The organism is Clostridium amazonense, from assembly GCF_056431285.1.
Map to the genome: position 1 here is coordinate 335,698 of NZ_JBWKMH010000031.1, position 57,671 is coordinate 393,368.

At 27.4% G+C, this 57,671-nt stretch carries 56 protein-coding genes and 1 other annotated feature (1 of these 57 running past the window's edge); of the genes, 51 read left to right on the forward strand and 5 right to left on the reverse strand.

What is annotated here, in order from left to right; all coding sequences use genetic code 11:
• The first annotated feature begins 47 nt into the window (after positions 1-47).
• The 4 genes from AC07E4_RS13770 to AC07E4_RS13785 all read left to right on the forward strand — a co-directional run bounded on the left by AC07E4_RS13770 (position 48) and on the right by AC07E4_RS13785 (position 4,676).
• Positions 48-716: a response regulator transcription factor gene (locus tag AC07E4_RS13770; RefSeq protein ID WP_478216769.1), complete on the forward strand. Its 669-nt coding sequence runs from the start codon at positions 48-50 to the stop codon at positions 714-716.
• Positions 713-1,723, forward strand: a complete 1,011-nt coding sequence (locus tag AC07E4_RS13775) for a sensor histidine kinase (RefSeq protein ID WP_478216698.1) — start codon at positions 713-715, stop codon at positions 1,721-1,723. Before AC07E4_RS13770 ends, AC07E4_RS13775 begins: the two co-directional genes overlap by 4 nt.
• A 99-nt stretch (positions 1,724-1,822) precedes the next feature.
• Entirely contained in the window at positions 1,823-2,590 is a 768-nt protein-coding gene (locus AC07E4_RS13780; RefSeq protein ID WP_478216699.1) for an ABC transporter ATP-binding protein, read from the forward strand.
• A complete protein-coding gene (locus tag AC07E4_RS13785) occupies positions 2,580-4,676 on the forward strand; it encodes an FtsX-like permease family protein (protein WP_478216700.1) in 2,097 nt (698 codons plus the stop codon). The genes AC07E4_RS13780 and AC07E4_RS13785 overlap by 11 nt, the downstream gene beginning before the upstream one ends.
• A gap of 55 nt (positions 4,677-4,731) precedes the next feature.
• Here AC07E4_RS13785 and AC07E4_RS13790 read toward each other — a convergent pair whose 3' ends face one another.
• Positions 4,732-5,259 carry a dihydrofolate reductase family protein gene (locus AC07E4_RS13790; RefSeq protein ID WP_478216701.1) on the reverse strand — a complete coding sequence of 176 codons (528 nt, stop codon included), beginning with the start codon at positions 5,257-5,259 and terminating at the stop codon, positions 4,732-4,734.
• 387 nt (positions 5,260-5,646) lie between these two features.
• Between AC07E4_RS13790 and AC07E4_RS13795 the strand changes: the two genes are divergently transcribed.
• The 10 genes from AC07E4_RS13795 (at position 5,647) to AC07E4_RS13840 (ending at position 17,717) form a co-directional block, all read left to right on the forward strand.
• On the forward strand, positions 5,647-6,579 hold the full coding sequence (locus tag AC07E4_RS13795; RefSeq protein ID WP_478216702.1) for an ABC transporter ATP-binding protein: 933 nt from the start codon (positions 5,647-5,649) through the stop codon (positions 6,577-6,579).
• 15 nt (positions 6,580-6,594) lie between these two features.
• Positions 6,595-8,280, forward strand: a complete 1,686-nt coding sequence (locus tag AC07E4_RS13800; RefSeq protein WP_478216703.1) for an ABC transporter permease subunit — start codon at positions 6,595-6,597, stop codon at positions 8,278-8,280.
• Between the two features lie 178 nt (positions 8,281-8,458).
• On the forward strand, positions 8,459-9,127 hold the full coding sequence (locus tag AC07E4_RS13805; protein ID WP_478216704.1) for an ABC transporter ATP-binding protein: 669 nt from the start codon (positions 8,459-8,461) through the stop codon (positions 9,125-9,127).
• 93 nt (positions 9,128-9,220) lie between these two features.
• Entirely contained in the window at positions 9,221-11,716 is a 2,496-nt protein-coding gene (locus tag AC07E4_RS13810; protein WP_478216705.1) for an ABC transporter permease, read from the forward strand.
• Between the two features lie 16 nt (positions 11,717-11,732).
• Positions 11,733-12,434, forward strand: a complete 702-nt coding sequence (locus tag AC07E4_RS13815; protein WP_478216706.1) for a response regulator transcription factor — start codon at positions 11,733-11,735, stop codon at positions 12,432-12,434.
• Entirely contained in the window at positions 12,435-13,688 is a 1,254-nt protein-coding gene (locus AC07E4_RS13820; RefSeq protein WP_430830733.1) for a sensor histidine kinase, read from the forward strand.
• A 204-nt stretch (positions 13,689-13,892) separates the two neighbouring features.
• Positions 13,893-15,818: an OPT family oligopeptide transporter gene (locus AC07E4_RS13825; protein ID WP_040329065.1), complete on the forward strand. Its 1,926-nt coding sequence runs from the start codon at positions 13,893-13,895 to the stop codon at positions 15,816-15,818.
• Entirely contained in the window at positions 15,805-16,152 is a 348-nt protein-coding gene (locus AC07E4_RS13830) for a hypothetical protein (RefSeq protein ID WP_040329064.1), read from the forward strand. Before AC07E4_RS13825 ends, AC07E4_RS13830 begins: the two co-directional genes overlap by 14 nt.
• 128 nt (positions 16,153-16,280) lie before the next feature.
• The gene (locus AC07E4_RS13835) at positions 16,281-17,246 is read left to right on the forward strand and encodes a tRNA dihydrouridine synthase (RefSeq protein WP_478216707.1); all 966 of its coding nucleotides are present in this window, start codon (positions 16,281-16,283) and stop codon (positions 17,244-17,246) included.
• Between the two features lie 102 nt (positions 17,247-17,348).
• Complete coding sequence (locus AC07E4_RS13840) at positions 17,349-17,717, forward strand: hypothetical protein (protein WP_040329061.1); 369 nt, start codon at positions 17,349-17,351, stop codon at positions 17,715-17,717.
• Positions 17,718-17,777: 60 nt separating this feature from the next.
• Here the strand turns inward: AC07E4_RS13840 and AC07E4_RS13845 are convergent, their stop codons facing one another.
• A complete protein-coding gene (locus AC07E4_RS13845) occupies positions 17,778-18,323 on the reverse strand; it encodes a DUF6143 family protein (RefSeq protein ID WP_478216708.1) in 546 nt (181 codons plus the stop codon).
• Positions 18,324-18,898: 575 nt separating this feature from the next.
• Between AC07E4_RS13845 and AC07E4_RS13850 the strand changes: the two genes are divergently transcribed.
• The 27 genes from AC07E4_RS13850 to AC07E4_RS13980 all read left to right on the forward strand — a co-directional run bounded on the left by AC07E4_RS13850 (position 18,899) and on the right by AC07E4_RS13980 (position 43,467).
• Positions 18,899-19,831 carry a LysR family transcriptional regulator gene (locus AC07E4_RS13850; protein WP_081771006.1) on the forward strand — a complete coding sequence of 311 codons (933 nt, stop codon included), beginning with the start codon at positions 18,899-18,901 and terminating at the stop codon, positions 19,829-19,831.
• 270 nt (positions 19,832-20,101) lie between these two features.
• Complete coding sequence (locus tag AC07E4_RS13855; protein ID WP_040329058.1) at positions 20,102-20,542, forward strand: hypothetical protein; 441 nt, start codon at positions 20,102-20,104, stop codon at positions 20,540-20,542.
• A 185-nt stretch (positions 20,543-20,727) separates the two neighbouring features.
• Entirely contained in the window at positions 20,728-21,870 is a 1,143-nt protein-coding gene (locus AC07E4_RS13860; protein WP_040329057.1) for a 1-propanol dehydrogenase PduQ, read from the forward strand.
• 258 nt (positions 21,871-22,128) lie between these two features.
• Positions 22,129-22,959, forward strand: a complete 831-nt coding sequence (locus AC07E4_RS13865; protein ID WP_040329056.1) for a MerR family transcriptional regulator — start codon at positions 22,129-22,131, stop codon at positions 22,957-22,959.
• Between the two features lie 476 nt (positions 22,960-23,435).
• The gene (locus AC07E4_RS13870; protein WP_430830732.1) at positions 23,436-24,527 is read left to right on the forward strand and encodes a hypothetical protein; all 1,092 of its coding nucleotides are present in this window, start codon (positions 23,436-23,438) and stop codon (positions 24,525-24,527) included.
• Between the two features lie 4 nt (positions 24,528-24,531).
• A complete protein-coding gene (locus AC07E4_RS13875) occupies positions 24,532-24,798 on the forward strand; it encodes a hypothetical protein (RefSeq protein WP_430830731.1) in 267 nt (88 codons plus the stop codon).
• A 217-nt stretch (positions 24,799-25,015) separates the two neighbouring features.
• Positions 25,016-25,312, forward strand: coding sequence for a BMC domain-containing protein (locus tag AC07E4_RS13880; protein ID WP_040329052.1), 297 nt, complete (start codon positions 25,016-25,018; stop codon positions 25,310-25,312).
• A 25-nt stretch (positions 25,313-25,337) separates the two neighbouring features.
• Complete coding sequence (locus tag AC07E4_RS13885; RefSeq protein WP_478216709.1) at positions 25,338-25,646, forward strand: BMC domain-containing protein; 309 nt, start codon at positions 25,338-25,340, stop codon at positions 25,644-25,646.
• A 39-nt stretch (positions 25,647-25,685) separates the two neighbouring features.
• Positions 25,686-27,176, forward strand: a complete 1,491-nt coding sequence (locus AC07E4_RS13890) for an aldehyde dehydrogenase family protein (RefSeq protein ID WP_051540381.1) — start codon at positions 25,686-25,688, stop codon at positions 27,174-27,176.
• A gap of 52 nt (positions 27,177-27,228) precedes the next feature.
• Positions 27,229-29,769 (forward strand): choline trimethylamine-lyase, encoded by a 2,541-nt coding sequence (gene cutC / locus AC07E4_RS13895; RefSeq protein ID WP_478216710.1) that lies wholly within the window; start codon positions 27,229-27,231, stop codon positions 29,767-29,769.
• A 132-nt stretch (positions 29,770-29,901) separates the two neighbouring features.
• Entirely contained in the window at positions 29,902-30,855 is a 954-nt protein-coding gene (gene cutD, locus AC07E4_RS13900) for a choline TMA-lyase-activating enzyme (protein WP_040329049.1), read from the forward strand.
• A 29-nt stretch (positions 30,856-30,884) separates the two neighbouring features.
• Positions 30,885-31,238 carry a BMC domain-containing protein gene (locus AC07E4_RS13905; protein ID WP_040329048.1) on the forward strand — a complete coding sequence of 118 codons (354 nt, stop codon included), beginning with the start codon at positions 30,885-30,887 and terminating at the stop codon, positions 31,236-31,238.
• On the forward strand, positions 31,235-31,681 hold the full coding sequence (locus AC07E4_RS13910) for a EutP/PduV family microcompartment system protein (protein WP_040329047.1): 447 nt from the start codon (positions 31,235-31,237) through the stop codon (positions 31,679-31,681). Before AC07E4_RS13905 ends, AC07E4_RS13910 begins: the two co-directional genes overlap by 4 nt.
• Positions 31,682-32,413, forward strand: a complete 732-nt coding sequence (locus AC07E4_RS13915) for an ATP--cob(I)alamin adenosyltransferase (protein ID WP_040329046.1) — start codon at positions 31,682-31,684, stop codon at positions 32,411-32,413.
• The gene (eutJ, locus tag AC07E4_RS13920; protein ID WP_040329045.1) at positions 32,395-33,240 is read left to right on the forward strand and encodes an ethanolamine utilization protein EutJ; all 846 of its coding nucleotides are present in this window, start codon (positions 32,395-32,397) and stop codon (positions 33,238-33,240) included. Before AC07E4_RS13915 ends, eutJ begins: the two co-directional genes overlap by 19 nt.
• 19 nt (positions 33,241-33,259) lie before the next feature.
• Positions 33,260-33,556, forward strand: coding sequence for a BMC domain-containing protein (locus AC07E4_RS13925; RefSeq protein WP_040329043.1), 297 nt, complete (start codon positions 33,260-33,262; stop codon positions 33,554-33,556).
• Position 33,557: 1 nt separating this feature from the next.
• Positions 33,558-33,821, forward strand: coding sequence for a EutN/CcmL family microcompartment protein (locus AC07E4_RS13930; protein WP_040329042.1), 264 nt, complete (start codon positions 33,558-33,560; stop codon positions 33,819-33,821).
• Between the two features lie 116 nt (positions 33,822-33,937).
• The gene (locus tag AC07E4_RS13935) at positions 33,938-34,600 is read left to right on the forward strand and encodes a cupin domain-containing protein (RefSeq protein ID WP_040329040.1); all 663 of its coding nucleotides are present in this window, start codon (positions 33,938-33,940) and stop codon (positions 34,598-34,600) included.
• 20 nt (positions 34,601-34,620) lie between these two features.
• Entirely contained in the window at positions 34,621-35,277 is a 657-nt protein-coding gene (locus tag AC07E4_RS13940) for a BMC domain-containing protein (RefSeq protein WP_040329038.1), read from the forward strand.
• Positions 35,278-35,308: 31 nt separating this feature from the next.
• Positions 35,309-36,907 carry an acetaldehyde dehydrogenase (acetylating) gene (locus AC07E4_RS13945; RefSeq protein ID WP_040329037.1) on the forward strand — a complete coding sequence of 533 codons (1,599 nt, stop codon included), beginning with the start codon at positions 35,309-35,311 and terminating at the stop codon, positions 36,905-36,907.
• Positions 36,907-37,557 carry a phosphate propanoyltransferase gene (locus tag AC07E4_RS13950; RefSeq protein WP_040329036.1) on the forward strand — a complete coding sequence of 217 codons (651 nt, stop codon included), beginning with the start codon at positions 36,907-36,909 and terminating at the stop codon, positions 37,555-37,557. The genes AC07E4_RS13945 and AC07E4_RS13950 overlap by 1 nt, the downstream gene beginning before the upstream one ends.
• 64 nt (positions 37,558-37,621) lie before the next feature.
• Entirely contained in the window at positions 37,622-37,912 is a 291-nt protein-coding gene (gene eutM / locus AC07E4_RS13955; protein WP_040329035.1) for an ethanolamine utilization microcompartment protein EutM, read from the forward strand.
• A 513-nt stretch (positions 37,913-38,425) separates the two neighbouring features.
• Positions 38,426-39,577, forward strand: coding sequence for a sensor histidine kinase (locus AC07E4_RS13960; protein WP_478216711.1), 1,152 nt, complete (start codon positions 38,426-38,428; stop codon positions 39,575-39,577).
• 1 nt (position 39,578) lies between these two features.
• Positions 39,579-40,217: a response regulator transcription factor gene (locus tag AC07E4_RS13965; RefSeq protein WP_040328317.1), complete on the forward strand. Its 639-nt coding sequence runs from the start codon at positions 39,579-39,581 to the stop codon at positions 40,215-40,217.
• A 149-nt stretch (positions 40,218-40,366) separates the two neighbouring features.
• Positions 40,367-41,302 (forward strand): ABC transporter ATP-binding protein, encoded by a 936-nt coding sequence (locus AC07E4_RS13970; protein ID WP_478216712.1) that lies wholly within the window; start codon positions 40,367-40,369, stop codon positions 41,300-41,302.
• A 12-nt stretch (positions 41,303-41,314) separates the two neighbouring features.
• Positions 41,315-42,409, forward strand: coding sequence for an ABC transporter permease (locus tag AC07E4_RS13975; protein ID WP_040328320.1), 1,095 nt, complete (start codon positions 41,315-41,317; stop codon positions 42,407-42,409).
• On the forward strand, positions 42,400-43,467 hold the full coding sequence (locus AC07E4_RS13980) for an ABC transporter permease (RefSeq protein ID WP_478216713.1): 1,068 nt from the start codon (positions 42,400-42,402) through the stop codon (positions 43,465-43,467). Before AC07E4_RS13975 ends, AC07E4_RS13980 begins: the two co-directional genes overlap by 10 nt.
• Before the next feature lie 81 nt (positions 43,468-43,548).
• Here AC07E4_RS13980 and asnA read toward each other — a convergent pair whose 3' ends face one another.
• Complete coding sequence (gene asnA, locus AC07E4_RS13985) at positions 43,549-44,574, reverse strand: aspartate--ammonia ligase (protein ID WP_430830370.1); 1,026 nt, start codon at positions 44,572-44,574, stop codon at positions 43,549-43,551.
• A 53-nt stretch (positions 44,575-44,627) separates the two neighbouring features.
• Positions 44,628-44,878 (reverse strand) — a binding site (T-box leader).
• 222 nt (positions 44,879-45,100) lie between these two features.
• Here asnA and AC07E4_RS13990 point away from each other — a divergent pair.
• From AC07E4_RS13990 to AC07E4_RS14020, 7 genes are all read left to right on the forward strand, one after another.
• Positions 45,101-46,894, forward strand: coding sequence for a S8 family peptidase (locus AC07E4_RS13990; protein WP_478216714.1), 1,794 nt, complete (start codon positions 45,101-45,103; stop codon positions 46,892-46,894).
• 18 nt (positions 46,895-46,912) lie between these two features.
• The gene (locus AC07E4_RS13995) at positions 46,913-48,670 is read left to right on the forward strand and encodes a S8 family peptidase (protein ID WP_478216715.1); all 1,758 of its coding nucleotides are present in this window, start codon (positions 46,913-46,915) and stop codon (positions 48,668-48,670) included.
• 195 nt (positions 48,671-48,865) lie between these two features.
• Positions 48,866-49,555: a response regulator transcription factor gene (locus AC07E4_RS14000; protein WP_478216716.1), complete on the forward strand. Its 690-nt coding sequence runs from the start codon at positions 48,866-48,868 to the stop codon at positions 49,553-49,555.
• Positions 49,543-50,901 (forward strand): sensor histidine kinase, encoded by a 1,359-nt coding sequence (locus AC07E4_RS14005; RefSeq protein WP_478216717.1) that lies wholly within the window; start codon positions 49,543-49,545, stop codon positions 50,899-50,901. The genes AC07E4_RS14000 and AC07E4_RS14005 overlap by 13 nt, the downstream gene beginning before the upstream one ends.
• Before the next feature lie 90 nt (positions 50,902-50,991).
• Positions 50,992-51,693, forward strand: coding sequence for a TIGR01906 family membrane protein (locus AC07E4_RS14010; RefSeq protein ID WP_478216718.1), 702 nt, complete (start codon positions 50,992-50,994; stop codon positions 51,691-51,693).
• Between the two features lie 40 nt (positions 51,694-51,733).
• Entirely contained in the window at positions 51,734-53,518 is a 1,785-nt protein-coding gene (locus AC07E4_RS14015) for an urease accessory protein UreH domain-containing protein (protein WP_478216719.1), read from the forward strand.
• Positions 53,519-53,722: 204 nt separating this feature from the next.
• Positions 53,723-54,652 (forward strand): exonuclease domain-containing protein, encoded by a 930-nt coding sequence (locus AC07E4_RS14020; RefSeq protein ID WP_478216720.1) that lies wholly within the window; start codon positions 53,723-53,725, stop codon positions 54,650-54,652.
• A 210-nt stretch (positions 54,653-54,862) separates the two neighbouring features.
• On the opposite strand, the gene AC07E4_RS14025 is transcribed toward AC07E4_RS14020, so the two are convergent.
• A complete protein-coding gene (locus tag AC07E4_RS14025) occupies positions 54,863-55,225 on the reverse strand; it encodes a DUF6483 family protein (RefSeq protein ID WP_478216721.1) in 363 nt (120 codons plus the stop codon).
• 127 nt (positions 55,226-55,352) lie between these two features.
• Here AC07E4_RS14025 and AC07E4_RS14030 point away from each other — a divergent pair, with 127 nt between their 5' ends.
• Genes AC07E4_RS14030 through AC07E4_RS14040 form a run of 3 tightly spaced genes read left to right on the forward strand, consistent with a single transcriptional unit; the run spans position 55,353 to position 57,538 of the window.
• Positions 55,353-56,048, forward strand: a complete 696-nt coding sequence (locus AC07E4_RS14030; RefSeq protein ID WP_040328333.1) for a lantibiotic protection ABC transporter ATP-binding protein — start codon at positions 55,353-55,355, stop codon at positions 56,046-56,048.
• 1 nt (position 56,049) lies between these two features.
• Positions 56,050-56,775 carry a lantibiotic immunity ABC transporter MutE/EpiE family permease subunit gene (locus AC07E4_RS14035; protein WP_478216722.1) on the forward strand — a complete coding sequence of 242 codons (726 nt, stop codon included), beginning with the start codon at positions 56,050-56,052 and terminating at the stop codon, positions 56,773-56,775.
• A 1-nt stretch (position 56,776) separates the two neighbouring features.
• Positions 56,777-57,538 (forward strand): lantibiotic immunity ABC transporter MutG family permease subunit, encoded by a 762-nt coding sequence (locus AC07E4_RS14040; protein WP_478216723.1) that lies wholly within the window; start codon positions 56,777-56,779, stop codon positions 57,536-57,538.
• A 67-nt stretch (positions 57,539-57,605) separates the two neighbouring features.
• On the opposite strand, the gene AC07E4_RS14045 is transcribed toward AC07E4_RS14040, so the two are convergent.
• On the reverse strand, positions 57,606-57,671 hold the 3' end of the coding sequence (locus AC07E4_RS14045) for a hypothetical protein (RefSeq protein ID WP_040328339.1). 567 nt of this gene lie beyond the right edge of the window; 66 of the gene's 633 nt are visible here — the last part of the coding sequence; its start codon lies beyond the right edge, outside the window — the gene reads right to left on this strand; the stop codon is at positions 57,606-57,608.

Below are 57,671 nucleotides of genomic sequence, written 5' to 3' on the forward strand. Positions count from 1 at the left end.
TGGAACCATATAATATGATAATAAATAGTAAATGGAGAATTATAGATATGTTTAAAATAATGATAGTAGAGGATAATGAGTTAATAAGAAGTGAAATTTACAATCTATTAAATTTTAATGGATATAAGCCAATAAAAGTAATGGAGTTTAATGATGTAGCAAAGCAAGTGAAAGAGCATAATCCAGATTTAATATTATTGGATATAAATTTACCTGATGATGATGGATTTAAAATATGTACAGAGATAAGGGGATTTTCAAAAGTACCAATAATAATTGTAACAAGTAGAAGCACAAATATTGATGAGTTAATGGGAATAACGCTAGGAGCAGACGATTTTATAACCAAGCCATACAATACCCAAATACTTTTAGCTAGAATAGCAGCCATATTAAAAAGAGCATATCCAAGTGAAAAAATAGCAGAGAGTTTGGAACATAATGGTATGACACTCAATATGTTGAAAAGTACAATAGAACATGATAATAAATCAGTGGAGCTTACTAAGAATGAATTGAAAATTTTACATTATTTATTAATAAATAAGGGGAAGATAGTATCAAGAGTAGATATATTAGAATGTTTGTGGGACAGTGCTTTGTTTGTAAATGATAATACACTTACTGTTAATATAACAAGAATAAGAGGCAAAATAGAAGAAATAGGAATAAAGGATTATATCAAAACTAAAAGAGGACAAGGGTATATGGTATGAGTATAAAAGAATATCTTAACAATAGAATAGGTGTAATTTCATTAAATGTTATATCTATGATAGTTTTATCTATTTTTTTATTTAGTGTTGGTAATGCCTTTAATGTTATAAAAGTAATAATAATTGTATGGTGGATAGGGTTAGCGATATATCTTATGCTTGAATATAGAGAGATGAATAAGATTTTAAAAAAGGTTAATAAGTACATTGAAAATATAGATAAAAAGTATTTGTTAAGTGAAGTTATAGATAGTCCCAAGTACATAGAGGCAGTGCCATATTATGAAATGTTAAAAATGTCTAGCAAGTCTATGAGAGAAGAAATAAATACAATAAAAGAACAGAGAAAAGATTATAAAGAGTATATAGAAAAGTGGATTCATGAAGTAAAGACACCTATTTCTGCTATTAAATTATTAGAAGAAAACAATAAGACAGCTACATCAAGATTAGTTCTTCAACAGTTAGAAGAGATTGATAGTTATGTAGAACAAGCATTATTTTATGCTAGAAGTGAAGATGTGGAAAAAGATTACTTGGTAAAGGAAATATCACTAGAAAAGTGTATTAATAGAGTTATTACTAGAAATAAGCAAGTACTTATAATTAATAACATAGGTATTGAAATAAGAGATGTTGATAAAAATGTGTATAGTGATAGTAAGTGGCTAGAATTTATACTAAATCAAATTATAGGAAATGCAATAAAATATAGAAATAGTAAAAAGGCTATTATAGAAATATATGCTAATGAAAGAGAAAATGGAGTGGAGTTAAATATAAAGGATAATGGAATTGGAATCCCAGATAGTGAAATAAATAGGGTGTTTGATAAAGGATTTACAGGAAATAAAGGTCGAACAAATAATAAATCTACAGGTATAGGATTATATTTGTGTAAAAATTTATGCGATAAATTAGGGATATTAATAAGCATAACATCAGAAAAAGATAAATACACAAAGGTTAATATTATTTTTCCTAAAGGACGATTTTGTAAATTTTAATTAAGGCAAAAATAATGTTACAACATCGTAACATTAATGAAAGGTTAAATGAAATCAAAGCAAGGGTAAATGATATAGAATAACCTTGAGGTGATAAATATGAATGAAATATTAAAAATTGATAAGATAGAGAAATATTATGGAAATAAAGGAAATGTAATAAAGGCAATAGATGATATAAGTTTTAGTGTACAAGAAGGAGAGTTTGTAGGGGTAATGGGGCCATCAGGTTCTGGGAAAACAACTTTATTAAATACTATAGCAACTATTGATGAAGTGAGTTCGGGACATATTTATTTAAGCGGTAAAGATTTAACTGAAATAAGTAGAAAAAATATAGCAAAGTTTAGAAGAGAAAATTTAGGGTTTATTTTTCAGGATTTTAATCTTTTAGACACTTTAACTATACATGAAAACATAGCTTTAGCACTTACAATAAATAAAACTAATAAGAGTGAAATTGATGGTAAAGTTAAGGCAGTAGCAAAAGAACTTGGAATAGAAGAACTACTTAAAAAATATCCTTACGAGGTATCAGGCGGACAAAAGCAAAGAACTGCTTGTGCAAGAGCATTGATAACAAACCCAAAACTAATCTTAGCAGATGAACCAACAGGAGCATTGGATTCTAGATCAGCACAAATGTTAATAGAAATGATATCAAATTTAAATAAAGAATTTAATGCCACAATATTAATGGTAACGCATGATTCTTTTACAGCTAGTTACTGTGATAGAATTTTATTTATAAAAGATGGAAAAATATTTACTGAATTAGTGAAGGGAAATAACACAAGAAAACAATTTTTTAATCAAGTATTGGATGTAGTTGCATTGTTAGGTGGTGATGTAAGGGATGTACATTAAGTTATCGCTAAATAATGCAAAAAAATCTATTAAGGATTACCTAATATATTTCATAACTATAACAATGTGTGTAAGTTTGTTTTATGCTTTTACATCTTTATCAAGTTCAAATTACAACTTAATAACAGAGAACTCGTATAATTTTGAATTTTTAAAAACGGTACTAAAGTATTCAACTTATATAATTACAGGTATATTATCATTATTAGTTGCCTATGTTAGCAAGTATATGATTAGAAGAAGACAAAAGGAGTTTGCTACATATATATTATTAGGTGTTGAACAAAGAAATATAGCATTTATGTTTTTTGTGGAAATGCTTTTAGTTGGAATATTAGCTATAGTGTGCGGTATATTTATTGGAATACTTTTTTCACAGGTAGTTACAGCTATGGTTTATATGAGTGTTAATCAAAAAGTTGTATTTTCTTTTAATTTTTATTTTGATACAGTGATTAAAACATTTATTTTCTTTATAGGTATGTTCTTGATAGTTGGAATTTATAATATAAGAGTTTTAAACAAATTAAAACTTATAGATATGATAAATAACAGTAAAATAAGTGAATTTAAATTTAGAAGAAGTAAAATGGTGTATTCAATAATATTTATGTTATCAATAATAGCATATGGCATTTTTGGATATTCAACTAAATATATATTAGATATTAAGAAGTTAGCAAATGAGAGTAACTATACAGCAAGTGCTATAAAAATGATGATGGCAGAAGGAGTTTCTGTAATATCATTTGTAATAGCTACCTATGCTTTGTTTTACTCAATATCATATATTCTTATAAGAATAAAAGAAAAATCTATAAACTTTAAATATGAAGGTACCAATCTTTTCTTACTAGGTACAATATTATCTAAAATAAGGACAACCCCAATGCTTATGGCAACTGTATCTATAGCGTTTTTAGGCTCATCAATAAGCATTATACTTACACTATTAATGTCACAGTGGTCTTTAGGATATTTAGATTATAGAATTCCTTTTGATATAGAATTGAGAAGTGGTAGTTATTCATATAGAATAGATGAAAATAGTAATACAAATAAAATAGGAGATATGGCTAATTTTAATTACTCAGAGCTTATAAATCACTTGAAAGATTTAGGTGTAGAGTTAAATGAGTATGAAGAAGTAGAAAAATACTTTGCAAAAGAAGAAGATTTTTATAAAAAAGATATAAAATCTACAGCTCCATTTATTATAAGTTTAAGTGATTTTAATAAGTTAAGAAGTATGCAAGGATATGATAAAGTTAGCTTGAAAAATAATGAGTACACAGTTCAATGGGACAAAATGACTGATAAAGGTCAAATTGATAAATATGTAAATGAAAATAAAACTATAAATATAAAAGGAAATGACTTAAGAATAAGTGAAAAACCATATTATTTAGAAGTATTAGGAGAAGGCATTTATAATTATCCTGCAACCAATATTATAATAATTCCAGATAAATTATGTGAAAAACTTAAAGTTGCAGAAGTAGATTTATTTATTACAACTAATAATGAAATGAGTTATGATGATGCATATGAATTTGAAGCTAAGTATATACCTACATGGTTTTCAAATAACAATCCAGAGCTTATGAAAAAATATGATTCTCCAGAGAAGTTTATTAAAGGAAGAATTAAATCAGCAGAAACTAGTGAAATATTAAATGCTAGTTTAGCAATGAGAATATTAGGATTATATTTAGGGGCTGTTTTATTAATGATTAGTTTAACTGTACTTGCACTTCAACAACTTATGGATTCTATAGAGCATAAGGATAGATTCAATGTTTTACGTAAACTTGGAATAGAGGAACATCAGATTAATAAAATAATTCTAAAACAAATAGGTATATATTTTACAATCCCTATAGTAATAGGAACTATAGCATTTGTAGTGTTTATATACAATTATTATATAATGTATGAAGAACTTATTAAGGTTTTTATAGGAAGCAATATGTTTGTAGTAAATATGAGTATAGGTATATTTCTTATGATTATGCTTTATGTAAGTTATTTTGTTGGAACCTATTATACATTTAAAAGAAACATAAGAGCAGATAATAGAGCTTAATATAAAAAAACACATCAAATTTCTTATTGATGTGTTTTTTTAGTTTGTATAAATTTTAAATAGTTCTTTTAGAATACTTCAATATTGTAATACCATTTTCAATTGAATAATATTCAAGATGTAAATCTATTTTTGGATTATTTTCTAAGAATAATGGAATTCCATTTCCTAAAATTGTAGGGATTACTCCAATTATATATTCATCTATAATATTAGCTTTAATGAAGTTATCAATAAGAATACCACCACCAAATAAAAAGATGTTTATATTTTTATTTTTTAAATCAATTATAGTTTTACATATATTATTATTAATAAAATGAATATTATCATAGTCTGTCATGGGTTCAGATGTTGCTATATATACTTCTTTTTCTTTAAAATCATTATGAAATTTTTGATTAAAACAATTTTTACCCATTACTACAACATCAATATTTTTTAGAAATTCAGAGTAATCCCATTTAGTTTTAGTATCTAATTTATTACATCCATCACCAACAATCCATTCAAAGCCACCATTTTCGTCAGCAATATATCCATCTAAACTCATTGCTAAATTTAATATTATTTTTCCACTCAATTTAAAGACACCTTCTTTCAGTACTAATAGTATTAACTTTTTATAAAACAAAATTACTTGAAATAATATAGGGAAAATATAAAAAGTTATATAAGTTACTCAAAATGTAAAACAATATATTTAGATTATCACTTTGTTATTAAATTGTAAGATTTCTATAAGTAAACTGTAATTTTATAAAGATATAATAAAACATGTAGCAAGCAGCAAGAAGATGAATTAATACCAATACATGATACTAGAAGGATAAAAAAATGGTTATCAAGAAAACAATAATATATAACTGAACTTAAAAAAAGTAAAAGAAGACTATAATTTCAATAGTCGGTAATAAAACGGAGATATAGATTTAAAGGTTAAAAATAAATAGAAAAAGAGGTTAAATATATGAAATCAGTTTTAGAGTTAAAAAATGTAAGTAAAATTATGAACAATAAAGCATTGGTTGATGATATAACTTTTACTGTTAATGAAGGAGAAATTTTTGGATTTCTAGGGCCTAATGGTGCAGGTAAAACAACAACAATAAAAATGATTACAGGTTTATATAAAATAAGTAAAGGTGAAATATATATTGATGGAAAAAGTGTGAAAAGTCAATTTGAAAAGGCACTTAAAGGAGTGGGTGGAATTATAGAGAATCCAGAGATGTATGGATACTTAAGTGGTAGAGATAATTTAAAACTCTATGGAAGAATGCATGGTGGAATAAATAAAGAAAGAATTGAAGAAGTTGTTAAATTAGTTAAGCTTGGAAATAGAATAGATGATAAGGTGAGTAAGTATTCACTTGGCATGAGGCAAAGGTTAGGAGTTGCACAAGCATTATTACATAACCCAAAATTATTAATTCTAGATGAGCCTACAAATGGACTTGATCCAATGGGAATAAAGGAATTAAGAGAAATGTTAAGAAACTTAGCAGAAAAAGAAAAGTTATCAGTAATGGTTTCAAGCCATTTGTTAAGTGAAATGGAGTTAATGTGTGATAGATTTGGGATTATTGATGGTGGAAAAATGATTGATATTAAAACTATTAGTGATATAAAGAAAAGTGAATTTGAAACCCATAAATCCTATTACATTGAGGTAGATAATAAGGACGATGCAATTAAGATTATTAATGATAAATATCCAGAATTTAGTATAAGTAAATTTGAAAATGGAATTAAATTGACTTGTGAAAAAGAAGAATTAGCAAAAGTAAATAAAGAGTTAATTTTAAATGATATTTCAATATATATAGTTGCGATTATAACAAAAACATTGGAAGAAGAATTTATGAATGTTACTAAAGGATCTAAAGAACAAATAAGATAAAAAGGAGAAGTATTTATGAAATTATTCAGTTTGACATACAATGAATTAGTAAAGCAATTTAAAAAGCCAAGTATAAAATTACTAAGCATATTAATATTAGTTGCAGCAATAATATTTCCAATTGCGATTAATAGCATTCCAGAGAATAGATACTATAAAAGTACAATGGAAAGCAATAAATTTTTATTACAAGATGCAGAATTATATTTAGAAAGCTTAAAAGATGATAAAACACAAAAGGGAAAAATAAAATTTGAGTATGCCATGATAAATGTAGAAGCAAGGAAGCTTTATGTTGAGAATGAAGTTGGTCATAGAGATTGGCGTGAAAAAGAGATTGAAAATTATAGAAATGTTTCAAGCAATTTAGCAGCAATTGAATTTGTTTTGGAAGGGTATGAAAAAGATATAGTGCTAGAGAATTTACAAAATGATGATTCAAATGAAGTAGAAAAATATTTTAATATGACTTTAGCAAAGAAAAAAGAAATAGAGTCAAATTTTATAGCTGAAAAAGAAAAAATTAAAAATATAATTTTAAATAATGATTATATAGCTCATACGCAAGAAGAAATTAATAGAACAAATAGTCAAATTGCACAATTAAATAGTTGTATATCTGAATATGAAAAATTAATGAAAAAAAATCCTACAGATGAAGCTGGAAAATCAAAATTATTAGAACTTGAAAAAAAATCTAAAGATGCAAAGATTAGAATTCCACAATTACAACAAGATATGGAAGTTATGAAATTTAGATTTGATAATAAAATAGATTATGACTTAAATAATTGGAAAAACAATTCAATACAACAAATAGAAAATGAATTGATTGAATTAAGATATCCTATGTTAGATGAAAAGCAATATAGTTCACAAGCATCACTTGAAGGTGTTGAAATGACATATGATGAATATGTGAAAAATTTTAATAAAAAAAGAGAAGTAACAATAAATCAAATAAAAGAACTTTGGTATGGGTTGGAAAATAATATCCCAGTGTTAAATCAAATAAAAGATGCTAGAAGTGTTTTAGATGGAGGCTATGAAATATTTGTAGTTTTAGCTGTTATAATAGTGATTATAATAGGTGGGGGAATTGTGGCAACTGAATATTCAAAAGGCACGATAAGATTATTACTAATAAGACCAGTATCAAGATGGAAAATATTGTTGTCAAAGCTATTAGCTGTACTTATAGTTGGAATAGGTGTTGTTTTCATTGGAATAGCAACTCTCTATATATCAACAGGAGTTGTATTTGGTTTTGAAACTTATAAAACACCATTATTAGATACAATAAATGGATCGATAGTACATTTAAGTTATATTAAATTTTTACTTTCAAAAATTATGATATCATGTTCTAGCTTAGTATTTATTGCCACTTTAGTATTTTTAATATCAACAGTAGCTAAAAATACAGCGTTAGCAGTTGCTATTAGTATGATGCTTTATTTGGGTGCTGTACCAGCTACAGATATGTTAATATCGCTTAAGCAAACATGGATAATTAGTACATTTATTCCATATATAAATGTATCATATCTTAGACTGATACCATCAACACAACAAATGTTATCACAATCTTTTGGGATGCAATTAGAATACACTCAAGGAGCTATACAATTAATTCTTATATCAATTGTAATGTTACTAATTACATTTATAACTTTTATAAGAAGAGATGTTAAAAACTAAAATGAAAGGGGTAGGATTAACCTACCTCTTTTGTTTTATAAAAATTTTAAATGGTTAATATATAAAAGTAGATTATTTAGTCTATGAAAAATTAAAGATATGACTTGAATATATGGATTAAACAATGAAGTTTGAGTTATTATATATAATAAAACATTTTAAAGTTAAGGAGAAATTAATGAGTATTATAAATGTAGTTAATGTAGGTAAAGTTTATGGAAAGGGCCCTAATAGTGTAAGGGCATTAAAAAACATTAACTTAACGATATATAAGGGTGAATTTATAGCAATTGTAGGAGCTTCAGGATCAGGAAAATCTACATTATTAAATATTTTAGGTGGAGTTGATAGAGCTACAGAAGGAGATGTTTATATAGATAAAATTAATTTGGGTGAATTATCAGAAAATGATATATCACTATTAAGGTTAAGAAAATTGGGATTTGTTTTTCAATTGTACAATTTAATTCCAGTATTGACAGTAGAGGAAAATATAGAAATGCCAGTTCTTTTGGATGATGGAACTATGGAAGAGAATTATAAAGAAGAACTTATAAAAATGTTAGGGTTAGATGATAGAAAAAATCATTTACCATCAGAATTGTCTGGTGGGCAGCAGCAGAGAGTGGCAATAGGGCGAGCTTTAGCAAATAAGCCAGATATAATATTAGCTGATGAACCAACGGGAAACTTAGATTCAAATACTGCTATGGATGTTATGGATTTGCTTAAATATATAACAAGTAAATATAATCAAACATTAGTACTTATAACTCATGATGAAAAAATTGCAGCAATGGCAGATAGAGTTATAACAATAAAAGATGGAGAAATTTTAAATGATTAGGGAGTGAGCTTCATAAGGAATTATAGATTAATAGTTAATAAACAGTTTAAGATAAATAAGAAAAGAAACTTTTGCATTATTATAGGCATAATAATGAGTATAATTTTATTTTCAACAATCGGATATATACAGGCTTATGTAAATGAAAGTAATATATCAAGAGTTGAGGAAAGAACAGGTAAGTTTGAAGCAATATTTAAAAATTTAACACTTAATGAAGCTGAAGTAATTAAAAATAATGTTTTAGTAAATGATGCAGGAATATATAAAGAAGTGGTTAGTATAACTAGAGAAGTACCTAAAGATAAGAATATTAGTAATTTTTATCTTTATGCAGCAGATGAAATATTCTTTAAAAATTTATTTAATGAAGTGATTAAAATAGAAAATGGAAGATTACCAATAAGTAGTGATGAAATAATTATTAGCGAAGTAGGTAGTATAGAATTAAAAAAGAAAATAGGTGATTATGTTAATATAAAGGATAAAAGTTATAAAATCGTTGGGATATTTATAAATGAAAATTTTGATGTTATTGAAAGTTCGGGTGGAATAACATTACTTGATGAAAACATAGATGAGTCTATAATTAATATAGCTATAAATACAAAATCAAAAAGAAATAAATATAAGAATATTGTTAGGATAGCTAATTCTATAGAAAAACAAATTGATAAGTATAATGATAGTGATGATGTAGTTTTAAATAATCAGTTACTGTATAGATATGATGTAAATAAGTATGGTTTAAGTAATAAGGCTACTTTACAAGATATGATTATAAATTTTGCAATAGTAATATTAAGCACAGTTTTTATTTATGGATTTATAAATATTTCAATAAAGGAAAGGGTTGAGCAATTTTCAATACTAAGGTGTATTGGTGCAACTCCAGGAAAGATAAGAATGTTATTAATAAAGGAAAGTACTTTATTGGTGCTATTATCAATTATTCCAGGAATTATTTTATCTATAATAGTAAGTTTTGTGATTTATTATACTTTTTTTGCGGAGATGTTTAATATATCTACAAAAATGATTGAATTTAAAATATATCCAGAGGTAATTATACAGGTAATTTTATTTACAGTTATAAGCATATTTACATCAACAATAATACCAATAATAAAAGTTGGACATATAGATCCTATTTATGGAATGAAAAATAATTATGGAATTAGAAAAATAATTAAAGTTAAAAGATCAAAAATTATAATGAAATTATTTGGATATAATGGAGAATTGGCATATAAGAATGTTAGGGGAGACAATAAATATTTCTTAATTAACACAATAACAACTACTTTTTTATTAAGTATATTTATTATTTTTGTAGGATTTAATACAAGTTCGTTACAAGATTATAAAAGAGAATTAAAACAAAGCATGGATTTAACAATTGATATAAATTCTATAGAGAATAGTTCTAGTGTAATAGCAGAAGTAAATAAATATAAAAATGAAATTGAGAGTATTGGAAATAGCAATAATATATATAGCAAAATAATTTATAGGATTCAAGGTGTATTTTCAGATGTAAAATTGAATAGTAACGTTAAACAGATAAGTGAAAAAAATGTATATGGTGAAGAAAGTTTGAAAATTGATGATAAAGAATATGTTTATAGTAATAATATAGCACTAATAATTTTAGAAGATGAATATATTAAAAGTTTATTAAATAAACAGGATAATAATGAATTACATAAGAATGGGGTTTTTGTTTTAAATACAGATATAAATAGTAAAAAGTATTACAAATCTAAAGAGAGTTTATTTAATATAAAAAAAGGTGAGAAATTTAAACTTACACCTAGTAAATATCAAATTGTTGATGGTAAGTATAAGTTAGATGAAAATGAAATAAAGAATCTTGTGCAAGCTAATAATTCAATGGAATTAATATATTTAGGTGAAATAGAATTAAATGATATCATAAATGGCAAAAGGTACGGTGTAGAAAACAATACAACATTAATAGTTTCACAATCATTTTATTTAAATAACAAAAAAGTATTTAATTCTGCTCAGTTGGAGTTAAATAATATTGATTTAGCTATAAAACTAAAGAATAGTACTAACAGGGAATCAGAAGTTAGAACAATTAAAAATTATGCAAATTTAATTGGTGGATATTGTACGGATAATAAAGAAATGAATAATTACTATAGTATAAATCTACGTATTATAGCACTAGTTGTATATTTGATATTAGGCTTATCAATGGTCATTGGGGCAATTAATATAATAAATAACAAAAGTGTTTATATAAAACTAAGGGGAAAAGAAATTGGAACGTTATTAGCTATAGGCATTAATAAAAGAAGATTAAAGAAGATTTTATTTTTAGAGGATTTGATTCAATGGATTATATCTTCTGTTTTTAGTTTTACAGTATCTTTTATAAGTTTACATATTATATACAATATACTTACTTATACTAATAATATAGATATTAAATATATTCCTCTTAAAGAAGCAATTATAGGAAGTATAATTTTGTTGTTTATAAATATATTAGGAAGTTATCTATCTGTAAGAAAAATAGATTTTACAAAAACTACAGAATTAATAAGAAATAATGAGTAGTTAGGAGGAATTTAATTTGAAGAAAATTTTACTAGTTGAAGATGATAGAGCAGTTGCATTAGCAGTTATATATAGTTTAAAAAAAGAAGGATTTGTAGTTGAGCATGCATTAAATTTAAAGAGTGCCAGGGAAAAGTTAAATGATGGTGATGATTTGATTTTATTAGACTTAATGTTACCAGATGGAGATGGATATGAATTTTGTAGTGAGGTAAGGGAAACGGGAAATGAGATACCTATAATATTTATGACTGCATGTGATGAGGAGTCAAATGTAGTAACAGGATTAGATTTAGGAGCGGATGACTATGTAACAAAACCTGTTAAGATAAAGGAATTAGTATCGCGCATCAATGCAGTTTTAAGGAGAAAAAGAAATTTTATAAAAGTTATAGATAGTCGAAAAATAATAAAGAGCAATGGAATAGAATTAGATAAAGGGGCACATTCTGTTAGAAAAAATGGTGAAGATATATCTTTAACGGTAAATGAATTTAAATTATTGTTATTGCTTATGGAAAATGCACCTAATGTATTGACTAGAAATTTTATTTTAGAAAAATTATGGGATATAGATGGAAATTATATAGATGCAAATGCATTAAGTGTCTATATAAAAAGGCTAAGAGAAAAAATAGAATACGATGGTAAAAATCCTACTTTGATAGCAACAGTAAGAGGTGTGGGCTATAAGTGGAGTGTTGAGGTGGTGAAATAAGTGATACCATTTCAGAATAAAGATGAGAGATTAAAAATTATAAGATATATAATTTTAATTTTAGTTATGCAATCTATACTAAGTATTATAATATTTTCAATGTTTGTAAATAATATTAATAATAATATTATACAAAAAAGTTATGAGATAGTTGGGCAGGTGTATGAAAAAGATAAAGAATTAGGAATTGAAATAATTCCAATATTTACAGATAAAATGAAAGGAAACGAAATCTTAGGAAAAAATATTTTATCCCAATATTCTTATGACGATAGTTTAAGTTATAGGGAAAATCCAACAATAGCAAATGCTTTTGATGGATATAAAATATTATTTCTAGCAATAACTGTTGGTAGTATTATATTTTTAATTATTGGGGTAATTTATTTTTTTAATCCCTTATATAAAGAAGTTAAGTATTTAACTTATAGAGCAGAAAATGTTATTGAAAGCAGAAATTGTGATAAGTTTAAAGAACATAAATATGAAGGAAGTCTAGATAAGTTTATATTAAAATTTTCAATTATGGAAGAGCGTATATATAATAGTATTTCAATGCTATATGATGAAAAATTAAATTTGAAAAATATAATAAATGATATATCACATCAACTTAAAACACCATTAATGGCATTGTCTATGTATAATGAAATTTTATTAGATCATGTAGATATGGATAATAAAGATATAGAAAAATTTATTTTACTTAGTAAAGAACAATTAGAAAGAATGGAATGGCTAGTTAAGACATTATTAAAATATGCACGATTAGAAAGTAATGTTGTAGAATATCATAAGGAAAAATTTTCAATGAAAAATACAATTGAAGAGAGTATAAATCCATTAATAATAAAAGCTAATGAAAAAAATCAAAGAATCGAATTTAAATATGATAAAGATATAGTCTTGTATCATGATAGAAAGTGGATAGCTGAAGCTTTGAGTAATATTATAAAAAATGCAATAGAGCATACTAAAAATGGAGGACATATTTTCATTGAACTATATGAAACACCTATATCTGTGCGGATTTCTATAAAGGACAATGGTGAAGGAATAGAAAAAAGTGAAATAAATAAAATTTTCAATAGATTTTATAAAGGTGAAAATTCTATTAATCCAACTAGTATTGGAATTGGATTATGTTTAAGCAAAGCAATTATAAAAGCACACAATGGAGATATATCAGTTGAAAGTGAAGTAGGGGTAGGAAGTACTTTTTATATAAATTTTTTAAAAACAATAAATAATTAATTTTGAGTTTATTTAGAAAAATATTAAATTAGAATTAAATTAGAGAGTATAAAAAAAGATGAATTGTAATTAATTAAAATTATAATTCATCTTTTATTTTAGAATTTAGTAGAAAACATAAATATATTATCGAATTATGGCAAATAATAAAAAGGACGTATTCAATGTAAAGATATGAATGAACAAAAGAAAGGAGATTAAAATATGAAAGACAAATTACCCAAAGAAGCTTATGGGGGTGTTCATGGAAAAGATTATGTTCCTTATATAACAGATAAATCTAAAAAAGGAGCCAATGCCGCTTCAATTATAATAGGTATAGTATTAGCAACTGTATTTGCAGCATCAACGGCTTATTCAGGTATGAAATCAGGATTAACTGTTGCAGCAGGTATTCCAGGTGCTATAATAGGTTCAATGCTTATTAAAGTATTTGCTCGTAATACAGGAATTCTTGGGAAAAATATAACTCAAGGTATGGCAAGTGGTGGAGAATCTATAGCAAGTGGTATGATTTATGTATTACCTGCAATTATATTAATAGGAAAAGATATCACTTTTTTAGAAGGAATAGGTGTAGGTGTAGGTGGAACACTATTTGGTATAGGAGTTTTAGCATTAGTTTATAATTATTTAATAGTTGAAGAACATGGAAAACTTATGTATCCAGAATCAATGGCAATATCTGAAACACTTGTTGCTTCAGAAGCAGGTGGAGATGCTATAAAGTATATGGGAATTGGAGTTGGAATAAGTGGTGTTATTAATGTTCTAACTAGCTCATTTTTAAACATGATAAATAATACTTTTACTTTTTTAGGAAGTGCATTTTATAAATGGAAATATTCAACAGAAGTAAATCCACTTTTATTAGGTATAGGATTTATAGTTGGATTAGAGGTATCCTTAACTATGTTTGCAGGCTCAATACTTGCTAACTTTGGTATTGCTCCGTTAATAGGTTATTTTACTGATTTAGCAGAACGTAATACACAAACATGGAATGATGCAAGTATGCTTTTACATCAAATGGATGTAAATGCTATATCAGGAAGTTATGTTAAGTATATAGGAGCAGGAATGATGCTTTGTGGTGGTATAATAGGGGCTGTTAAACTTATACCAACTATAGTGCTTTCTATAAAAGAAACATTAAGAGCTAAATCAAATAAAGATGCTGATGGGGAAAAAGGTTCAGGAGAAATGCTATTGCTTTTAGGTGGTATTGTAGTAGCTTTTGTAGCAGCATTCTTTATTTCTCAAAGTGCAACAATGGCTATAGTAGCAGCAATTGTATCATTAATATTATCAATGCTATTTGTAATAGTTTCTGGTCGTTTAACAGGTACAATAGGAACATCAAACCTTCCAGTATCAGGTATGACAATTGCTTCATTGGTTATATTAACATTAGTATTTGTTATAATGGGGTGGACTGGTCAGGCTGATAATAAAACATTACTTCTATTTGCAGCATTTATGGTTGTTGCAATATCAGTAGCTGGCGGATATAGCCAATCCCAAAAAGTAACTTATATAATTGGTGGAAGTAAAAGAGAAATGCAAAATTCTTTTGTATTAGCTAGTATAGTTGGTGTTGTTGTTGTTACAGGAACAATAATGGTACTTTCAAGTCAATTAAAAATTACTGGAGCAGATGCACCATTTGCATTACCACAAGCAAACTTAATGGCTACATTAACTTCAGGGATAATGTCAGGAAACTTACCTTGGCCAATGATTATAGTTGGTGTTATTATGGCACTATTCTTATTCTTATTAGACTTACCTATAATGACTGTTGCTATAGGATTTTATTTACCTATATCAACAACATCTATAATATTAATCGGAGCATTAATACGTGTATTTGTTGAAAAAATGAGTAAGAGTGATAAAGAAAAAGAAGTTAGGGTTTCCAATGGAATTAGTTTGTCATCAGGACTTGTAGCTGGTGGATCTATAATAGGATTAATAGGAATAATATTACAAGTATCAGGTATAATAACACCTGGAACTCCAGCTGGATTTGCAGCAAGTAATACTATGGCTATAATTTTATTAGTAATTTTAGTTGTAGCGACTACCATACCTATTATGGCATCGAAGGTAAAACATGATGAAGACTAATGAAGAAATTTTAAATACAAAATTTAAAATTTGTGATTATGTTGAATACGAAGTAAATAAAAATAAAATAGTCACTGTTCTTGAAAAACAAGATTATAAAATACAAAGGTTTTTTAGAAAATTAAGATTTAAAATTCCTATGTATAAAAAAATTGAATTTGATGAATATTGTAGTGCAGTATTCATACAACTTGATGGAAATAGAACAGTTAAAGAAGTCGGGGAAAATTTACAACATAAGTTTGGTGATAAAGTAAATCCACTTTATGAAAGACTATTAGTTTTTTTAAATCATATATATGATAATTGTAAGTACATTGAAAAAATAAATTAAAAAGTTAGATATAAAAACACATTAGTAATTTTTACTGATGTGTTTTTGCTTTTGCTATTTTATATTTCAGAAAATATTAGTTTAGTCTATAATATAAATATTATTATAAAATTATGAGGAGATATCAAATGAAATATTATTTAGCACCAATGGAAGGAATTACAGGATACATATATAGAAATGCATATGAGAAGTTTTTTCATAATATAGATAAATACTTTACGCCATTTATAGTTCCTAACACTAGTAAAAGTCTTAAAACTAAAGAGTTAAGAGATATTTTACCGGAAAATAACAATAAAATGAATATAGTGCCACAAATACTTACTAATGATTCAGAGGGATTTATTGTTACTTGTAAGAAATTAAAGGAACTTGGGTATGAGGAAGTCAATTTAAATTTAGGTTGTCCAGCAGGAACTGTTGTTTCAAAGAATAGAGGTTCGGGATTTTTAGCAAAAAGGGATGAGCTTGATAGATTTTTAGATGAAATCTTTAAAATAAATGACGTAAGAATTTCTGTAAAGACTAGAATAGGAAAAGACAGTCCAGAAGAGTTTTATGAACTTATAAAAATTTATAATAAATATGAAATGGAAGAATTAATTATTCATCCTAGAACAAGAGAAGATTTTTATGGAAATACACCTAATTTAGAAGTGTTTAAAGATGCGTTAGAACTAAGTAAAAATACAATTTGTTATAATGGCGATATTTTTACAACAGATAGTTATAATAAAATAATAAAAGAATTTCCGAATTTAAATAAAGTTATGATTGGAAGAGGACTACTTGCCAATCCAGGATTAATAAATGAAATAGAAAATAAGAATACTATAGATAAAAAAGTAATAAGAGACTTTCATGATGAGGTTCTAAATAATTATTTAGAATTATATAAAGATGAAAAAAATACTATGTTTAAAATGAAAGAATTATGGGGTTATATGATTTACATATTTTCTGACAATAAGAAATATGCTAAGAAAATAAAAAAATCACAAAAAATAAATGATTATAAAGCTGCTGTATCTAGCTTGTTTTTAGAACAAGAAATCATAAAAGGTGCAGGGTTATTTAGTGAAAATTTTTAAATATAAAGTAAAGAACAAAAAAATATTTATGAATATTTATAAAAAAAGGGAACAAGATATGAGTATCATAGTACTCTAGTCAAAATATTAGGAGAAAAATTAATGAGTAAACTTAGAACATTTATACAAAATAGAAAAGTGTTATCTTGTGGTTTTATATTTGCAATATTATCATTTGTAGGAAATGCTTTATCTATACTTATAATGAATAATGCACACATATACGATATAATACATGCAATTCCAACAGTTATAATATATGAGCCAATTGTAAATAAGATGGGAGGATATGTATCTTCAGAGTTTTTATTTGTTCCATTGGCAGTATTTATAGATTTTATAATAGGAATAGTATTAGGTTTTATATTAAAGAAAACTACAAAAACGGAAAAAAGCTACTTAGTATCAGCAACAATTTTATTTTTAGTTTATTGGATAGTAATAACTTATCAATGGTTACCAATAATATAAGTTTTCATTAAGAAAACCACGATTAAAAAATCGTGGTTTTTTATTTTTAAATATTAATTTTTAGCAACAATAAGGTGATGGAGTACATAACATTTCTTCCCACCATCCAAAAGCAACTATAGTACTGTTTAATTGAATTGGTAATAAACCGCCTAAATAAATTAAGATTGATTGTCCAGGAGGAAGAATTATTTGACTTCCATCAACAACTAATGTTGAATAAGGTGGAACTATTCTACTAAATATAGATACGCCAAATTTAGGTTTTGAAACACCTAAACCTAGATATCTAATTTCACCTTCTGGATTTGTAGTAGAATAATCTAAATTAGCTGCACTAATTGAATCACTAATCATACTTCTTTTTAAATTTGTTTTAACATAAAATTCAGCAGAGATATTAAGAGCTGAAATATTTGTTATAGTCATAGCATTAACATAAATAGTTACATTTGAATCTATTGGATTTACTAAGCCTGCTAATGCATGTCCATTTCTACCGATTAATATTGGTGTTTCACCAATAAAATAATTTCCTTGTTTTGATTGATACAATGGATATGGTATGGATACTTCCTTATGAATATTTTTATCATTACATGACATTACAATCACCTACATAAAAAATTTAAGGAAAATAATTATCCCTATACAACATTATATTTAAATCATATATGATGTGGTACAAGTATTGCAAAAATATGAAAACTAAAATTATCAATTAAAATATTAATAAATTGAAATTTAAGTTTACATGAAAAAATATGTTATTTATCTTTCTTCTGTAAAAAAGGTATTCTAATTTGGAATTGAAATATGTATTTAAATGTTTTATTTTCCATGTGTAATATATTGAGTAAATATAAAACAATGAAGTGGATAAGCTGAAAAATAAGAATATATTAGTATAATTACATGAGGATTTATAAATAAAATACATTAGTGATAACAATTTGGAATACATACAATATAAGGATAATACACATTTTAATCTATAATATGCTATATTATTTGTGAAACTACAAATTAAAAGAAAGTTGTAAATAATTATTTTTATTAATATTAAATTTATTATAACAAATAATAATTTGCAAATACTATTATTAGAGACACTTCCCAATTAAGAAGTGTTTTTATTATGATATTATATTTAATTAAGAGTTTGAATATCATAAAGGAGAATGAATGAGGATAAGATTATGGATATAAAACAATTACAATATTTTGTAGTTAGTGTTGATATGGGCAGTTTTCATGCAGCAGCAGAAACACTAATTACTACACAACCAAATGTTAGTAAAGTAATAAAGTCTTTAGAAGAAGAATTAAATATGAAATTACTCAATCGTAATCGAACGGGAGTAACTATAACTAAAGAGGGCGAAAAAATATATAGATATGCACTTGAAGTATTAAAAAATATGAAGTTAATTAAAGGATTAAAGAAAGAAAAATATGTAGAAAAATTATCTATTGGAAGTGTACCAAGCAATAAATTATCTACTTTTTTAGCTGAATTTTATAATAATAATTTAGATAAAAACATTGAAATGGATTTTTGTGAATGCAGTGTTGAAGAAATTATAAAAAAAGTTCATAGAAGAGATGTAGAATTAGGTGTTGTACATATATCTAAACGTAACATGTCAGCCTTTATGCATAATATAAAATCAAAGGGAATGGAATATACTGAGTTACGAAAAGTATCATTATGTCTATTTTTAGGCAAGAATAGTATTATATCTAAAAATGAAATAATAAGTCAGCAGTCAATAAAAGATACTAAATTAATTCAACATTATGAAGATAAATATTCTTTATTCGATCATTTGGGACATTTAAAAGAAGATGCATTTTATATTGGAGAAAACACATCCATATCATATACAAATAGTGATAGCTTTTTAATACAATTACTAAAAAATACAGATTTTTGTTCAATAGGTACAAGTTTAGCAAAAGACAAATATGAATATTGTGGAATACAAGTGATACCTATAACAGAATGTGAGGAAAAAGTTTCATTTGGCTATATTAAGCGTTCTAGAGATGAATTATCAGATATAGGTAATAAATTTATAATATATTTGAAAACTAAAGTGTTAGAAAAATGAAATTATTAATACTGATATATAAGATTATACTTATAAGCCTTGTAGGAAATACATTTCTTACAAGGCTTTATAATATTTTAAAATAATAATGCAGATTTTAAATTCTTGTTTGAAAGAAGAATATTGATATTTTAAATTAAAAATTTTAAATAATATATTAAAATATTAGTATTTAATAAATTATTTAAGTTATTTTACTTGATTAAATTGCAAGTATATTGAAAATAAAACCAATTAAGTTATAGTAGTATAAGGGGGATGATGACAATTATGAGATATAAGGAAATTATGAAGAAAGTTATGGTATTTATTTTAATTTTTGTTTTATTCAATATATGTATTTATAATAGTTCAAAATTAAAAAGGTATAGAGAACATTCAAAAAGGATCGTGAGTGCAGAGTTAAGTTCCTTTGCAATGCATTGTATTGATGCAAAAGATGAGAGAGATTATTGTAGATTATCAAATAATATATCAAATGCTATGATGGAACTTAATAGGCTTCAAGAGGGAAAGCACATTTCTGATTGTGAATATAAAAATAATTTATATTATTTATTAAGAGCAATAAATGATAAGTTTACATATGATATAAATCAGTGCGAAGGAGTATTTAATAATGAGGAAATGTCAAATTTGATGAGAAGACTTTCAAATGATTTTGAAGATAGTGAAGCAATAAAAGAAGTTTGGAAAGCAATAAGTATTTAGAAAAATTAATTTATTATGCAAACTATAATATTGTATTATGAAAATAATGTTGATATAATTAAATGAATAAACTTATTTTAAAAGTTTATTTGATTGTTATAATTGTGGTGAATTTTTATACTTCGGGTTAAGAATAACTAATTTCATTCATATCTAAAATGTTTTCAAGATAGGAGAAGATAGATATGAAAGAATTTAATATTGCCACAAGTGTTTATTTCGGAGAAGGGTCTTTAAATAGACTAAGTGAAATTAAAAATAAAAGAGTATTAATTGTATGTGATAAATTTATGGAAACTTCAGGAGCAGCTGCAAAGATACAAGATAAACTTGTTAATTGTGAAGTTGCTATATATAGTGATATTGTTCCTGATCCTTCTGTAGAAGTTGTTGCAGCTGGTATTCAAGTTTTAAAAAAATGTAATGCAGAAGTTATGATAGCACTTGGTGGTGGATCATCAATTGATGGAGCTAAAGCTATAAGAGAATATGCAAAAAGAGTTAATGGTGGTATTTCAACGATAGAGGAATTTTATGCAATACCAACTACTAGTGGTACAGGCTCAGAAGTTACAGAGTATGCAGTAGTTACTAATAAGCAAGAAGGATTAAAGTATGCATTAACAGATAAATCACTTCTACCAGACTATGCAATATTAGATCCTGAACTTGTAAAAACTGTACCTAAAGCAATAACAGCAGATACAGGAATGGATGTAATTACACATGCATTAGAAGCATTTGTTTCTACAGGTGCTACAGATTTTTCAGATGCACTTGCAGAAAAAGCTTTAACTTTAGCTTTTAGATTTTTACCACAGGCATATGCAGATGGAAGTGATGTAGTAGCAAGAGAAAAGTTACATAATGCATCATGTCTTGCAGGAATGGCATTTAATGCTGCTGGACTTGGAATTACACATAGTTTAGCTCATGCAGTAGGTGGAAAGTTACATATTCCACACGGAAGAAGTAATGCAATAATACTTCCACATGTAATTGAATATAATGCAAATTTAAGTAAGGATTCTTTTAATGGAGAATATAGTTTAGCTGCAAAAAAATATCAAAGAGTTGCAAAATTATTAAATTTACATTCACCAAATGTACATATTGGGGTTAATAATTTAATTAAAAGTGTAGTATCGCTTCAAGAAGAACTTATGATTCCAAAAACATTAAAGGAACAAGGTAGTGATATTGAACTTGCTAAAGCATCTAGAGAAGAGATTATTAATGCTGCATTAAAAGATGTTTGTACAACAGTAAATCCAAGAGAATCAACAAGGGAAGATTTAGTAGAAATTTTTAATAAAATTTTAGAGTAGTTATAAATTTTCTACATTAATTATAAACTTTTTTATGAATAATAATACTGATTTTAGGTTTAAATATATAAATAATATTATAATGAAGACTTCACATCGCATAATTATGCAATGTGAAGTCTTTTGTTTTATATATTATAAATTTTAAATTTGCTAAAAAATTAATAAAATTTATAAAAATATCACAAAAGTGCATCAAAATAATTTAAAATATAAATTAAGTATAAATTTAAAATTTATAAAAAAGGGGGAATTAGGATGAGAGATGAATTCTATTCAATAGGAAAAGTTGGAGAAATTTGCAAAATAACAACGAAAGCATTGAGGTATTATGACAAAATGGGAATATTATCGCCAGATAAAATAGCTCATGAAAGTGGTTACAGATATTATAGTAAGGAAAATTTATTAACTGTACCAATGATAAAGTATTATAAGCAAAGTGGATTTAAACTTGAAGAGATGAAGGAGTTCCTAAATGGTACAACCTATGACTTTTTTGATAAAAGATTTAGAAATAAGATAGATGAACTAAGTGAAATGGAGAAAGAAATAAATTTAAAGAAAAGATCACTTAAAGATTGGCATAATTTAATAGCAGAAGCACAAATGATACTTGAGAATAATGCTTGTGATGTGTCGGTAAAATATGTTGAGAATAAGATATTAACATTTTTAGAACAAGATTTTAATTATGATTATATGGATTCTATAATTAACTTAGAATTTAGTAATTATATAGATAATATGAAAAATGCAGTTACAGGACCTGTAATGATATGTTTTCCATCGGTAGAGGAAAAAATAGCAGGAAGGTGTAAAAAAGTTAGGATAATGCAAGAAACTATTTTAAAATCTAGTGAAGAGGTTAGTATGGAATTTGGTGGATGGATGGCAGTTTCATGCTACCATATAGGCTCACATGAAACAATTGATGAAACTTATAATAAGATTAAAGAATGGGCAAATAGCCATAATTATATATGTTCAGATGAATGTTATGAAAGATATGTAACTGATTATTGGACAACAAAAAATAAAGAGAGATTTGTAACAGAAATTTTAATTAAAATAAAAAGAAAAAAATAAAAGGTTATTAAAAAAAAGATTACCCTAAGGGGAAAAGTACAGAATGTTAATAGAGAATATTGTGAGAAAATTGAATAATATTTGAATGGAAAATGGATATATATGTTATTCAATAAAAAAAATAAGCATATGTTTAGAAAAACTCCAAGGAAAAGTTGAATTTTTGAAAAAGGTTGATATAACTTGCATTAAGAATAGTCGGAAATTAAAAAAAATATATGAATTTTAATTATTTAAAATTTTTATTTAATATTTTTTTTCAAGATATATTGACCTTCCCCCAAAGGGCAAGGAATATAATTTAAGTAAAGAATAAAAGGTTTACAGATATGAAGTGAAAAGTTATTCGAAAGTTTAAAAATAAAATGCCCGAAATTATAACAATCCTAAACGATATTTAAAAAAATATAATATTTGAAAAGGTTTATATTTTATTAAACATATAATTTTATCGTATTGAAAGGAGTTTTTATTTTATGTGTGAAGTTTCAAGAGCAGTAAATTCAGAAGCAGTTGCTGCAAAAAAGAAATTAACTAGTAGTTTTTTCAAAAAAGGTATATCTCTAGCATTATTTTCAGGACTTGCTTATGGATTATACACAGCTTTTCTAACAATGGGTATGACAAAAGGTGTTTGGGGTGATTGGTATGGTGCCAACACAGCAGGTTTATCAGCATTTGTTGTAGCATATTTACTTGCAGCGTTAGGAAATGCAATAAACGATACTTGTAGTGCTATTTGGGCACTTGGATATGCAGGTGTAAAAGGAAAGTTTAAAGATTTCCTAAGATGTGTTAATACAAAACCAGGACACATTATGATAGTAGCAGCACTTATTGGAGGACCAATAGCTGGAACTGCATATGTTATAGCACTTCAAATGGCTGGATCAATAGTTGTTCCAATATCAGCACTTTGTCCTGCAATAGCAGCAATATTAGGTAAAATTTTATACAAACAAGAAGTAAGTAAGCGTATGACAGTAGGTATTATAATATGTGTATTTGCAAGTTTTTTAATTGGTAGTACAGGATTTGCTGGTGGAGTATCAAAAAATACAGTAATCGGTATTTTAATAGCTATAGTAGCAGCACTTGGATGGGGATTTGAAGGTTGCGTAGCTGGATATGGTTCAGCAATGATTGACCCAGAAATCGGTATTTGTATACGTCAAGTGACATCAGGAATAGCAAACTTATTTATATTAGTTCCAATTATCGGAGTTATGGCTGGTGGAGTAAATATTTCAGTTGATTTAGCTGTACAAGCATTTACTAGTGCACCTGCAATGATTTGGTTCGCTTTAAGTGGTTTATTATCATTCATGACATTTATGGCATGGTATGCTGGAAATAGTATGTGTGGAGCAAGTCTTGGAACTGCATGTAATGGAACATATTCTTTCTTTGGACCATTATTCTGCTTATTAGTATTAGGAGTATATGGTGGAATGGATGGATGGTCATTACCTTCAGTTGCTTGGATTGGAGCAGTAATAATGATGTTTGGTATTCTTACAATATCTATGAATCCACTTGATTTATTTAGAAAGAAAGAGGAGGTTTAAATAGATGAAACCACTGAATTATGCAATTTTAAAGCACTTTACTAAAGTTAAAGAATCATGTGCAGAAGATGTTATAGAAGCATTAAAGGGAGAGTATGGTAGCTTTAAAGCTTTAAATAAAAAAGCAGTTATTAATGCATTAATGACAGCAGAAGCAAATGGTCTTATTGAAGAAACAAAATTTGATTTAGATAGTAATAAAGAATTAAGAGTTTATTACCATGCTAATCAAGATGGAATAGATACAATAAATAAATATATTAGAGATTAAAATAGATATTTATATAAAAAGATAAATTAACAATGGAGTTAAAAAGATTTCTATATAAATATGTAATGCGTATACAATATTTGTAAAATTATGAATTATCGCAATAAATTTAAATTTACAATAAAAATAATTTTAAATATCATAAAGTCACAATAAAAACATAAATCACTTACTTTTTAAAAGTATTATGAATAAAACTAAAATGGAGGAGTCATTTATGAGATATTACGGAAATGAGGCATTAGGGCTTGTAGAGACAATAGGATTAGTTCCAGCACTTCATGCGGCAGATCAAATGTTAAAAGCTGCAAATGTTGAGCTAATTTCATATGAAAATGTAGGATCTACACTTGTAACAGTTATGGTAAAAGGGGATGTTGGGGCAGTTAAATCAGCAGTTGAAGCTGGTGCTAGAGCAGCAGCTGAAGTTGGAACATTAACAGCACATAATGTTATGCCACGTCCTATTAGACCAGTTGGAGATATCGTTTCAGTACACGATATTGACCTATAAAAAGTAGAAAGGATTTGATTTACATATGGCGAGATATGAAGCTTTAGGATTAGTTGAAACTTTTGGTTTAGTTTTTGCTCTAGAGGCAGCTGATGCTATGTGCAAGGCATCTAATGTAGAACTTGAAGGATATGCAAATGTTGCATCAGGATATATAACAGTTTTAGTTCGTGGAGATGTTGGAGCATGCAAAGCAGCTGTAGATGCTGGAATTGCAGCTGTTGAAGGAATGGAAGGTGCAAACCTTTATAGTTCAATGGTTATTCCAAGACCACATAAAGACATAGAGAAGATAATAAAACGTTATGAGATAACAACTCTTATACCAGAATAGAAAATATAGAATTTTTCAAGGGGAAGGAGGGTGAGAAAAATGAACATTATTGACAATGACTTACTTTCCATGCAAGAAGCGAGGATTCTTGTTGAAAATGCCAGAGAGGCACAAAAAAAATTGGCAACATTTCCACAGGAAAAGCTTGATGAAATAGTTGAGCGTATGGCTGAAGAAATTGAAAAATATTTAAAAGAACTTGCAAAAATGTCTAGTGATGAGACAGAGTATGGAAATTGTGAAGACAAATATGTAAAGAATCATTTTGTATGTAAGTATCTAAAAAATAGACTTAAGGGTCAAAAATATGTAGGAATTATCAATGAAGATGAAGATAGTAAGACTAAAGATGTTGGGGTTCCAATGGGTGTTATAATAGCCTTTTGTCCAGCAACAAGTCCTGTATCAACTACAATATATAAAGCCCTAATAGCAATTAAATCAGGAAATGCAGTTATATTTTCACCTCATCCAAGAGCTAAAAACACTATATCAAGAACACTTGATATTTTAATTAGAGCAGCAGAAGGGGTTGGACTTCCAGAAGGAGCAATAGCTTATTTACATACAGTAATGACTAGTGGTGCATTAGAACTTATGAATCACAAAGATACAGCTTTAATAATGAATACTGGAGTTCCAGAAATGTTAGAGTCAGCTTATAAATCTAAGAAACCAGTGATTTATGGTGGAAATGGAAATGGACCAGCATTTATAGAACGTACAGCTAATATAGAAGAAGCTGTTAAGTCAATAATCGATAGCAAAAGCTTTGATTATGGTGTTGTATCTGCAGCAGAACAATCTATTGTTGTTGATAGTTTGATTGTATCAGAAGTAAAAGAAGAAATTCAAAGAAATGGTGGATACTTTATGACAAATGAAGAGTCTGAAAAGCTTGGAAACATATTTTTTTACAGAGATGGCAGTCCAGATGCTGAATTAATTGGTAAACCTCCAGTGTTTTTAGCTAATAAAGCTGGATTTAATGTTCCAAAAGACACAAAGGTACTTATTTCAGAACAAAAATTTGTATATAAGGAAAATCCTTATTCAAGAGAAAAACTTTGTCCAGTATTAGCATTTTATATAGAAAATGACTGGATGCATGCTTGTGAAAAATGTATAGAGTTATTACTAAGTGAAAGAAATGGTCATACACTAATTATACATTCACAAGATGAAGAGGTTATTAGACAATTTGCTCTGAAAAAACCAGTAGGAAGAGTACTTGTTAATACTTCGGGAACTTTTGGAAGCATGGGAGCTACTACTAATTTATTTCCGTCAATGACTTTGGGAAGTGGTTCTGCAGGTCAGGGTATGACTTCAGATAATGTATCACCAATGAATTTAATATATGTACGTAAAATTGGATATGGAGTTAGAAATGTTGATGAATTAAAAAAAGAAATCAACAGAAATGATAACAATCCATACCCAGTATTAAATAAACCCAAAACAAATGAAACAAGTAATACAAAATTATTAGAAGAAATATTAAAGAAGATTATATCTGAATTAGAATAAAAAACATATTTTATCTACAAAAAAATAAATTAAAGAATGTGAGGTAATGACAGTGGATATTCGTGAATTCTCAAATAAGTTTATGGAAGCTACTAAAAACATGTCTGATGAGGAACGTGCAAATTTAATGGAGATGTTTAAAAAAGTTTCTAAAGATATAGTTAAGGAAGGACCAGCAACTGCAAATGTTGTATGTGAAAATAATGGTGAAATACCAGATGGAATAACAGAGCGTTTAGTTAAATTAAAAGAGACTTATTTAAAGCAGGTACCATCAATAACAATTCACCGTGCAAGAGCTATAACTAAAATGGTAAAAGAAAATCCTGGAATGCCTAAGGCGATTTTACGTGGTAAATGTTTTAAATATTGTTGTGAAACAGCACCATTAGTAATTCAAGATAACGAACTTATCGTTGGTGCACCAAACGGAAAACCTCGTGCAGGAGCATTTTCTCCTGAGATATCTTGGAGATGGCTAGAAGAAGAAATCGATACAATAGGAACAAGACCACAAGACCCATTCTATTTAGCTGAAGAAGATAAGCAAATATTACGTGAAGAAATATTCCCATATTGGCAAGGAAAATCAGTTGATGAGTATTGTGAAAGCCAATATCGTGAAGCAGGAGTATGGGAACTTTCAGGAGAATCTTTTGTTTCAGATTGTTCATATCACGCATTAAATGGTGGAGGAGACTCTAACCCAGGATATGACGTTATATTAATGAAAAAAGGAATGCTTGACATAATAAAAGAAGCAGAAGAAAAATTAGCAAATCTTAGTTATGAAAAACCAGAAGATATAGAGAAAATCTACTTCTATAAATCATTAATAGATACTGCAGAAGGTGTTATGATATATGCTAAACGTATGTCAGACTATGCTGCTGAATTAGCTGCAAAAGAAACTAACCCTAAGCGTAAAGCTGAACTTTTAAAAATATCTGAAGTAAATGCTAAAGTTCCAGCTCATAGACCAACTACTTTCTGGGAAGCAATCCAAGCAGTTTGGACTATAGAATCATTACTTGTAGTTGAAGAAAACCAAACAGGTATGTCTATAGGACGTGTTGACCAATATATGTATGAATTCTACAAAAATGATATTGAATCAGGTCGTATGAATGATTTTGAGGCATTTGAATTAGCAGGTTGTATGCTTATAAAAATGTCTGAAATGATGTGGTTAACAAGCGAAGCTGCATCTAAATTCTTTGCAGGTTACCAACCATTCGTTAACATGTGCTTAGGTGGTGTTACTAGAGAAGGTCGTGACGCTACAAACGAATTAACATATCTTTTAATGGATGCAGTTCGTCACGTTAAAGTATATCAACCAACTTTAGCATGTCGTATACACAAAGCATCACCACAAAAGTATCTTAAAAAGATAGTTGAAGTTATCCGTGCAGGTATGGGATTCCCAGCATGTCACTTTGATGATGTTCATATAAAAATGATGTTAGCAAAAGGTGTTTCAATAGAAGATGCAAGAGATTATTGCTTAATGGGATGTGTTGAGCCACAAAAATCAGGTAGATTATATCAATGGACTTCTACAGGATATACTCAATGGCCAATATGTATAGAACTTGTTTTAAACAATGGTGTGCCACTATGGTATGGTAAGCAAGTATGCCCTAATATGGGAGATTTAGATCAATTTAAAACATACGAGCAATTTGAAGCTGCTGTTAAAGAGCAAATCAAATTTATAACAAAATGGACAAGTGTTGCTACTGTAATTTCTCAACGTGTTCACAGAGATCTTGCACCAAAACCACTTATGTCTATGATGTATGAAGGTTGTATGGAAAATGGTAAAGGTGTAGAAGCTGGTGGAGCTATGTACAACTTCGGACCAGGAGTAGTATGGAGCGGACTTGCTACTTACACAGATTCTATGGCAGCTATAAAGAAATTAGTATTTGAAGAGAAAAAATATACTTTACAAGAAATGAATGAAGCATTAAAAGCTGACTTTGTTGGATATGAAAAATTAAGAAAAGATTGCTTAGAAGCACCTAAGTACGGTAATGATGATGACTATGCAGATTATATTGCTGCTGACTTAATCAACTTTACAGAAAAAGAACACCGTAAGTATAAAACATTATACTCAGTTCTTAGTCATGGTACTCTATCAATTTCAAACAACACTCCATTCGGACAAATGACTGGAGCAACAGCAAATGGACGTAGAGCATGGATGCCATTATCAGATGGTATAAGTCCATCACAAGGAGCAGACTATAAAGGACCAACATCTATAATAAAATCTGTTTCTAAAATGTCTTGTGAAGATATGAACATAGGTATGGTTCACAACTTTAAATTAATATCTGGACTTCTTGATACAAAAGAAGGAGAGCAAGGAATCATTACTTTATTACGTAGTGCATGTGCTCTTCAATTAGGAGAAGTACAATTTAACTACTTAGATAACCAAACATTAATAGAAGCACAAAAACACCCAGATCAATATCGTGACTTAATTGTACGTGTTGCTGGATATAGTGCATTCTTCGTTGAGTTATGTAAAGATGTTCAAGATGAAATTATAAGTAGAACTATGCTTACACACTTTTAATTAAAGTTAAACCTTAAATTTATATAAATTAAATTTTATGAAGTCTGTAATCTATAGAATGCTATAGATTACAGGGTTCATTAGAGGATATTAATTAAAGATCACGATAAATGGAACTGGAGAATGAATAAAATGAGTAATACAAATTTAGGTGTAATTGAGAGAAAAGCTACAATTTTTAATATACAAAAATACAATATGTATGATGGAGATGGAATAAGAACTTTGATATTCTTCCAAGGATGCCCACTTCGTTGTAAATGGTGTGCAAACCCTGAAGGAATGATGAAAAAACATAGAGTTATGTTTAAAAGCAACTTATGTGTTAACTGTGGAGCATGTGTTTCAGCTTGCCCAGTAGGAATACACACTATCTCTAATGAAACTCTAAAACATGAAGTTAATCGTGATATTGATTGTATCGGATGTGGTAAGTGTAAGGATGCTTGTCTTAAATCTGCTATATCAATAATTGGAGAAGTAAAAACTATATCTGAACTTTTAGAAATTGTAGAAGAAGATAGAACTTTTTATGATATGTCTGGTGGTGGAGTTACATTAGGTGGTGGAGAAGTTTTAATGCAGCCAGAAGCTGCATGTAGTTTATTAATGGCATGCCAGCAAGAAGGTATAAACACTGCAATTGAAACTTGTGGTTATACAAAGCTTGAAACAATACTTAAGGTTGCTGAGTTCACAGATTTATTCTTATTTGATATTAAGCATATTGACTCTGAAAAGCATTTTGAATTAACTGGTGTTAGAAATGAACAAATTTTAGAAAATTTACAAGAACTTCTACGTCTTAAATATAATGTTAAGATTCGTATGCCATTATTAAAGGGTGTAAATGACCGTAAGGAAGACATAGAAAAAGTAATGGAACTTTTAACACCATATAAAGATTATAAGAATTTTAAGGGTGTAAATTTATTACCTTATCATAAAATGGGTGTAAATAAATACAACCAATTAGGAATGGAATATCCAGTTAAAGATGATCCAAGTTTAAAAGATGAGGATTTAGATAAAATCGAAGGATGGATAAAAAACTACGATTTACCAGTAGAAGTAATTCGTCATTAAAATAAATTGAAAATGGAAGGTAAGGATTTATGGAAGATTTGCTTGATAGAAAAATTGAACGTATTATACAGGAATCAGTTCCAGGAAAGCAGATTACCATAGCTCATGTTATTGCATCACCTATGCCTGATATATATGAACGTCTTGGAATAGATGAAAAAGGAGCAATAGGAATTTTAACCCTTTCTCCATTTGAAACAGCCATTATTGCAGCAGATATTGCTACAAAGGTTGCAGATGTAGAAATTGGATTTCTTGATCGTTTTACAGGTTCTGTTGTAATAAATGGAGATGTTCAAAGTGTTGAAACAGCACTAAACACAGTAAATGATACTTTAAGGGATATGCTAGGATTTACGCCAGCTATTATAACAAGAACATGAAGAAAAAGCGCATAATGGTAATTGGTCCTTCAAAATGTGGAAAAACTACATTAGTAAATATATTAAATGATTATGAGGGTCCAGTTAGGATAACACAAGAAATTAAATATGGTAAAAATACTATTGATGTTCCAGGAGCTTATATAGATAATGCATGGATGTATGAACACATAATTGCATTAGCACAAGATGCATCTCATGTGCTTATATTGGTTGATCAGTCTAACTCAACGGAAATATATTCCTATGGATTTGCAAAGTGTTTTAGATGTCCAGTGATTGGAGTTATAACAAAATGTGACTTAGCATCTCAAAACAAAGAAAATTGTATTAGGATGCTAAAAGATATAGGTGTAGAAGAACCATATTTTCATATTAGTTGTGAAATGGGAATAGGGATTGATGCTTTGAAAAAGTATTTATTAGAAAAAGGTGAGGAGTAAATGGCAAAAATAAAATTTATTACCGAAGAATATTTGAGAAATATATATAGAAAAAAGCCTTTTGATACCTACGAATTAGAAGAAGGACAGCGTCTTACACCTGGAGGAGCTCAATATTTATCTGATAAAAGAATAAAAATCACTGGAAATGTTTTAAATGAAAATAAGACAAATTTTAAAGTGAACAAAAATAGTTCAAAGACAGATGAAAACAACTTTGAAGAAAAGAAACCAGAAATAGAAAAAAAAGTTGAGAAGGTAGAATTAGGTTTTAATTTAAATAAGAAACTTTGCTACAAATTAAAATCAATAGAAGCGCTATGTCTTGTTACTAGTAGTGAAGTATTAAAAGAGGATGTTTTTTTAGCACAAAATATTATAGAAATAAGAAAAAAAATATCCAATATCAGAAATGTTGTAAGTGGAAAAGGAATTTTGATGGTACTTAATTGTAGAGAATGTACAGGAATTAATTCTAAAAATTTTACAACAGAAATTGATGATTGTTTTGAAATAACAGAATTTCATATGCAACTTAAAAATAGCAACATAATCTTAAAAATGCACACACTTAGATGTGAGTTACAAGAGTTGCAGTTTGAATTTATAGAGAACTATAAAAATGATGATTTGAAAGATAAGATTTTAGAGAATATGAATGCAATAATTAATTCACTATCTCAATTGATTTGTTCAGCAGTAGGAGGAAAACAATGTCAAAGGAAAGAGTAAACTTCGCACAGTGTGATGAGTTAGTTCAAAAATTTGAAGAAGTTATAAAAAAACCAATAACTAAAAAATCTTCAGTTTATTATACAGGGGTAGATTTAGGAACCGCATGTGTAGTATTAGCAGTTTTAGATGAAAACTATAAACCAGTTGCAGGTGCATATAGATATGCAGATGTAGTTCGTGATGGTATGGTTGTTGATTATATAGGAGCTGTAAATATTGTTAGGGAACTAAAAAAAGAGATTGAAGAAAAGTTAAACACAGAACTTCTTTATGCAGCTGCTGCAATTCCACCAGGAACAGACGCCTTAGATTCTGGTGCTATAAAAAATGTAGTTCAAGCAGCTGGATTTGAACTTACATGTCTATTAGATGAACCTACTGCTGCAAATGCTGTACTAAACATTGAAAATGGTGCAGTTGTAGATATAGGAGGAGGAACAACAGGAATATCAATTTTAAAAGATGGAAAAGTTGTTCATGTTGTTGATGAACCAACAGGCGGTACTCATTTTTCTTTAGTTCTTTCAGGTGCATATAAAATAAGTTTTAAAGAGGCAGATGAATTTAAAAGAGATAATAAAAACCATAATGAAATTTTACCATTACTAAGACCGGTAGTTGAAAAAGTAGCATCAATAATTAATAGCAATATTAATGGATATGATGTTAAAGAAATTTCTTTAGTAGGTGGTACCTGTTGTTTGAAAGGAATTGAAGAAATTATTGAAAAGAAAACGGGAGTATATACACATAAGCCTAAGAATCCTATGTTTGTTACACCACTTGGAATAGCACTAAGTTGTACACAAGATATTATTGAATAATTAAGGATGGTGTTTAAAAGTGGATTTTAGAATTATAAAATCACCTTCAAATGGAGCAAAAGACATTCTTAAAAAAAGAATAGGTGTAAATTGCAAAGTAGATTTAGATAGTATTGATGCAATAGGACTTGTTCAAGGAAAGCTTATTGATATGATTTATGCTATAGATATTGCTGAAAAAGCTGCAGGAGTCACTGTTGAAGATATTAAGGGGACATGTCCTCAGCATATGGTTTTACTTGGCATTTTTGGTGACACATCATCAGTTGAATCTGCAATAAAAGAAATCAAGCAAAGAATGAAAGAGGGAAAATAAGATGATAATGGCAAGGCTTATTGACAATGTATGGGCTACGAGAAAAGCAGAGTCACTTAATGGACTAAAATTTATGCTTGCTGAAGAAATTAGTGGAACGGGTAAAGGACGTAGAATTATTGTTGCTGACATTATGAGTGCAGGTATTGGGGATAGAGTTATAGTAAGTACGGGTTCGGCAGGACGTAAGATGTTAGGAAGTTCAGATATTCCAGTAGACGCAGTTGTAGTTGGAATAATTGATAATGATTGCAGTTTAGAATAATGAAACGAATTAGTGTAAATTTATATTTTAAAATTTCATAACTCTCCAATGATTAAATAAAATTTAAATTTACCATAATTGAAATTACCATAATTAATTTGATGGGATGTGAAAACGTGAAGAAATTAATTTGTGCAAAAGATATTGAAACATTAATAGTAAATGGGAAAAAGGCATTTCTTATAGATGGTAGTGAAATAATTACACCAGCAGCAAAAGAGCTTGCAGTAAATAATCAAATAGTGTTTACTACAGAAGATTTAAAAGAAGAAGTGCAAAGCACAGAAAAAAAAGAAACATCAAACCTAGAAAATATAGATAGCGAAATGTTAATGAAGTTATTTAAGGCTATGATGGAAAAAGGTATTTTACAAGAACTTATAGAATGCTTAAAACCTAAAAATGCTTTATTTGATGCTGAATGTGATGAAAATGGACTTAAGGTTGTCAGAGGAAACACTGTTAAAATGGATGTGTTTGATACTGGAAATAAAGATGCAAGAGTATATTTTCAAGAGTTAGTAAGCAAAGAAGAATCAAAGATGAGTGCTGGATTCTTAATCATTGAAGATTCAAAATTTGAATGGGAATTAACTTATGAAGAAATTGATTATGTCATTGAAGGAACTCTAACTGTTGAAATAAATGGAAAAACATATACAGCACATAAGGGTGATGTATTATTTGTACCATCAGGATCTAAAGTAGTTTGGGGTTCACCGGATAAAGCAAGATTATTCTATGCTACATATCCAGCAAATTGGGCTGATCTTTTATAAAAGGCTAGGAGGATAAATCTATGCAAGCAATTGGGCTAATAGAAACAAGAGGACTAGTTACAGCTATAGAAGCTGCTGATGCAATGACAAAGTCTGCAGATGTAAAAATTATTGAAAAAACTTATGTAGGTGGTGGACTTGTTACTATTGTAATTACAGGGGATGTAGGTGCAGTAAAAGCAGCTATAGAAGCAGGAAGTGCTTCCGTAAAACAAATAAATGAAGAATTCTTGATTTCAGAACATGTAATTCCAAGACCACATGAAGAACTAGAATGTATAGTTGGAAATACAACTAAAAATGAAGTTGAAGAAAATGAAGTAACAATTGAAGAAGAAAATGAAGATAATAATACAAGTATTTTAGAAGATGAAAAAGAATCTGAGGAAGAATTAGATAATGAAGAAATTCTAGAAGAAAATGAAGAGAACTTCAATGATGATTTAAATAAACTACCTAAAAACAATTCACAAGGAATGCATAAACAAGATGTAGATAACTTAGTGAATATGGAAGGGTTAGAAAAAGCTATTTCAACTTTATCTAAATTGAAGGTTGTTAAACTTAGAAATTTAGCTCGTGAATATGAAGATTTTGTAATTAAAGGTAGAACTGTTTCAAAAGCAGATAAAAAACTGCTTATTGCAAAATTTAAAGCATATTATGAGAAAAATTAATAGTTTAAAGTTAAGAAAGGAATGAAATACTATGGAAAACTTTGATAAGGATCTATATTCAATACAAGAAGCAAGAAATATTGCAAAGCTTGGTAAAGCAGCAGCTAATAAAATTGCTACTTACACTGAAGAACAAATCGATAAAATATTAAAAAATATGGTTAGAGTTGCAGAAGAGCATGCTCATTGTTTAGCAGAAATGGCAGTTGAGGAAACTGGATTTGGTAAAGTTGAAGATAAAACTTTCAAAAATCATTTAGCAGCTACTATTTTATATGATTCAATGAAAGACATGAAAACTATAGGAATAATTGGAGAAGATAAAGCTAATGGAATTATAGAAATTGCTGAACCAGTTGGTTTAGTTATGGGAATAGTACCTTCAACAAACCCAACATCTACAGCTATTTATAAAGCTATGATAGCTATAAAATCTCGTAATGCTATAGTGTTTTCACCACACCCATCTGCTGCAAAATGTACAATTAAAGCAGCTGAATTAATGCTTAATGCAGCTGTAGAAGCAGGTGCTCCAGAAAACATTATTGGATGTGTTAAAACTCCAACAATAGGAGCTACAAATGAATTAATGAAATGTAGTGAAGTTGCAATAATAATTGCTACTGGTGGTCCAGGTATGGTTAAAGCTGCTTATAGTGCAGGAAAACCAGCAATAGGTGTTGGAGCAGGAAACTCACCAGCATATATTGAAAAAACTGCTAATGTAGAAAAAGCTGTTAGAAATATCATGGCAAGTAAGACATTTGATAATGGTACAATTTGTGCTTCAGAGCAATCAATAGTATGTGAAGAATGTAATCATGATATGGTTGTTGCAGAATTTAAAAAACAAGGTGGATACTTCATGAGTGAAGAGGAAACTAATAAAGTATGTCAATTATTATTCAAAAATGGACATGCTATGAATGCTAAATTTGTTGGAAGAAGCCCTCAAGTTATAGCATCAGCAGCAGGAATTACAATTCCAGTTGGAACAAAAGTACTTATAGGTAAACAAAATGGAGTTGGAGAAGGAAATCCACTATCATTTGAAAAACTTACTACAGTTCTTGGATTCTATACAGTAAAAGATTGTAATGAAGCATATGAATTAAGTTATAAATTACTTCAAAATGGAATTGGTCATACAATGAGCATACATACTGAAGATAGAAATATAGTTATGGAATTCTCTAAATTACCAGCTTCTCGTATTCTTATCAATACTGGTGGAACACAAGGAGGAACTGGTGGAAGCACAGGTCTTAAACCAGCATTTACTTTAGGTTGTGGAACTTGGGGTGGAAGTTCAGTATCAGAAAATGTTACTCCAGAACACCTTATAAACAAAAAAAGAGTTGCATATGGTTTAAAAGATTGTGCAACATTAGCATCAAATGATTCAACTTTTAACACTATAAAAACTGCAGAAAACTGTCATGGTGTTCAAAATCAATTTATGAATATGAGCCCAGCTCAAATTGCGGCAGCAGCAGAAATGTTAAACAAAGTTACTGGTTCAGTTGATAATTCAAATAATTGCACAGGATGCTGTGATAAAACTGAAAAAAATGAAGAACTTGTAGATTTAGTTAATCAAATAATAGGAGCTATGAAAGGAAATAACTAATGGATAATTGTGAAGTACTATTAAAGCTTTTATTAGAAGCTGTTAAAGATAAAGAAAACAAAAGTGCAATACAAGAGGATGCCAGTGGTATTCCAGTAGGTATTTCAAATAGACATGTTCACCTTTCACAAAAAGACATGGATGTTCTTTTTGGAAAAGATTATAGCCTTACAAAACTTAAGGATTTATCTCAACCAGGACAATATGCATGCAAGGAAACTGTAACAATTTGTGGACCTAAAGGTGCAATTGAAAAAATTAGAATTCTTGGACCAACAAGAAGTAAAACTCAAGTTGAAGTATTAATGGGAGATTGCATCAAACTTGGAGCAGTTCAACATGTAAGATTATCTGGTGACTTAAGTAATACATCTGGAGTTACAATAGTTGGACCAAAAGGTTCAGTACAAATAGAAGAAGGTTTAGTAGTAGCACAAAGACACATACATATGACATCAGAAGATGCTAAAAATTTAGGTGTTTGTGATGGTGACATAGTTTCAATAAAATGTGATGATCTAAGAGGTGGAGTGTATAGCAATGTAGCTATTAGAGCAAATGATACTTCAAAACTTGAATGTCATCTAGATATTGAAGAAGCTAATGCAATGGGCATTAATTCAAGATCAAAAATAGTTATAGTAAAATAATAAAAACAAATAGTGAGTAATTAAAAATAATATAAAAAAAACATAATTTTAGGAGGATTTTAAAATGAAATACGATGCATTAGGAATGATAGAAACAAAAGGATTAGTAGGATCAATAGAGGCAGCAGATGCTATGGTTAAAGCTGCAAATGTATATTTAATAGGAAAAGAATATGTTGGAGGCGGACTTGTAACTGTTATGGTTAGAGGAGATGTTGGAGCTGTTAAAGCTGCTACAGATGCTGGAGCTGCTGCTGCACAACGTGTTGGAGAATTAGTATCAGTTCACGTAATACCAAGACCACATTCAGAGGTTGAAGTAATACTTCCAGCAGCTAAAGAAGCTACAAAATAATATAAAAAATATAGTGTAAGATAAAAAATTAGAACGTCGCTAATATTAAATTAGCGACGTTTTTTATTATGTATAGATTATAATCTTTAACAAAAATATACTGGCAATTTTATAGAATTTAATATTAAATGTATATAGGAATACAAATTTAAATTTTAAGTTATTCATGTTTCAGTTGAAAAAGAAATAACTAAATTATTATATAGAAATTAACAATTAACGATTAACAATTAACAATGTAGGATAAAACTGAAGTATCAGTTTTTAAAAATCGATTTTTATAATAATTTGCAAAGCAAATTAATTAAAGATTATATAAAAACTTAGTTTTTATTAACTTGTATTTGTAAATATTAAGAACGAAGTGAATAATATTAACCATCATTGTTAATTGATAACTGTTAATTTTTAATTGGTTCCAAACATGATAATAGAATAAAATGTGATATAGTTAGTATCATTTGATAAAAATGGTATTTTAAATTTAAACTTGGAACCCTATAGGAGGATATTATGGTAAAAAGCAAAGAGTTGTTATTAATAAGATATATTTCATTTGTTATATTAGTAATTGAGATGTTTGTAAAAGAAGGAAATTATAGTGTTTTGAGTATTGTATTTATTTTATTGTTTATTATAAATAATCATTTAAGAATATTTCATATAAATAGAGAAAGAATGTTTTATTTATCTATAGTAATTGAATTAGCAGCAGTGTGTATAGGAAAATTAACTTTTGGATGTAGTATTATTTTTTATTTGATAGGTATTTCAATAGACATATTTACAGTGAAAAATAGTGTATTAAAGTATTTATTTGCTGGAACAGTTTTAATACTAGGAATAAATCCTGTGTTTAATAAAAATGTAGAAGAAAGAATTATTACAAGTGTTTTACTTATAATATTTTTTATTCTTTTAAATTTTATATCAAGACTTTATAGTACAAAATTAAAGGCACAAAGTCTATATGATAAACTTAAAGTATCAGATGAAAAGCTTATAGAAGTAAATAAAGAGCTGGAAGGATATATAGAATCAATTGAAGAATTTACTTTATTAAAAGAGAGAAATAGAATTTCAAGGGAGATTCATGACAGTGTAGGTCATACATTATCAACTGCAATGATTCAATTATCTGCAATGGAAGCAATTTTAGATAAAGAAAATAATCCAATTAAAGATATGGTAAAGAACTTGAGAATATTTATTAATGAAAGTTTTCAGGATGTAAAAAAAGCTGTTAAAGAGTTAAAATCTGATGAATATGAGAATTATAGTGGAGTTTTAAGATTACAAGATGTATGCAAGAATTTTGAACGAATGTCTGGTGTGGAAGTTAAGGTTATTGTATCAAAAGGAGATTGGAATTTATCAACTAAACAAGTAGGTCATTTATATAGAATTACCCAAGAGGTTTTATCAAATTCTTTAAAGCATGGTAAAGCAACACAAGTAAAAGTCATTATGAATTTTACTTTAGAAGAATTTATAATGTCATTTAATGATAACGGTGAAGGAACAGATAAGATAGTAGAAAGTGGAATAGGTCTAAAAAGTATAAAAGAAAGAATTGATGAACTAGATGGAATAGTTGAAATGAAATCTAGTAGAAAAAATGGATTTTTTATTAAAGTTATAGTACCTAAAGAACTGGAGGTATAATATGAATAAGATTAAAGTTTTAATTGTAGATGATGAACAATTAATTAGAGATGGATTAAAAATGATGCTTTCAATATTTGATGATATTGAAGTGGTAGGAACTGCTGAAAATGGATATAAAGCATTAGAATGTTGTAAAACTATTGATGTAGATGTAGTTTTAATGGATATAAGAATGAAAGAATGCACTGGGGTTATGGGAACAAGGCTTATTAAAGAGCAATTTTCAAAGATAAAAGTTATAATTTTGACTACTTTTAAAGATAAAGAATACATTAAGGAAGCATTAAAGTATGGAGCTTTTGGATATATGCTTAAAGATAGTTCACATGATGTAATATATGAAGGAATAAAAACAGCATATAAGGGAAATATGGTTGTTCATCCTGATGTGGCTTTAGAGATGATGGAGTTAAACAAAGAAGTTAAAAAGGATATTGAAAGATATGGTCTTTTAGAAAAAGAAATTAAAATAATAAAAGCCATAGCAAATGGTTTAACTAATAAAGAAATTGCAGAGGAATTATTTTTATCAGAGGGAACAATAAAAAATAATATTACTAACATATTATCAAAATTAGAATTAAGAGACAGAACTCAAATTGCAATTTTTGCTTTTAAAAATGGAATAGTAAATTAATATATTTTAGAGGAAATAATAAGCTAAGGTTAATAGCTTATTATTTTTTTGTGACTTAAGTCATTTATGTAGTGACCTTCAGTTGTATTTATATAGTACTAAAAATTGTATTATATTGTTAAAGAAAGTTCTAAGGGGGAATTTTTATTATGAGTATTGTAGAAGTAAAAAATGTAACTAAAAGGTTTAATGATAAATTAGTTTTAGATAATGTAAGTTATAGTGTAAATGAAGGTGAAATATTTGGATTTATAGGTCCAAATGGTGCAGGAAAATCAACATTAATAAATATAATGACAAGTCTTTTAGTGCCAGATAGTGGAACTATTAAAATATGTGGATACGATATTTTAAAGGAACCTATTAAAGCAAAGGAGTTTATAGGATATGTTCCTCAAGATTTAGCATTAATGGAAGAACTTACAGCTTATGATAATTTAGAGTTTTTCGGTGCCTTGTATGGTTTAAGTGGAAAACTTTTAAAAGAAAGAATAGCTGAAGCTCTTAAAGTAACTGGACTTGAGGACACCAAAAAGAAAAAGGTAAAGAAATTTTCAGGCGGAATGAAAAGAAGATTAAATATAGCAGTGGCTATTTTACATCACCCTAAAGTTTTAATTCTAGATGAGCCTACAGTTGGAGTAGATCCTCAATCAAGAAATTATATATTTGCATTTATAAAAAATATATGTAAAGAATGGGGTTCAACAGTAATTTATACATCACATTATATGGAGGAAATTGAGGAGCTTTGCAATAGAGTTTTTATAATGGATTTAGGAAAAGAAGTGGCATATGGACAACGAGAAGAAATTAAAGCTTCTGTATTTTCTAATAATAAAATAATTATAGAAACACAAAATATATGTGCAGATACAGTTATGGAACTAAATAAAATTGAAGGTGTAGAAAAAATATTGGATAGTGATAATATAATTACGTTAACAATTGGAGTCAATTTTAAACTTGCAAATGTTCTTTCAATCCTAGAAAAAGATAGTGTAAATATAAAAAAGATTAGCTATGAAGATGTTAAACTTGAAGATGTATTTTTAGCATTAACAGGCAAAAATTTAAGAGACTAGGGGGATGAGTGTGTGAAGACTTTATATTATATAAAAACTACACTTAAAGGAATGATTTCAAATGGTGTAGTGACCGTATCATACTTTATCTTGTTTCCAATCTTAATTGCATGTTTTATGGGCTTTTTTCAAGGAATGGCTCATGAAAGTCCGTTAACACTAAAACCAGTTGATATAACAATTATTGATGAAGATAAAAGTAATATGTCTAAAGAGCTAGTTAATTTATTAGAAACTGATAATATTAAGGAAATTGTGAATTTAGTAGATGAAAAGCCAGATGCAGAGATAATAATAAAAAAGGGATATGAAGAGAATGTGTTATCTTTAAATAAAGGTAATATAGTTATTAATAAAAAAGTGGATAATATGAAAATGACAATAGACACTTTAAAGGTGATTTTAGATAAGTATCATCAAAAACTATATGTATCTATAAAAGGCGGAGATATAAAGGCTTTAGATAACCTTGATAACGAGGCTATTATTGAAAATGTAATGATAGATGCTGTAAAAACAGATAATCCATATAAGAAAATGGCATCATCAATGATAGGATTTGTAATAACAATGCTTATATTTACTATGATTCAAAGTGGATATGCAGATATAAGTATGAACTTAGAAAAAAGAATTATTTCAGCACCTATAACAAGACTACAATATCTTTTTTATGAGACAGCAGCATTATTAGTTTATGTGTTTATAATAATTACCGCTTATGTAATGTTTTTTAGAATTGCAGGATTAAGTTTTAATGGGAAATTTTTAGATTTATGTATATTAATAATATTGTCAACTATATTAGTTGTATCTATAGCCAAAGGAATATCAACACTATTTGGTGCTAAGTATGGAAAAATAGTTGGAAGTGTTATATTTGCATTACCGTTAATTAGTGGTGAAATATTTGTAGGTGAAGCAAATAAAATTGCTGTATTAACTCCAACTCATTATTTGAACAATGCATTTTCGATATATAATGCAAGTGGAAATTTAGATGGATGTGGAAAATGGATAGCAATAGTAATTATAATATCTCTAATAGTTTATACATTAGCAGTAATAAAAGCATGGATTAGTGGGGTGAAAAAAGTATGCAATTAATAAGGGTAGTCTTAATTAATATAAAAAAGCAAATGAAAAATCCATCTATGTTATTGATGACAGTAATATTTCCAGTTGCTATGCTTTTAATTATGAATTTTGGTGGTTCAGGTGAAAGCAGTGGAGAAATTGTAGTAATAGATAATAGTAAATCAAGTTATTCTAATGAACTTATTCAAAAATTAAGTGATGAGTATACAGTGAGTACATTTGATGGAGAGATAGAGGAACATTTAGACTCAATTAGGGAAAATAAAGTAGGTGCGATTTATGTTATAGATAGTGATTTTCAAAAGTTAATAGAAAATAATAAAATGCCTAAAATAAAATGTTACAAATCTGAAGCTACATCTGGAGCTATTATGGCTGGAGACATTATTTCAAAATATGTAATGGGTGTCGCAAAAGAAGAAGTTAGTAAAGGATTAAGTGAAAATGCGATAGTTACAAATATTGAAAATGAAAATATACAAAATAAAGATGACTATAAACTTAATGTAACCATGATATGCTACTTTATGATGATTGGTGGATCAATTATTACTACGGAAATAATTAAACTTAAAGAGCAAAAAGTGTTAAAGAGAACTATAGCAACAAATAATTCAGATATGGATATTTTAGGTGGGTTATTTTTATCATCATTTATATTACAAGGGGTTTTAAGTAGTATTGCATTTTTAATTGTAACAATTTTAGTGAAAACTCCAAACGTAAATATACCACAGGGAATATTAATTATATTTTTAAGTAGTTTAGTAACAACTGCTATAGTTTTAGCAGTAACAAGATGGATTAAAAATGCAACAATTGCAAGCTTATTTACAGTTGTTTTAGCACTTGCAACATTTGGATTAGGGATTTTTGGCAGCGAATTAGAATCTTTCAATAATGTACCAGAAGTAATAACAAATCTTAGTGTTATATCACCATTTACATGGTTTTTAAAAATAATAAACACAGGAGAAATTGTGATTCCAACTTTAATAGTTATATTAATGTCATTAGTATTTTTTACAGCTGGAAGTTTTAAATTAAGAGAATTTGTTAAAGAATAAATTAAAAGTAATAATGATTGGGCTATATCAAAACTATTTTTATAAGACGGTTTGATATAGTCCATTCTTTATTTTAAAAAACTATAATAGCTTTATATTATTTTTTTCACAAATTGATAAAGTGTTATTATCCCAAACTGAGGCTTGTACTTCTCCAATATGAGCTTTTCTTAGAAATAGTAAACACATTCGAGATTGACCAATTCCACCACCTATGGTGTATGGAAGTTTATCTTCAAGTAATAATTTATGAAAATATAAGTTTTTTCTATCTTCACAATTAGATTTAACCAATTGATCTTCTAGAGCTTTTTTATCAACTCTAATTCCCATAGAAGATAACTCAATAGAACAATCAAATAAAGGATAATAGAACAAAATATCTCCATTCAATGTCCAATCATCATAGTCAGGACTTCTTCCATCATGTTTTTCGCCAGATAATAATGTATCTCCAATTTTCATGATAAATACTGCCTTTTTTTCTCTACATATTTCATGTTCTCTTTCTTTAGGTGAAAGATTTGGATATTTATCTTCAAGTTCTTGTGTTGTTATAAATGTAATATCATCAGGAAGAAATTTTTCTAATGATGGATATTTAGATGATATATATGTTTCTGTAGATTTAAATACATTAAATATTTTTATAACTGTATTTTTAAGAGTAAGTTCATTTCTATCTTCTTTAGAAATTATTTTTTCCCAATCCCATTGATCTACATATATAGAATGTAAATTATCTAAATCTTCGTCTCTTCTAATTGCATTCATATCAGTATATAAACCTTCACCAATTTCAAATTTATACTTATGAAGTGCAAGTCTTTTCCATTTAGCTAAGGATTGAACTATTTCTAAATTGCTATTATTAATAGCCTTTATATCAAATGCAACAGGTCTTTCAAATCCATTCAATTTATCATTAAGACCAGATTCGGAAGGCAAAAATAAAGGTGCTGAAACTCTAGTTAAATTTAACTCTTTGGCAAGTTCTGATTCAAAATAATTTTTTAATAGTTTGATTGCAATTTCTGTTTCTTTTAGGGATAACATTGATTTGTAATTTTCTACAATTAATACTTTAGATTTTGCTTTATCTTTCATTATTTTTCTCCTTTTGTAATGTTTTTAAATATAAAAAAACCTTCATCCCTATACAAAGGGACGAAAGTTTAAATTCCGCGATACCACCCAAATTATCATTACGATCAGCTCTAAAAGTACGAAGATTAACTTGATACTTTTTCTCTTTTAACGGTGAGATTCCGTCTAAGTCTACTCTCATAATATATGATTTGGGTTAGAAACTCCGAGATGTTTTTCAATAAAAGCTTCGTTATTGACCTTTCACCATCGTCAACTCGCTAAAACTACGTCTTATATCTACTCTTCTCATCATTGTATTTATTTGCATTATATATTAACTTATTAGAAATTGTTTAATCAACATTATATGAGGATAATTTCAATATGTCAAACATTATTTTGAAAAATATTAAAATAAAATATATTATGCAATTTAGAATTTAAATGATGAATATTATACAAATATTTCAATGTTAAAAAAAATATGAATATTACTTAAAATTCAAATGTATAATTAATTGGAAGTAGCTTTAGGAGAGGTATAATGAGGAATGATACAAGAAAATGTAGTGGATTTTTAGATGAGAATCTTGAACATTATCTAATAGAGTATAGAGGTTCATTTAAGGAACAAATAAATAAGTTGGATTATGCTTGTGGAGATACTTTTACGGATACATTAGGAGCTATAGCAGTACGTGGAAAAGATCTTAATAGATTAAGAAAAGATGTTCCAGCAATTATATTTATAGAGTCTAGAAGCATATATGTATTACAAGATATAAATCCATCAAATTCAGATGATATACAAACTATAAAGAATAATCCATATTTAAATTTAACTGGAAGAGGAGTGTTGGTAGGATTAATAGATACTGGGATAAATTATTTAAACGAAGAATTTATTAGGGAAGATGGAACATCTAGAGTTGTTAGTATCTGGGACCAAACAATACAAGAAAAAGATGAGGACTTATATATAGGATCCACATATTCTAATGAAGAAATAAATAGGGCAATTAATGTATATAGAAATGGAGGTAATCCATATGAAATAGTACCTAGTGTAGATGAAGTAGATCACGGAACTAAGATGGCAGGTATAATTGGAGCAAAGGGATATAATGGACAAATGCAAGGTGTGGCAAATGACTGTGATTTTGTGGTTGTAAAATTGCTACAAGCTCCTCATTATAAGAAGATACTGAGAGAAAATAATCATGATGAAATTCCTGTATACAACAATACAGAAGTTTTATCAGCAATTGAATATTTAAGAAAAATGCATGAAAAATTAAGAAAGCCAATGATAATTTATATTGGAGTTGGCACTAATGATGGAAGTCATGATGGATATAACATTACAGGAAGGTTTATAACATCACTTGCAAGTAAATCAGGTCTAGCTTTTATTGGTGGAACAGGGAATACTGGTGATGCAGAAGGACATGCATTAAATTTTATTAGTAATGTAGGGGAAGTTAGTACTGTAGAATTAAATATTACTAAACAGATGAAAATATTGAGTTTTTATATATGGGTACAGAAACCAGATAGAATGTCCTTAAATATAATAGATCCAGCGGACGAAGAAAGTGGATTTATAAGTCCTAAAATATATTCAGTAGAAGAAAAAGACTTTTTTCTAATTGATACTCATGTTGAGGTACAAGGATACGATCCAGAAAATTTTACTGGGCATCAAGTATTTTTTGTGAATTTTTTAAATATAAAAGAGGGAATATGGAAATTTCAACTAAGAGGAGAGTATATTACAAATGGAAGATATGATATATGGTTACCTGATAAAAAACTTTTACCAGAGGGAACAAAATTTCTAGAGTCTAATCCATATAATACTTTAACAGTACCTTCAACAGGAAGAAAAATTATAAGTGTTTCTTATTACAATAGTATAAATAACTCTATAATTGCATCATCGGGACGAGGATTTAACACAAATTATTTAATAAATCCAGATATAGCAGCTCCAGGAATTGATATTCTTACTATATCTGGAATTACAAATAAAGTTACAACAGTAAGTGGCAGTTCAGCAGCTGTGGCTATAGTAGTTGGAGTATGCTGCCTTTTAACTCAATGGGGAGTAGTTGATAGAAATTATACAGGTCTCTATTCAGCTAAATTAAGAAGTATTCTAGTATATGGTGCTAAAAGAGAAGGAGTAGATAATTATCCAAATGAAGAGATTGGATATGGGAAATTAGATCTATTAGGAGTTTTTAAAATACTAGGAGGTTCATATAGAAATAAGGAAAAATATAAGGAATATTATATAAATAACTTATTAATAAGATATCCTATTGATTTAATATAAAATAGGGGGATGAAGTTAATGGAAGATAGACAACATGAAATTACTGAAAATATTTTTGATAGTTCGAAATATGTTCAATATGTAATTGAATATAATGGTGATATTAATAATGTGAAAAATATTGAAAACATATATATTACAAAAATAGATAATCAATATGCTATTCTTTCTATTAAAGCGGAATTTTTATTAGCTTATCAAGATGTCAGTGAAGTAAGAAAGTTATTAGAAAACCAGGGGATTGTAAATAATGATTTTAATATAATATATATATCATCTCCGCAGGCATATACATTGCAGCAGATATCAGCAATAGATGAAGCGCAAGTTTCTTCTATACAAGGAGGACAACCTTTAAATTTAACTGGAAAAGGTGTTATTGTAGGTATTATTGATACAGGGATAGATTATTTAAATAAAGAATTCATGGATGAAGAAGGAAAAACTAGGATAGTTGAGATATGGGATCAAACTATTAATTCAAATATAAATGAAAATAAAAGTGTACCTTTTGGAACAGTATACAATAAAGAACAAATTAATATGGCTATAGATCTATATAGAAATGGTGGGGATCCATATAGTATTGTTCCAAGTAAAGATGAAAATGGACATGGAACCAATATGGCAGGAGTAGTGGGGGCATCAGGAAAAAATGAAAATATTAAAGGTGTAGCACCAGAATGTGAATTTGTTATAGTTAAACTAAGTGAAGCAAATCTTTTAAAAAAAAGATTAAATATAAACATTCCAGTGTATGCATTGCCATCAATCTTTATAGCGGTAGAGTATTTAAAGCGAATTTTAATCAATAAAAATAAACCAGTAGTTATATTATTACCATTAGGTAGCAATAATGGTAATCATAAAGGTGATAATATATTTAATAGTTTTATAGAAAGTGTATCAAGTAATGTAGGTATAGTTTTAGTTACGGGATCAGGAAATGAGGCACTACAAGATGGCCATATATCTGGAATTATTATGAATAAGGATAGAATAGAATCAATAGGTTTAGTAATTGCAGAAAATCAAAAAAGTATGATTGCAGAATTTTGGATAGATCTACCGAATATTATGGATATTAGTGTTGTAGCACCATCAGGTGAAGAAACTGGATTTGTTACATCGACACTAAATGTAAATAAGAAATTTTCATTTACAGTTGAAAAAACAGACATACAAATTCAATACTTTTTACCAGAAGAATACACAGGAGATCAGTTAATAGCAATTTATTTTAGTAATATATCGGCAGGATTATGGTTATTAAAATTAAGATTAAAATATGGAGAAGTGGCAACATATAATGCATGGATATTACAGAATGGTATTGCACTTCCAGGAACTAGATTTTCTTCAAGTGATCCATATGGAACAGTAACAATTCCAGGAGATTCAGATTTTGTTGTTACAGTAGCAGCATATGATCAAAACACTGATAGTTTAGTACCTTATTCAGGAGTTTCTTTTAGAGAAGAATATATAGATAAAATAGATTTTGCTGCTGGAGGAGCAAATACTAAAACTGTTGGATTAAATAATTCTATTAAAATAATAAATGGAACTAGTTTATCAGCTGCAATTGGAGCAGGTGCATGTATCTTATTATTTGAGTGGGGGATAGTAAAAGGAAATTATCCATATATGTATGTACAAAGCATAAAGACATTTCTAAGAAGAGGAGTTGATAAAAGAAGAAGTGATATATATCCAAATCCTAATTGGGGATATGGAATGCTAAATATATATAAGATATTTGAAATGATGATATAGAAATAATAAGAATTATAGATGATTTGGTAAATAAATATAAGGATAATATAAGCTTAGAACTTTTATAAATTTATAAACCTAAGTTCTAAAATATCCTTATATTTTTATGTTAATATTGTAATGAGGATAAAACAATATATTATATTGAGATATTATATTTATAAAGTATACTATGGTATTAAGGTGGTGGTAAATGTGTATAATATTTTATTAGTTGAGGATGAAAAGTCAGTTGCAAGCGTTATTAAGGCATATTTAGAAAAAGAAGGATATAGGGTATATCATACTATGTATGGATTAGAAGCGTTAAAGTTATTTGAAGAAGAAAAACCTAATTTAATAATCTTAGATTTAATGCTTCCTGATATTAGTGGAGAAAAGATATGTGAATTAATAAGGAAAAGGTCAGATACATATGTGTTTATTTTAACAGCTAAAAGTGATTTGAATTCTAGAATTGAGGGGTTAAATATAGGCGCTGATGAGTACTTAGTTAAACCATTTAGTCCACGAGAGTTAGTAGCAAGGGTAAATGCATTATTTAGAAGAATTAGTAGTGTTAATAATGTTCTTTATAATGATGAAAATTTATTAGTTGATGATGAAAAAAGAATAGTAAAAGTTAAAAATGTAGAAGTAGCTTTAACACCAAATGAATTTGATATTTTAATATTTTTAATAAAAAACAATGGGATTGTGCTTACGAGAAATCAGATTATAAACAAAGTATTTGGAGATGATTTTGATGGATATGATAGAACAATAGATGTACATATAAAAAATATTAGAAAAAAGATAGAGGTTGATAGTAAAAATCCTAAATATATTATTACAGTTATAAAAGTAGGATATAAGTTTGGAGGAAATAGTAGATGTCAACTATAAGAAAAAAATTAAATAAGGTATTCATAATTAATGCAATTATAACAATTCTACTAGTAACTGTATTTATTAATTTAACTATAAATAAGGCATTTAAAGGATATATGAATGAAATCCAAAATGAAAAATATCAAAGAATAGTAGCGTATTTTGAAGATGTATATAATAAAAATGGAAGTTTCACGAAAAAAGATGGTGACGAGTTAATACATGAGGCATATATGAATAATTATTGCTTAACATTAATGGATAAAGAGAAGAATGTTATATGGGGAATGACTCCTAATGATTTAAATGATATTTTACATTTTAAAAATATGACTAAAAATAGTGGAGAAATATATTCATCTAAGACCTTTGATATACAATCAGATGAAGAAGTAGTTGGGTATGTTGAAATAGGACATTATTCACCCGTAATATTATCAGAAGCAGATATAAATTTCATAGCGTCAATAAACAAAAGTATTGCAGCAAGCGCATTTATTGCACTTACCATTGGAATTTTAATTAGCTTTTATTTATCCAAACAATTTTCTAAGCCAATATCTGAAGTAGCAAGAATGTATTCAAAACTATCAAATGGAAATTTTGATATTAAAGAAGTAGGTGAAACAAATATTTATGAAATTTTTGATTTAAAGAGAAGTATAAATATATTAGCAAATAAACTAAAATATCAAGATAAATTAAGAAAGCAATTAGTTAGTGACATTTCACATGAGATAAGAACACCATTAAATATACTACAAAATAATTTAGAGGGGATGATAGATGGAGTTATACCTATTACAAATGAGAGTTTGGTCAGTCTAAATAATGAGGTAATTCGTTTTGGAAAGCTTATAGATAATTTGGACATTTTAAAAAAGTTTGAGTCAGAAAGTATCAAATTAAATTTGCAAGAAATTAATTTAGTGAGCTTGTTAATGCAAGTTTATAATGAGTTCGAAATTGTAGCAAAATCAAAAAATATAAAAATTTATTATGATATTCAGAAAAATAACGATTATTCAATTATAGGGGATATAGACAAAATAAAGCAAGTTCTTATTAATGTGTTAAACAATGCAATAAAGTTCAGCAATGAAAAAGGTAAAATTTATATTTATTTATATAAAAGTAATAAGAGAAATATATTAGAAATAAAAGATAATGGAATAGGAATAAGTAAAGAAGATTTGCCATATATTTTTGAAAGAATGTACAGAGGGGATAAAAGTAGAAATTCTATTGAAGGTACAGGAATAGGGTTAGCGGTTGTGAAAAACATTTTACAATCTCACAATGCAGATATTTTAGTAGAGAGTGAAATGAATCAAGGAACAACATTTAAAATAGTTTTTTAGTAAATATTTAATATATATCTTCATAAGAACAACATAATTTTTTAGTATAAGTTTAATATACTAAAATTATGTAAAAGGGGAAATGTATATATGAATTTAAAGAGAAGTTGTAGAGGTAGAAAAAATGAAAATAAATACTATCAAGTTTTGTTATCAGTTTTTCTTGCGCTATTTGTTATTCTTGCATCAGTTAAATTAACATTATCATTTAAATATTTATATTATTATGATATAGAAAATTTAAAAATAGAAGATAAAAGTGGATATAGTAGAGAAGAGATAGTAGAAAATTATAATTATGTTGTTAATTATTTACTAAGTTATGATAAGGAATATAGCGAGTTTAATTTACCAAGCATTGAATTTTCAGAATATGGGAAAATACATTTTGAGGATGTAAAACGAATATTTGTTGGTATTGATATATTAATTGTAGCTAGTTTAGTTATATCTTTAATTGGAATTTTTATTTGTAAAAGAAAGCAAAGACTTGACTATATTAAGTATACCTACAGATTGTTAATTGCACTACCAGTTATATTGTCAATTACAATTTATGTAAATTTTGATAAAGCATTTGTTGTATTTCATAAAATGTTTTTTAATAACAATTATTGGATATTTAATCGTAAAATTGATCCGATAATTAATATTTTACCGCAGGAGTTTTTTATGCATGCATCATTAATGATAATAAGTAATATTATAATATTCAGTATTGTATTGATAATATTATATAAATACATAATAAAGAAAAAATCTTCATATAATCAACATAACTTTAACATATGATAGTCATACTAATTTACTATAAATAAAAAAGGAGACTATTATGAACACAAAAGAATCTAAATTTCACATAGCAGGAATGATGTGTGAATCTTGTGAAAGAAAAATTGAAAATAAATTAAAAAAGTGTAAGGGAATTGAAGAGGTAATAGCAAATTATAAAGAATCATCTTTAATAGTAAGATATAATACAAAATTATTTAGTGAAAATGATTTAGATTTAAAATTAAATGAAATAGGATATTCTTTAGCAAAAGGAAATAGTAGAGAAAGAAAAATAAAAGATATTCTTAGTATTTTAGGAATTGTTATTATAGCTCTTGTAATATTAAACTTTAATAATTATTCAAGTTCATTTGATATTTCACAGTCGCTAAATAGCAAAGTTAACTTTGCTATGTTGTTTATAATTGGAATGTTATCATCACTACATTGTGTAGGTATGTGTGGTGGAATAATGATGTCTCAAAGTATAACCATATCAAAGTCTACAAAATTAAGTAAAATAAAACCATCAATGCAATACAATTTAGGAAGATTAATATCTTACACAATATTAGGTGGAATAGTCGGTGGAATTGGGCAAGTAGTATCAATATCACTTTCAGGACAAGCATTTATAGCACTTGCATCAGGTTTATTTATGATTATAATGGGGTTAAATATGTGGGGGATTCAAATTTTTAGAAAGTTTACAATCAAATTGCCATGGGTTAAATGTTGTAAAAAGAATAGAAATAGAACACCATTTATAGTTGGATTATTAAATGGATTTATGCCATGTGGACCTCTACAAACTATGCAGTTATATGCATTAGGTACAGGAAGTATATTTGAAGGTGCAGTTTCAATGTTTATGTTTGCATTAGGAACAATTCCATTAATGCTGGGGTTTGGTATTTTGTCAAATTTATTAAGTCAAAACAATTCACAGAAGCTTATGAAAGTTAGTGCTTTAATCATAATAATTTTAGGTATATCTATGGCTAGTAGAGGATTTGCATTAAGTGGATTCAAGATGCCAACTATATATGAAAATAATAATGTGACCAAAAGTGATGGAATGAGTAATAAAGCTGAGATAGTGGGAGATAAGCAAATTGTAACGATATCTGCTAATAATAGAGGATATACTCCACGAGTAGTATATATTCAAAAGAACTTTCCAACAGAGTTTATAGTTGAAGGGGATTCCATAAATTCATGTAACAATGAAATTATAATGCCATCTCTTAATATAAAAAAGAAGCTTTCAAGTGGAAGTAATAATATTTTTTTTGTTTCTCAAAATGAAGATATAAAGTATAGTTGTTGGATGGGGATGAAAAGAGGAACATTAAAAGTAGTAGATGATTTAAATGCAATTGATGATAAAGAAATTCAGAGTACTGAGTATGAAAATGAAGAAAGTAAATTTTATGGAGTGCCTTTGTCAAAAGTTTCAACAAATAAACTTATAAAAATAGCAAAAATTAATAGAGAACAACAAGAAGTTGAAATCAAAAATATAGAATTAGATTTTGAACCAGCAGTGATAGTTATAAATAGTGGAATGGAAACAAAAATAAACTTTGATTTAAATGAAAAAGAATTAGATGGAGAATATAAAATATATAATGAAGATTTCTCAAACGAAATAAAATCTTTTAATGTTATAGATGGCAAGGCAAATGTGATATTACCTAAATTACAACAGGGAGCCTATGGAATATCAAAAGATAATCAAATATATTCAATTTTAGAAGTGCGATTAGATACTAATAATGTAAATAAGGAATTTCTTAGAATGAAATATTTTTCAGAATCTAGTGGTGCAGCTTGTCACTAGTATAACTTATTAAGGATATATCAACAAATCGTATTGGTATATCTTTTTTTGTATAGGAATTTAAATTTATAACGTTAATAAGTTAAAATTAATTTTTAAGATTTATAAGATTTATATGATATAATAAAGGAATTCTCGAAGAAATTTTATAATAGTATAGAGAATTTAAATTTATACAATAAAATATATAGGAGCATATAGTCAATGAATTTTGTAGCTATAGATTTTGAAACTGCTAATGAAAAAAGAAATAGTCCATGTTCAATAGGAATTGTTATTGTTGAAGATGGACAAGTTATAGAAAAGATACATTATTTAATAAAGCCTAAAGAAATGAGATTTATGCCAATTAATATTGGAATTCACGGAATTAGGCCAAGCATGGTTGAAAATGAATTAGAATTTGATGAAATTTGGGAAAAAATTAGACATTATTTTGATAAAACTTTAGTTGTAGCACATAATGCAGCTTTTGATATATCAGTTTTAAGAAATACATTAAAATTATATAGTATAGAGTCACCAAGCTTTAATTATATTTGTACTATGAAACTTTCAAGAAATTTTTATAGTGAACTTGAAAATGCAAAGTTAAATACAGTTAATAAATTTTTAGATTATGAGTTTAAACACCATGATGCACTAGCAGATGCATTAGCATGTAGTAATATATTACTTAATATATCAAAAGAGTTACAGTTAAAAGATATCAGTAAAATATCTAAACAGGTTGGGGTAAGTTTGGGTATTGTTAATAAAAATGGATACATACCATCATCAAATAAGGGGAAAGTGTTAAAAAAATCTAGTAGACAAGCAACTAGAAAAAGTGTAAATATAGTTGAGTTGTTAAATCAAAATGCTTTTAATGGTGAAGTTGTAGTATTTACTGGAAGGTTAGATACAATGACAAGGATAGAGGCTACAAATTTTGTTAGAAAAAATGGTGGGAGTACGGGGAGTTCAGTAACTAAAAAAACTACTTGTCTTGTAACTAATACTAAAAATATACAAAACTTACATAGAAATGAGATGAGTAGTAAATTAAGAAGGGCTATTGATTTGAAAAATTCAGGACAAAAAATAGAAATTTTTAATGAAGAAGAATTACTAAAAAGAGCTGCAGAAAATTAATATTCCAATAGTTTAAAAGCAAAATTAAATCTTTTTTCTGTAGGTGAGGTTAAACCTTGCAAAGATCCAATTAGATATAATTAAAGATATTGTGAATGAAATGAACAATATCATCAATAACTGTTAACTGTTCATTATCAATTGTTAAAGCAGTTGTAAAATACATTGTAATTTAAATGTGTATAAAAAAGCGTATGGAAATACGCTTTTTTATATATCGTAGATTTTTTTAACATCATTTAATCCAGTTAATATTTCATCTCTTGAAAAGTTACAACCAGATAATTTTTCATTACTCCATTCATTTATTTCACTATAGAAAAAGAATGCTAAAGACAAATATTTTGGAGAGTTATTCTTTTGTATAGCTTCAAATAAAATATTTTCAGCTTCGTTGATTTTACATTCACTTAATAAATGAATAATAGTTAATTCTAAAAGTTCTTCTTCATTTAAAACAATATTTTCACGTTTTAAATCTATATTTTCCTCAATAGACTTTTTACCTTTTAAAATATATGCAATTCCTTGTAAAGCAGATTTTATCATCTTTAAAATATAATCATTTTCCATACAAAACCTCCATATATATACATTTTAACATATAACATGAAAAAAGAATAAATTAGTGCAAAACTTTAAGGAATCTTTAAAATTAAAGTATATACTCGATTCATGAAAAGTGAAGGGGAGAATATATATGGAATATTTATTAGAAACTAAAAATTTGTCAAAAAAATTTAAAAATCAAACTATAGTAGAAGGAGTAAATCTATCAGTACCTAAAAATTCTATTTATGGTTTATTAGGTCCCAATGGAGCAGGAAAATCTACAATATTGAAAATGATATGTGGAATTTATAGACCAAGTGATGGAGCAGTTTATTTTAAAGGTGAAAAATGGAATAGAGGAAATTTAAAAGATGTAGGTGTTTTGATAGAAAATCCACCACTATATGAAAATTTAACTGCAAGAGAAAATTTGAAAGTTAGGACTACAGCATTAGGAATACCTAATTCAAGGATTGATGAAGTATTGGAGATTGTTAACTTAACTAATACAGGAAAGAAAGTAGCAGGAAAATTTTCATTAGGAATGAAGCAACGTTTGGGAATTGCTATGGCATTATTAAATAAGCCTAAACTTATTATATTAGATGAACCAACTAATGGCTTAGACCCAATTGGTATTGAGGATTTTAGAAATTTAATTAAATCTTTGCCTAAAAAAGATATAACAGTAATATTATCAAGTCATATCTTAAGTGAAGTAGAACAAGTTGTTGATGAAGTTGCAATAATATCAGATGGAGTAGTTGGATATGAAGGTAAAATAAATGAAAATTTAGAAGGATTATTTAGAAAAATTGTACTTGAAAATAGAAGGGAGAATTAAGATGTTAGAGTATGTTATATCAGAAACTCAAAAACTTAAACGAACTTTTAGCAAAAAGTTAATCCTTATTATCCCAATATTAAGTTTAATTTTACCAGCTATATTAGGAGCTGGGTATGTTTTTCAAAATGGCGCATATAACTGGTGGTATACTATGTTTCTTCCAGCTGAAATTAGTATAATTTGTGCAATACTAATAGAAAAAGATTCAAAAATAGGATATAGACAACTGTTTACATTGCCGTTTAAAAAAGAAAAGATTTGGATGGGAAAAATTTTAACATGCAGTTTATTATATTTAATATCTTGTATTGTATTTCTAATTGGAGTGACTATAGGAGGCCATATTTTTAAAGAAACTATTACAGTTAGTAGAAGCTTTGTAGCAACTATAGTTATATTTGTAACTTTTTTATGGCAAGTTCCAGTATGTATGATTTTAAGCAGTAAATTTGGAAGTATTGTAACAATATTAATTTCTATAATTTTCAATGCATTTGGAGTAATATTTGCAATAAAAGATTATTGGTTTCTGTATCCATCATCTATTTCAGCTAGATTAATGTGTCCTATTTTAAATATATTACCTAATGGACTTCAAGTTGAAGCTGGAACAATATTTGAAAAATCGAATGTTATTGCCCCAGGAATAATAATGTCTATTTTATACTGTATTATTTTCACGCTAATTACAATAAGATTATTTAAAAAGCAGGAGGGAAAATAAGATGAAGGTATTTTCTAGGATGTTATATTCTGAAATCATAAAAATGAAGAGATCTAATGTTTTATTAACTCATTTATTAATCCCATTACTTGGAATAGGAGTGTTTTTAGGAGCATTTGCAATTTCAAGTTATACTGATTTTGCTAAGGTTGTAGGTTATATGCAAGTTGTTGGAGTTGTATTTCCAGCTATGATTAGTATTGTTAGTGCATTATATATAGAAAAGGAATCAGTAGCAGGAAATTTTATAAATATGTTAATTGGAACTAAAGTAAAGGTGTTAACATTTATAAGTAAGATGTTAGTAATATTAGTACTAGGTTTTTTAGCTTCAATTCTTGCATGTGTAGGATTTTTCATAGGTGTTAAATATGTATTTCATAATGATTTGTTTAGTATTAAATTTTATATAATTATAGCTTGTATTTTTTTAGCTAGCAGTATATTTAGTTACATATTTCATCTATTTTTAAATATGAAATATGGCAAAAGTGTATCAATTAGTATAGGAATAACAGAAAGTTTTATAAGTGCATTATTATTAACTAATTTAGGACATGGCATTTGGCCATATATTCCATGCACATGGGGTAGTAGATTTGCAAATTATTTTAGTGTATTTAGCAATAACTTAAAAATATCTACAAATGACATAAGGGAGATACATTTATCTATAGTTATACTTATTATATTAACAGTTTTTGGATTCGTAATTTCAAATATATGGTTCTATTTTTGGAGCGGAAGAAATTCTGAAAGTTAAATATTAAATAGAAAACTCATTGTCAAAAAGAATGTTTATATAAATTCTTTTTAGCAATGAGTTATTGTTATTCTCTAGGTATGTTTTTTAATCTTATTGAGCTAATAACTTTTGTGTCCTTGTCAAATTCAAT

What these genes read in the sequence shown, in the direction of transcription:
- AC07E4_RS13770 (WP_478216769.1), top strand. Translation starts at nt 48, where the DNA reads ATGTTTAAAATAATGATAGTAGAGGATAATGAGTTAATAAGAAGTGAA.
- AC07E4_RS13775 (WP_478216698.1), top strand. Translation starts at nt 713, where the DNA reads ATGAGTATAAAAGAATATCTTAACAATAGAATAGGTGTAATTTCATTA.
- AC07E4_RS13780 (WP_478216699.1), top strand. Translation starts at nt 1,823, where the DNA reads ATGAATGAAATATTAAAAATTGATAAGATAGAGAAATATTATGGAAAT.
- AC07E4_RS13785 (WP_478216700.1), top strand. Translation starts at nt 2,580, where the DNA reads ATGTACATTAAGTTATCGCTAAATAATGCAAAAAAATCTATTAAGGAT.
- AC07E4_RS13795 (WP_478216702.1), top strand. Translation starts at nt 5,647, where the DNA reads ATGAAATCAGTTTTAGAGTTAAAAAATGTAAGTAAAATTATGAACAAT.
- AC07E4_RS13800 (WP_478216703.1), top strand. Translation starts at nt 6,595, where the DNA reads ATGAAATTATTCAGTTTGACATACAATGAATTAGTAAAGCAATTTAAA.
- AC07E4_RS13805 (WP_478216704.1), top strand. Translation starts at nt 8,459, where the DNA reads ATGAGTATTATAAATGTAGTTAATGTAGGTAAAGTTTATGGAAAGGGC.
- AC07E4_RS13810 (WP_478216705.1), top strand. Translation starts at nt 9,221, where the DNA reads ATGAGTATAATTTTATTTTCAACAATCGGATATATACAGGCTTATGTA.
- AC07E4_RS13825 (WP_040329065.1), top strand. Translation starts at nt 13,893, where the DNA reads ATGAAAGACAAATTACCCAAAGAAGCTTATGGGGGTGTTCATGGAAAA.
- AC07E4_RS13830 (WP_040329064.1), top strand. Translation starts at nt 15,805, where the DNA reads ATGATGAAGACTAATGAAGAAATTTTAAATACAAAATTTAAAATTTGT.
- AC07E4_RS13835 (WP_478216707.1), top strand. Translation starts at nt 16,281, where the DNA reads ATGAAATATTATTTAGCACCAATGGAAGGAATTACAGGATACATATAT.
- AC07E4_RS13840 (WP_040329061.1), top strand. Translation starts at nt 17,349, where the DNA reads ATGAGTAAACTTAGAACATTTATACAAAATAGAAAAGTGTTATCTTGT.
- AC07E4_RS13845 (WP_478216708.1), bottom strand. Translation starts at nt 18,323, where the DNA reads ATGTCATGTAATGATAAAAATATTCATAAGGAAGTATCCATACCATAT.
- AC07E4_RS13850 (WP_081771006.1), top strand. Translation starts at nt 18,899, where the DNA reads ATGAATGAGGATAAGATTATGGATATAAAACAATTACAATATTTTGTA.
- AC07E4_RS13855 (WP_040329058.1), top strand. Translation starts at nt 20,102, where the DNA reads ATGAGATATAAGGAAATTATGAAGAAAGTTATGGTATTTATTTTAATT.
- AC07E4_RS13860 (WP_040329057.1), top strand. Translation starts at nt 20,728, where the DNA reads ATGAAAGAATTTAATATTGCCACAAGTGTTTATTTCGGAGAAGGGTCT.
- AC07E4_RS13865 (WP_040329056.1), top strand. Translation starts at nt 22,129, where the DNA reads ATGAGAGATGAATTCTATTCAATAGGAAAAGTTGGAGAAATTTGCAAA.
- AC07E4_RS13870 (WP_430830732.1), top strand. Translation starts at nt 23,436, where the DNA reads ATGTGTGAAGTTTCAAGAGCAGTAAATTCAGAAGCAGTTGCTGCAAAA.
- AC07E4_RS13875 (WP_430830731.1), top strand. Translation starts at nt 24,532, where the DNA reads ATGAAACCACTGAATTATGCAATTTTAAAGCACTTTACTAAAGTTAAA.
- AC07E4_RS13880 (WP_040329052.1), top strand. Translation starts at nt 25,016, where the DNA reads ATGAGATATTACGGAAATGAGGCATTAGGGCTTGTAGAGACAATAGGA.
- AC07E4_RS13885 (WP_478216709.1), top strand. Translation starts at nt 25,338, where the DNA reads ATGGCGAGATATGAAGCTTTAGGATTAGTTGAAACTTTTGGTTTAGTT.
- AC07E4_RS13890 (WP_051540381.1), top strand. Translation starts at nt 25,686, where the DNA reads ATGAACATTATTGACAATGACTTACTTTCCATGCAAGAAGCGAGGATT.
- cutD (WP_040329049.1), top strand. Translation starts at nt 29,902, where the DNA reads ATGAGTAATACAAATTTAGGTGTAATTGAGAGAAAAGCTACAATTTTT.
- AC07E4_RS13905 (WP_040329048.1), top strand. Translation starts at nt 30,885, where the DNA reads ATGGAAGATTTGCTTGATAGAAAAATTGAACGTATTATACAGGAATCA.
- AC07E4_RS13910 (WP_040329047.1), top strand. Translation starts at nt 31,235, where the DNA reads ATGAAGAAAAAGCGCATAATGGTAATTGGTCCTTCAAAATGTGGAAAA.
- AC07E4_RS13915 (WP_040329046.1), top strand. Translation starts at nt 31,682, where the DNA reads ATGGCAAAAATAAAATTTATTACCGAAGAATATTTGAGAAATATATAT.
- eutJ (WP_040329045.1), top strand. Translation starts at nt 32,395, where the DNA reads ATGTCAAAGGAAAGAGTAAACTTCGCACAGTGTGATGAGTTAGTTCAA.
- AC07E4_RS13930 (WP_040329042.1), top strand. Translation starts at nt 33,558, where the DNA reads ATGATAATGGCAAGGCTTATTGACAATGTATGGGCTACGAGAAAAGCA.
- AC07E4_RS13940 (WP_040329038.1), top strand. Translation starts at nt 34,621, where the DNA reads ATGCAAGCAATTGGGCTAATAGAAACAAGAGGACTAGTTACAGCTATA.
- AC07E4_RS13945 (WP_040329037.1), top strand. Translation starts at nt 35,309, where the DNA reads ATGGAAAACTTTGATAAGGATCTATATTCAATACAAGAAGCAAGAAAT.
- AC07E4_RS13950 (WP_040329036.1), top strand. Translation starts at nt 36,907, where the DNA reads ATGGATAATTGTGAAGTACTATTAAAGCTTTTATTAGAAGCTGTTAAA.
- eutM (WP_040329035.1), top strand. Translation starts at nt 37,622, where the DNA reads ATGAAATACGATGCATTAGGAATGATAGAAACAAAAGGATTAGTAGGA.
- AC07E4_RS13960 (WP_478216711.1), top strand. Translation starts at nt 38,426, where the DNA reads ATGGTAAAAAGCAAAGAGTTGTTATTAATAAGATATATTTCATTTGTT.
- AC07E4_RS13965 (WP_040328317.1), top strand. Translation starts at nt 39,579, where the DNA reads ATGAATAAGATTAAAGTTTTAATTGTAGATGATGAACAATTAATTAGA.
- AC07E4_RS13970 (WP_478216712.1), top strand. Translation starts at nt 40,367, where the DNA reads ATGAGTATTGTAGAAGTAAAAAATGTAACTAAAAGGTTTAATGATAAA.
- AC07E4_RS13980 (WP_478216713.1), top strand. Translation starts at nt 42,400, where the DNA reads ATGCAATTAATAAGGGTAGTCTTAATTAATATAAAAAAGCAAATGAAA.
- asnA (WP_430830370.1), bottom strand. Translation starts at nt 44,574, where the DNA reads ATGAAAGATAAAGCAAAATCTAAAGTATTAATTGTAGAAAATTACAAA.
- AC07E4_RS13990 (WP_478216714.1), top strand. Translation starts at nt 45,101, where the DNA reads ATGAGGAATGATACAAGAAAATGTAGTGGATTTTTAGATGAGAATCTT.
- AC07E4_RS13995 (WP_478216715.1), top strand. Translation starts at nt 46,913, where the DNA reads ATGGAAGATAGACAACATGAAATTACTGAAAATATTTTTGATAGTTCG.
- AC07E4_RS14005 (WP_478216717.1), top strand. Translation starts at nt 49,543, where the DNA reads ATGTCAACTATAAGAAAAAAATTAAATAAGGTATTCATAATTAATGCA.
- AC07E4_RS14010 (WP_478216718.1), top strand. Translation starts at nt 50,992, where the DNA reads ATGAATTTAAAGAGAAGTTGTAGAGGTAGAAAAAATGAAAATAAATAC.
- AC07E4_RS14015 (WP_478216719.1), top strand. Translation starts at nt 51,734, where the DNA reads ATGAACACAAAAGAATCTAAATTTCACATAGCAGGAATGATGTGTGAA.
- AC07E4_RS14020 (WP_478216720.1), top strand. Translation starts at nt 53,723, where the DNA reads ATGAATTTTGTAGCTATAGATTTTGAAACTGCTAATGAAAAAAGAAAT.
- AC07E4_RS14025 (WP_478216721.1), bottom strand. Translation starts at nt 55,225, where the DNA reads ATGGAAAATGATTATATTTTAAAGATGATAAAATCTGCTTTACAAGGA.
- AC07E4_RS14030 (WP_040328333.1), top strand. Translation starts at nt 55,353, where the DNA reads ATGGAATATTTATTAGAAACTAAAAATTTGTCAAAAAAATTTAAAAAT.
- AC07E4_RS14035 (WP_478216722.1), top strand. Translation starts at nt 56,050, where the DNA reads ATGTTAGAGTATGTTATATCAGAAACTCAAAAACTTAAACGAACTTTT.
- AC07E4_RS14040 (WP_478216723.1), top strand. Translation starts at nt 56,777, where the DNA reads ATGAAGGTATTTTCTAGGATGTTATATTCTGAAATCATAAAAATGAAG.